The 55,324-nt window shown below is 62.1% G+C and carries 56 protein-coding genes (2 of these 56 running past the window's edge); 38 read left to right on the plus strand and 18 right to left on the minus strand.

Annotated elements, in window-relative coordinates; all coding sequences use genetic code 11:
- The 12 genes in view from tssF to A462_RS10200 are tightly spaced (at most 44 nt apart) and all read left to right on the plus strand, a layout consistent with a single transcriptional unit that may run on beyond the window.
- Positions 1–975 carry the 3' portion of a type VI secretion system baseplate subunit TssF gene (gene tssF / locus A462_RS10245; protein ID WP_008437009.1) on the plus strand. It extends 801 nt beyond the left edge of the window, so 975 of the gene's 1,776 nt are visible here — the last part of the coding sequence; its start codon lies off the left edge, out of view; it ends in the stop codon at positions 973–975.
- On the plus strand, positions 939–1,946 hold the full coding sequence (gene tssG, locus A462_RS10240; protein WP_008437010.1) for a type VI secretion system baseplate subunit TssG: 1,008 nt from the start codon (positions 939–941) through the stop codon (positions 1,944–1,946). The genes tssF and tssG overlap by 37 nt, the downstream gene beginning before the upstream one ends.
- 12 nt (positions 1,947–1,958) lie before the next feature.
- On the plus strand, positions 1,959–4,523 hold the full coding sequence (tssH, locus tag A462_RS10235) for a type VI secretion system ATPase TssH (RefSeq protein WP_008437012.1): 2,565 nt from the start codon (positions 1,959–1,961) through the stop codon (positions 4,521–4,523).
- Positions 4,523–6,055, plus strand: coding sequence for a sigma-54 interaction domain-containing protein (locus A462_RS10230; protein WP_008437017.1), 1,533 nt, complete (start codon positions 4,523–4,525; stop codon positions 6,053–6,055). The genes tssH and A462_RS10230 overlap by 1 nt, the downstream gene beginning before the upstream one ends.
- Positions 6,056–6,088: 33 nt before the next feature.
- A complete protein-coding gene (locus A462_RS0132575; protein WP_003208049.1) occupies positions 6,089–6,220 on the plus strand; it encodes a hypothetical protein in 132 nt (43 codons plus the stop codon).
- An 18-nt stretch (positions 6,221–6,238) separates the two neighbouring features.
- Positions 6,239–7,381 (plus strand): type VI secretion system-associated FHA domain protein TagH, encoded by a 1,143-nt coding sequence (gene tagH, locus A462_RS10225; RefSeq protein WP_008437021.1) that lies wholly within the window; start codon positions 6,239–6,241, stop codon positions 7,379–7,381.
- A 44-nt stretch (positions 7,382–7,425) separates the two neighbouring features.
- Positions 7,426–7,908: a type VI secretion system lipoprotein TssJ gene (gene tssJ / locus A462_RS10220; RefSeq protein WP_023658927.1), complete on the plus strand. Its 483-nt coding sequence runs from the start codon at positions 7,426–7,428 to the stop codon at positions 7,906–7,908.
- 1 nt (position 7,909) lies between these two features.
- Positions 7,910–9,238, plus strand: a complete 1,329-nt coding sequence (gene tssK, locus A462_RS10215) for a type VI secretion system baseplate subunit TssK (protein WP_008437023.1) — start codon at positions 7,910–7,912, stop codon at positions 9,236–9,238.
- 4 nt (positions 9,239–9,242) lie between these two features.
- Positions 9,243–10,103, plus strand: coding sequence for a type IVB secretion system protein IcmH/DotU (gene icmH / locus A462_RS10210; protein WP_008437025.1), 861 nt, complete (start codon positions 9,243–9,245; stop codon positions 10,101–10,103).
- 15 nt (positions 10,104–10,118) lie between these two features.
- Positions 10,119–13,505, plus strand: a complete 3,387-nt coding sequence (tssM, locus tag A462_RS10205) for a type VI secretion system membrane subunit TssM (protein ID WP_008437027.1) — start codon at positions 10,119–10,121, stop codon at positions 13,503–13,505.
- Positions 13,502–14,239 carry a PP2C family protein-serine/threonine phosphatase gene (locus tag A462_RS0132580; RefSeq protein ID WP_083853231.1) on the plus strand — a complete coding sequence of 246 codons (738 nt, stop codon included), beginning with the start codon at positions 13,502–13,504 and terminating at the stop codon, positions 14,237–14,239. Before tssM ends, A462_RS0132580 begins: the two co-directional genes overlap by 4 nt.
- Positions 14,227–15,105: a serine/threonine-protein kinase gene (locus A462_RS10200; protein WP_008437037.1), complete on the plus strand. Its 879-nt coding sequence runs from the start codon at positions 14,227–14,229 to the stop codon at positions 15,103–15,105. Before A462_RS0132580 ends, A462_RS10200 begins: the two co-directional genes overlap by 13 nt.
- On the opposite strand, the gene A462_RS10195 is transcribed toward A462_RS10200, so the two are convergent.
- Both A462_RS10195 and A462_RS10190 read right to left on the minus strand, forming a co-directional pair.
- The gene (locus A462_RS10195) at positions 15,102–15,431 is read right to left on the minus strand and encodes a DUF6388 family protein (protein WP_008437039.1); all 330 of its coding nucleotides are present in this window, start codon (positions 15,429–15,431) and stop codon (positions 15,102–15,104) included. The two genes, A462_RS10200 and A462_RS10195, sit on opposite strands and share 4 nt — an antisense overlap.
- A 27-nt stretch (positions 15,432–15,458) precedes the next feature.
- A complete protein-coding gene (locus A462_RS10190; protein WP_443200827.1) occupies positions 15,459–16,754 on the minus strand; it encodes a serine hydrolase domain-containing protein in 1,296 nt (431 codons plus the stop codon).
- A 254-nt stretch (positions 16,755–17,008) separates the two neighbouring features.
- Here A462_RS10190 and A462_RS10185 point away from each other — a divergent pair, with 254 nt between their 5' ends.
- A complete protein-coding gene (locus tag A462_RS10185; protein WP_003208065.1) occupies positions 17,009–19,102 on the plus strand; it encodes an EAL domain-containing protein in 2,094 nt (697 codons plus the stop codon).
- Here A462_RS10185 and A462_RS10180 read toward each other — a convergent pair.
- A complete protein-coding gene (locus A462_RS10180) occupies positions 19,080–19,946 on the minus strand; it encodes a LysR family transcriptional regulator (RefSeq protein WP_008437043.1) in 867 nt (288 codons plus the stop codon). The genes A462_RS10185 and A462_RS10180 overlap by 23 nt on opposite strands.
- A 92-nt stretch (positions 19,947–20,038) precedes the next feature.
- On the opposite strand from A462_RS10180, the gene A462_RS10175 reads away from it, so the two are divergent.
- Positions 20,039–20,593, plus strand: coding sequence for a DUF4865 family protein (locus A462_RS10175; RefSeq protein WP_032899581.1), 555 nt, complete (start codon positions 20,039–20,041; stop codon positions 20,591–20,593).
- Positions 20,594–20,633: 40 nt separating this feature from the next.
- Here the strand turns inward: A462_RS10175 and A462_RS10170 are convergent, their stop codons facing one another.
- Both A462_RS10170 and A462_RS10165 read right to left on the minus strand, forming a co-directional pair.
- Positions 20,634–21,362: a CbtA family protein gene (locus tag A462_RS10170; RefSeq protein WP_032899583.1), complete on the minus strand. Its 729-nt coding sequence runs from the start codon at positions 21,360–21,362 to the stop codon at positions 20,634–20,636.
- Between the two features lie 15 nt (positions 21,363–21,377).
- A complete protein-coding gene (locus A462_RS10165; RefSeq protein WP_003208073.1) occupies positions 21,378–21,590 on the minus strand; it encodes a CbtB domain-containing protein in 213 nt (70 codons plus the stop codon).
- Between the two features lie 198 nt (positions 21,591–21,788).
- On the opposite strand from A462_RS10165, the gene A462_RS10160 reads away from it, so the two are divergent.
- Genes A462_RS10160 through A462_RS10150 form a run of 3 tightly spaced genes read left to right on the plus strand, consistent with a single transcriptional unit; the run spans position 21,789 to position 23,898 of the window.
- Positions 21,789–22,352, plus strand: a complete 564-nt coding sequence (locus A462_RS10160) for a histidine phosphatase family protein (RefSeq protein ID WP_008437053.1) — start codon at positions 21,789–21,791, stop codon at positions 22,350–22,352.
- A gap of 58 nt (positions 22,353–22,410) precedes the next feature.
- Positions 22,411–23,166, plus strand: a complete 756-nt coding sequence (gene cobF, locus A462_RS10155; protein WP_008437054.1) for a precorrin-6A synthase (deacetylating) — start codon at positions 22,411–22,413, stop codon at positions 23,164–23,166.
- A gap of 12 nt (positions 23,167–23,178) precedes the next feature.
- Positions 23,179–23,898 (plus strand): alpha/beta hydrolase, encoded by a 720-nt coding sequence (locus A462_RS10150; RefSeq protein WP_003208077.1) that lies wholly within the window; start codon positions 23,179–23,181, stop codon positions 23,896–23,898.
- A 145-nt stretch (positions 23,899–24,043) separates the two neighbouring features.
- On the opposite strand, the gene A462_RS10145 is transcribed toward A462_RS10150, so the two are convergent.
- Both A462_RS10145 and A462_RS10140 read right to left on the minus strand, forming a co-directional pair.
- Positions 24,044–24,622 (minus strand): hypothetical protein, encoded by a 579-nt coding sequence (locus tag A462_RS10145; RefSeq protein ID WP_003208079.1) that lies wholly within the window; start codon positions 24,620–24,622, stop codon positions 24,044–24,046.
- Between the two features lie 72 nt (positions 24,623–24,694).
- Entirely contained in the window at positions 24,695–26,503 is a 1,809-nt protein-coding gene (locus A462_RS10140) for a monovalent cation:proton antiporter-2 (CPA2) family protein (RefSeq protein WP_008437055.1), read from the minus strand.
- A gap of 359 nt (positions 26,504–26,862) precedes the next feature.
- Between A462_RS10140 and A462_RS33575 the strand changes: the two genes are divergently transcribed.
- From A462_RS33575 to A462_RS10130, 3 genes are all read left to right on the plus strand, one after another.
- The gene (locus A462_RS33575) at positions 26,863–27,228 is read left to right on the plus strand and encodes a type II toxin-antitoxin system RelE/ParE family toxin (RefSeq protein ID WP_003208083.1); all 366 of its coding nucleotides are present in this window, start codon (positions 26,863–26,865) and stop codon (positions 27,226–27,228) included.
- Positions 27,221–27,526, plus strand: coding sequence for an XRE family transcriptional regulator (locus A462_RS10135; RefSeq protein WP_003208085.1), 306 nt, complete (start codon positions 27,221–27,223; stop codon positions 27,524–27,526). Before A462_RS33575 ends, A462_RS10135 begins: the two co-directional genes overlap by 8 nt.
- 118 nt (positions 27,527–27,644) lie before the next feature.
- A complete protein-coding gene (locus A462_RS10130; protein WP_236260825.1) occupies positions 27,645–28,541 on the plus strand; it encodes a LysR family transcriptional regulator in 897 nt (298 codons plus the stop codon).
- Here A462_RS10130 and A462_RS10125 read toward each other — a convergent pair.
- Positions 28,531–28,932: a RidA family protein gene (locus A462_RS10125; RefSeq protein ID WP_003208087.1), complete on the minus strand. Its 402-nt coding sequence runs from the start codon at positions 28,930–28,932 to the stop codon at positions 28,531–28,533. The genes A462_RS10130 and A462_RS10125 overlap by 11 nt on opposite strands.
- A gap of 181 nt (positions 28,933–29,113) precedes the next feature.
- Here A462_RS10125 and A462_RS10120 point away from each other — a divergent pair, with 181 nt between their 5' ends.
- Positions 29,114–30,667, plus strand: coding sequence for a DUF726 domain-containing protein (locus A462_RS10120; protein ID WP_008437056.1), 1,554 nt, complete (start codon positions 29,114–29,116; stop codon positions 30,665–30,667).
- 41 nt (positions 30,668–30,708) lie between these two features.
- A complete protein-coding gene (locus A462_RS10115) occupies positions 30,709–32,028 on the plus strand; it encodes an Nramp family divalent metal transporter (protein ID WP_008437057.1) in 1,320 nt (439 codons plus the stop codon).
- A 10-nt stretch (positions 32,029–32,038) separates the two neighbouring features.
- Here the strand turns inward: A462_RS10115 and A462_RS10110 are convergent, their stop codons facing one another.
- The 3 genes from A462_RS10110 to A462_RS10105 all read right to left on the minus strand — a co-directional run bounded on the left by A462_RS10110 (position 32,039) and on the right by A462_RS10105 (position 33,855).
- Entirely contained in the window at positions 32,039–32,416 is a 378-nt protein-coding gene (locus A462_RS10110) for a type II toxin-antitoxin system VapC family toxin (RefSeq protein ID WP_003208092.1), read from the minus strand.
- Complete coding sequence (locus A462_RS34920) at positions 32,413–32,784, minus strand: type II toxin-antitoxin system Phd/YefM family antitoxin (RefSeq protein WP_008437059.1); 372 nt, start codon at positions 32,782–32,784, stop codon at positions 32,413–32,415. The genes A462_RS10110 and A462_RS34920 overlap by 4 nt, the downstream gene beginning before the upstream one ends.
- A 138-nt stretch (positions 32,785–32,922) precedes the next feature.
- Positions 32,923–33,855 (minus strand): LysR family transcriptional regulator, encoded by a 933-nt coding sequence (locus tag A462_RS10105; protein WP_023658922.1) that lies wholly within the window; start codon positions 33,853–33,855, stop codon positions 32,923–32,925.
- A 118-nt stretch (positions 33,856–33,973) separates the two neighbouring features.
- On the opposite strand from A462_RS10105, the gene A462_RS10100 reads away from it, so the two are divergent.
- From A462_RS10100 to A462_RS33585, 3 genes are all read left to right on the plus strand, one after another.
- Positions 33,974–34,459, plus strand: a complete 486-nt coding sequence (locus tag A462_RS10100; RefSeq protein WP_008437061.1) for a DMT family transporter — start codon at positions 33,974–33,976, stop codon at positions 34,457–34,459.
- 4 nt (positions 34,460–34,463) lie between these two features.
- Positions 34,464–34,919 (plus strand): DMT family transporter, encoded by a 456-nt coding sequence (locus A462_RS10095; protein ID WP_008437062.1) that lies wholly within the window; start codon positions 34,464–34,466, stop codon positions 34,917–34,919.
- Between the two features lie 92 nt (positions 34,920–35,011).
- The gene (locus A462_RS33585; protein WP_008437063.1) at positions 35,012–35,182 is read left to right on the plus strand and encodes a metallothionein; all 171 of its coding nucleotides are present in this window, start codon (positions 35,012–35,014) and stop codon (positions 35,180–35,182) included.
- A gap of 117 nt (positions 35,183–35,299) precedes the next feature.
- Here A462_RS33585 and A462_RS10090 read toward each other — a convergent pair whose 3' ends face one another.
- On the minus strand, positions 35,300–35,542 hold the full coding sequence (locus A462_RS10090; protein WP_003208104.1) for a DUF6555 family protein: 243 nt from the start codon (positions 35,540–35,542) through the stop codon (positions 35,300–35,302).
- 116 nt (positions 35,543–35,658) lie between these two features.
- Here A462_RS10090 and A462_RS10085 point away from each other — a divergent pair, with 116 nt between their 5' ends.
- From A462_RS10085 to A462_RS10080, 3 genes are all read left to right on the plus strand, one after another.
- On the plus strand, positions 35,659–36,423 hold the full coding sequence (locus A462_RS10085; protein ID WP_008437064.1) for an AraC family transcriptional regulator: 765 nt from the start codon (positions 35,659–35,661) through the stop codon (positions 36,421–36,423).
- Between the two features lie 88 nt (positions 36,424–36,511).
- Positions 36,512–36,685, plus strand: a complete 174-nt coding sequence (locus A462_RS33590) for a DUF1427 family protein (protein WP_003208108.1) — start codon at positions 36,512–36,514, stop codon at positions 36,683–36,685.
- A gap of 30 nt (positions 36,686–36,715) precedes the next feature.
- On the plus strand, positions 36,716–37,675 hold the full coding sequence (locus A462_RS10080; protein WP_008437066.1) for a quinone oxidoreductase family protein: 960 nt from the start codon (positions 36,716–36,718) through the stop codon (positions 37,673–37,675).
- A 110-nt stretch (positions 37,676–37,785) separates the two neighbouring features.
- Here the strand turns inward: A462_RS10080 and A462_RS10075 are convergent, their stop codons facing one another.
- Positions 37,786–38,823, minus strand: coding sequence for a purine-nucleoside phosphorylase (locus A462_RS10075; RefSeq protein WP_008437067.1), 1,038 nt, complete (start codon positions 38,821–38,823; stop codon positions 37,786–37,788).
- Between the two features lie 20 nt (positions 38,824–38,843).
- Positions 38,844–39,800, minus strand: a complete 957-nt coding sequence (locus tag A462_RS10070) for a nucleoside-specific channel-forming protein Tsx (protein WP_032899590.1) — start codon at positions 39,798–39,800, stop codon at positions 38,844–38,846.
- A gap of 224 nt (positions 39,801–40,024) precedes the next feature.
- On the opposite strand from A462_RS10070, the gene A462_RS10065 reads away from it, so the two are divergent.
- Positions 40,025–40,834, plus strand: coding sequence for an aminoglycoside phosphotransferase family protein (locus A462_RS10065; RefSeq protein WP_008437070.1), 810 nt, complete (start codon positions 40,025–40,027; stop codon positions 40,832–40,834).
- Here the strand turns inward: A462_RS10065 and A462_RS10060 are convergent.
- The gene (locus tag A462_RS10060; RefSeq protein ID WP_008437071.1) at positions 40,804–41,751 is read right to left on the minus strand and encodes a helix-turn-helix domain-containing protein; all 948 of its coding nucleotides are present in this window, start codon (positions 41,749–41,751) and stop codon (positions 40,804–40,806) included. The genes A462_RS10065 and A462_RS10060 overlap by 31 nt on opposite strands.
- A gap of 214 nt (positions 41,752–41,965) precedes the next feature.
- Here A462_RS10060 and A462_RS10055 point away from each other — a divergent pair, with 214 nt between their 5' ends.
- On the plus strand, positions 41,966–43,276 hold the full coding sequence (locus tag A462_RS10055) for an ABC transporter substrate-binding protein (RefSeq protein ID WP_008437072.1): 1,311 nt from the start codon (positions 41,966–41,968) through the stop codon (positions 43,274–43,276).
- Positions 43,277–43,298: 22 nt separating this feature from the next.
- A complete protein-coding gene (locus tag A462_RS10050; RefSeq protein ID WP_008437073.1) occupies positions 43,299–44,072 on the plus strand; it encodes an L-iditol 2-dehydrogenase in 774 nt (257 codons plus the stop codon).
- Positions 44,073–44,235: 163 nt separating this feature from the next.
- Here the strand turns inward: A462_RS10050 and A462_RS10045 are convergent, their stop codons facing one another.
- Positions 44,236–44,943 (minus strand): NUDIX hydrolase, encoded by a 708-nt coding sequence (locus tag A462_RS10045; RefSeq protein WP_008437074.1) that lies wholly within the window; start codon positions 44,941–44,943, stop codon positions 44,236–44,238.
- Positions 44,944–45,090: 147 nt separating this feature from the next.
- Here A462_RS10045 and A462_RS10040 point away from each other — a divergent pair, with 147 nt between their 5' ends.
- The 3 genes from A462_RS10040 to nadE are packed head-to-tail and all read left to right on the plus strand — an operon-like array spanning position 45,091 to position 47,792.
- On the plus strand, positions 45,091–45,738 hold the full coding sequence (locus A462_RS10040; protein ID WP_003208124.1) for a nicotinamidase: 648 nt from the start codon (positions 45,091–45,093) through the stop codon (positions 45,736–45,738).
- Positions 45,739–45,748: 10 nt separating this feature from the next.
- Positions 45,749–46,975, plus strand: a complete 1,227-nt coding sequence (gene pncB / locus A462_RS10035) for a nicotinate phosphoribosyltransferase (RefSeq protein WP_003208126.1) — start codon at positions 45,749–45,751, stop codon at positions 46,973–46,975.
- A gap of 1 nt (position 46,976) precedes the next feature.
- Positions 46,977–47,792 carry an ammonia-dependent NAD(+) synthetase gene (nadE, locus tag A462_RS10030; protein WP_008437084.1) on the plus strand — a complete coding sequence of 272 codons (816 nt, stop codon included), beginning with the start codon at positions 46,977–46,979 and terminating at the stop codon, positions 47,790–47,792.
- On the opposite strand, the gene A462_RS10025 is transcribed toward nadE, so the two are convergent.
- Positions 47,772–49,202 carry a serine hydrolase domain-containing protein gene (locus A462_RS10025; protein ID WP_008437086.1) on the minus strand — a complete coding sequence of 477 codons (1,431 nt, stop codon included), beginning with the start codon at positions 49,200–49,202 and terminating at the stop codon, positions 47,772–47,774. The two genes, nadE and A462_RS10025, sit on opposite strands and share 21 nt — an antisense overlap.
- 25 nt (positions 49,203–49,227) lie before the next feature.
- The gene (locus A462_RS10020; protein ID WP_003208132.1) at positions 49,228–50,142 is read right to left on the minus strand and encodes a LysR substrate-binding domain-containing protein; all 915 of its coding nucleotides are present in this window, start codon (positions 50,140–50,142) and stop codon (positions 49,228–49,230) included.
- Positions 50,143–50,531: 389 nt separating this feature from the next.
- Between A462_RS10020 and A462_RS10015 the strand changes: the two genes are divergently transcribed.
- The 4 genes in view from A462_RS10015 to A462_RS10000 are tightly spaced (at most 2 nt apart) and all read left to right on the plus strand, a layout consistent with a single transcriptional unit that may run on beyond the window.
- Positions 50,532–52,091, plus strand: coding sequence for an ABC transporter substrate-binding protein (locus A462_RS10015; RefSeq protein WP_008437103.1), 1,560 nt, complete (start codon positions 50,532–50,534; stop codon positions 52,089–52,091).
- A gap of 2 nt (positions 52,092–52,093) precedes the next feature.
- Positions 52,094–53,035: an ABC transporter permease gene (locus A462_RS10010; protein ID WP_003208135.1), complete on the plus strand. Its 942-nt coding sequence runs from the start codon at positions 52,094–52,096 to the stop codon at positions 53,033–53,035.
- Positions 53,032–53,910 carry an ABC transporter permease gene (locus tag A462_RS10005; RefSeq protein WP_032899592.1) on the plus strand — a complete coding sequence of 293 codons (879 nt, stop codon included), beginning with the start codon at positions 53,032–53,034 and terminating at the stop codon, positions 53,908–53,910. The genes A462_RS10010 and A462_RS10005 overlap by 4 nt, the downstream gene beginning before the upstream one ends.
- Positions 53,907–55,324 carry the 5' portion of an ABC transporter ATP-binding protein gene (locus A462_RS10000; protein ID WP_008437107.1) on the plus strand. It continues 226 nt past the right edge of the window, so the window shows 1,418 of its 1,644 coding nt (coding positions 1–1,418); the start codon lies at positions 53,907–53,909; its stop codon lies beyond the right edge, outside the window. The genes A462_RS10005 and A462_RS10000 overlap by 4 nt, the downstream gene beginning before the upstream one ends.

The following is a 55,324-nucleotide window of genomic DNA, read 5'->3' on the forward strand; positions in this document are numbered from 1 at the left end:
AGCAGGTTGCCTATTGACGTACTCAAGCAGCTACATGGCGTGACGTTACGCTTCGACATGCGTGGTCGCGGTATTGAGCGAATGGCGCCTACCCTAGACAACGTGAAGCTGTACTGCACGCCCATCGTCAATCTGTTCAAGCACGACGGCGTACCGATTCGCCTGGACGGCAAGCAGGACGAATACCTGTTGTTGCCTGGCGAATACGCCAGGGGGAACTGCGGTGTATTTTCCGTCGACAAGGTCACGGGATGGCGGCCGGGAGGCCTCGGGTACCAGGAATATGTTCCGTTCGAATCGTTTGAGCACGATTTTGGCAGCGCCGCGCCCAGCTATGGCGTTCGCCAGCGGCCATCCCTGCAACATGCCGGCCTGGATACCTGGCTGAGTTTCGACCGGTGTCCAGTGCATGAACAGGAAACCCTGTCGATTGAACTGACCTGCACCAACCACAACCTGCCATGCCTGCTGCAGGTGGGCGATATCAATCAGGCGTGCGAACAGACGCCCGAGTTTCTCTCGTTTCGCAACATCACCGCGGCAACCCCCAGCTTTGCGCCACCCCTGGACAGCGACTTCCTGTGGCGACTGATCAGCAATATGTCGCTCAACTATCTGTCATTGACCGATATCAACGCCTTGAGGGTGATCCTCGAAACCTACGACCTGCCGCGTTATCACGACCGCCAGGTGGAAAAGGTCAGCAGGCGAAGGCTGGGCGCCCTCCGTTCGATCAGTCACCAGCCCGTAGACCGGCTGCACCGAGGCCTGCCATTTCGCGGCTTGCGGGTTGACCTCACCATCGATCCTGAAGGCTACCTGGGGGAGGGCGACGTGTTCGTCTTTGCTTCGGTGCTCAACGAGTTCTTCGCGCTTTACGCCAGCCTCAACTCGTACCACGAACTGCGAGTCATCAGCACACAAGGAGACGTGTACCTATGGCCACCCCGGATGGGCCAGCAGCCCCTGCTTTAACCGCACTGTCCCGAGTGATTCGCGAGTACTCGGTGTTTCAGGCGGTTGCGCAGATTATCGAGCGCCTGCGCGAGGCGCATCCCTCGCTGGACGATGAGGCGCTTTACGATCAATTGGAGTTCCAGGCCAACCCAGGCTTTGGCTTTCCCGGCAACGACATTGATCGTGTGGAGTTTTTTGTCGAGCACGGCCATTTGCGGGCACGGCTTCGCCTCAATGTGCTGGGCCTGTTTGGTACAGGGTCACCGCTGCCGGCGTTCTATGGCGAGCAAGCCTTTGCCGAGGTAGCGGGCGGTAATCCGACGCGGGAATTTCTTGATCTTTTTCACCATCGCCTGCACCGGCTGATAGTGCCGATCTGGCGAAAATATCGTTATCAGGCGAGTTTTCAAACGGGCGCCCGCGATCCTTTTTCCGAGCAGATGTTTGCATGGGTGGGCCTGGGTGGCAGCGCGATTCGCAGCGCGGCTCAACTGAACTGGAAACGCCTTTTGCCCTACCTGGGGCTGCTGAGCCTGCGCGTGCACTCCGCCGCGCTGATCGAGACCGTGCTGCGTTATTACTTCAAGCACAACCGGCTGGTCATCGAGCAGTGGGTCGAGCGCAGGGTAGTGATCGACCAGGAGCAGCGCAATGACCTTGGTCGCGCCTATAGCTCGTTGGGTTCGGACCTGGTGCTGGGGGAGTGCCTTATCGACCGCAGTGGCATGTTCAGGGTTCATGTATTGGCACTCGATTGGCAGCGTTTTCACGAGTTTTTGCCCACCGGGGCGGGTTACGAGCCGCTGTGTGCGCTGGTGCGTTTTGCCGCCCGGGACCCCTTGGAATACGACGTGCGACTGGTGTTGGCGGCGGGCGAGGTCCGGCCGTTGCACCTTGGCGAGCACAACGTCTGCCGCCTGGGCTGGACCAGTTGGCTTGGGCATGAGCGGGCAGACGGCGTGGTCATCCTGGCCAGTAAAAATCATTAGGGATTGATGGATATGATGAATGTGGATCTGCAACAACTTATCCAGGCATTGACGGCGTCCACACGGCGCGACCTGGAACGCAGCGCCGAGCGTTGTGTCACCCGGGGCGGCGGCGAGGTCCTGGTGGAAGACTTGCTGCTGACGCTCCTGGAGCATCCCGAGGGTGTTCTTATGCGAGCGCTGCAGGATGCGGGCGTGGATGCCGGGGAATTGCAGGCCGTGCTGCAACCTCGGGTCGACCAGAGCGCGTCCCGCAATCCGGTGTTTTCGCCCGCCCTGGTGCAATGGCTGCAGCAGGCGTTGCTGGTTGCCCATCTGGAGCTGGGCCGACGGGAAGTGGACCATGGCGCCTTGCTGCTCGCCTTGTTGCGCAACCCGATGCAGTACGCTGGCAGCCGTTACCAGGCGGTGATGAGCACGCTTGATGCACCGCGTGTGCTCGGATTTCTCTTGAGTGAAAACGCGCAGGCGGCTCCAGCTGAGGCGGGGAGTTCCTTGCTGGAGCGCTTTACCCATGACCTGACTCGCCAGGCCCGGGACGGGAAACTCGACCCCGTGCTCTGTCGCGATAACGAAGTCCGGCAAATGATCGATACGCTCGCGCGGCGGCGCAAGAACAACCCCATTCTGGTGGGCGAGGCGGGTGTCGGGAAAACCGCGATAGTCGAGGGCCTGGCCCTGCGGATCGTCAGCGCGCAAGTGCCAGAGGTGCTCAGGAAGGTGCGCCTGCTAACCCTGGACATGGGCCTGCTGCAAGCCGGTGCCAGTATCAAGGGTGAGTTCGAGCGCCGCCTCAAAGGCTTGATCGATGAGGTCAACGCCTCGCCGCAACCGGTCATCCTGTTCATCGATGAGGCTCATACCCTGGTCGGCGCAGGCGGCCAGGCCGGCAGCTCCGATGCCGCCAACCTGCTCAAGCCAGCGCTGGCACGAGGTGAGTTGCGTACCATCGCCGCGACGACCTGGTCGGAGTATAAGAAGTACTTCGAGAAAGACCCGGCGTTGGCGCGGCGTTTTCAGCCGGTGCAGGTGCACGAGCCGACGGTTGACGATGCCGTGACGATTTTGCGTGGATTGGTCCCGGTGTATGAGGCCAGCCACGGAGTCTACGTGCGCGATGACGCCGTGGTCGCCGCCGCGCAGCTGAGTGCCCGCTACCTGGCCGGCCGCCAGTTGCCGGACAAGGCTGTGGACGTGCTGGACACCGCTTGTGCCCGGGTGCGGATCAGCCTGGTCACGGCGCCGGACGAACTGCAGCAGTTGCGCGCCGAACTGGCCGAGGGCACGCGCCAGCAACGTGCCGTGCGCAGGGATGCTGACGCGGGGTTGGCCATCGATGAACAGGTGCTGCAGCACCTCACCCGGAGACTGGATGAAGTAGAAGTTGCACAGTTCCAGCTTGAACAACGCTGGACCCAACAGCGCGAACTGGCCGAGAAGGTACTCTCGCTGCGCCAGCAACTGGCCGACGCCGGTAACCTTGGCGAAAGCACTGAGGCTCTCGCTCCGCTCCTGGCCCAGAACCATCAGGCGTTGCAGGCCATACAGCACGAACAGCGATTGGTCAGCTTCGAAGTATGCCCACGGTTGGTGGCGCAGGTTATCAGTGCCTGGACGGGTATTCCCCTGGAACAGCTTGCCCGCGAACACAGCGCGAAGGTCCTGAACTTTGCGGATGATCTGCGTGGTCGCATCCTCGGCCAGGAAGGTGCCGTGCAGGTCCTGGACCGTTGCCTGCGGGCTGTCGCGGCCGGCGTGAACAAGCCTGATGCCCCCGTGGGGGTATTTCTGTTGGTGGGCCCCAGTGGTGTCGGCAAAACTGAAACAGCCCACGCCCTGGCCGACCTGTTGTATGGCGGCGAGCGCTTTGTCACCACGATCAACATGTCTGAATACCAGGAGAAACACTCACTGTCCCGGCTGATCGGCGCACCACCGGGTTATGTCGGTTACGGGGAGGGCGGGGTGCTGACTGAGGCGGTGCGGCAAAAGCCCTATTCAGTGGTGCTGCTCGATGAGGTGGAAAAGGCCGATCCGGATGTCCTGAACCTGTTTTACCAGGTGTTCGACAAAGGGGTAGCCAATGATGGAGAAGGACGTGAAATCGACTTTCGCAATACCCTGATCCTGATGACTTCCAACCTGGGCAGCGATCTTGTCACCGGGCTGTGCGCCGACAGTCAACGACCGGCTGTCGAAGTACTGCACGCCGCGATCCGGCCGGTACTGACAGCTCATTTCAAGCCGGCGCTGCTGGCCCGTATGCGAGTCGTGCCGTATTACCCGGTGGCAGGCGCGGTGCTGCACCAACTGATTGAACACAAACTTCAGCGCCTGGGCCAGCGTCTGCTTCAGCGCAAGCTCGCATTCAGTCACGCAGGGGATCTTGTCGCACACATGGCCGAGCACTGTAGCCACAGTGGGAGTGGCGCGCGGTTTGTCGACCAATGGATCGAGGAAAACCTGTTGCCGCAGGTGGTGGATCGCCTGCTGGATGCGATGGCCGTTGGCAAGTCCCTGCAGTTCGTCCATGCCAGGCTGGATGCCAATGGCACCGTAATCTGTGAGTTCAGCTGATGGCGGACAATCCGTTTACCCAGTTGCCAAGCCCGCTGGACTACGCCGCTGCCTTGTTGGGATGGTTTACCCGGTTGGGCGTCAATAGTGACGAATCGACATTGGCCGATGACTTTGCGGCAGGCGCCGCGCAACTGAGCGGCTGCGAGCTTGGCCAGTTGTACCTGCTCGACCAGGCCACCGGCCGCCTCGAACTGGCTGCCCAGTATTTGCCGGGCCTGTCGCCGCCAGGGGCGGTTGTGAGCTCGGGCGCGGATTTCCGGAACGAGCAACTGTTGCAGTACGTGCTGCAACAGAACCGCGTGTTCAACCTCACCGAGGTAGGCAGCAGTGTGTATGACACGGGGTTTCTGCCAGCAGTTGCGGCGTCCTGGCAATCACTCCTGTGCGTGCCGTTACCGGGGCCGAGCAAGCAGGTATCCGGGATGGTGTTGTGTGCCAGCCTGCGAGCGACGGAGCTGGCTGGCTATGGTGCGTCCCTGGGCCAATTGGGCAGTTTTGTCTTGAGCCAGTTGGCCCTGTTGCGGCGAATGCGCCGGACTCCCGGTGCGTTGAAGGTGGTTCGCAGCACCCGCAGCACCAGCGCCTACGGCTTGATCGGAAACAGCACGGCCATGGACGAGACGTGCCGCCTGATCGGCAAGGTGGTGCATAGCCCCTACACCGTGCTGCTCCGGGGCGAGACCGGCACCGGTAAAGAGGTGGTCGCCCGGGCCATTCATGCTGCCGGCCCGCGCAGCAGCAAGGCATTTGTGGTGCAAAACTGCGCAGCGTTTCCCGAAGGCTTGCTCGAAAGTGAGTTGTTCGGTTACCGCAAAGGCGCGTTCACCGGGGCCGAAAGAGACCACGCCGGCCTGTTTGACACCGCCCACGGCGGCACGCTGCTGCTCGACGAAATCGGTGATATGCCGCTGTCACTGCAGGCCAAGTTGTTGCGGGTCCTGCAGGAGGGCGAGATTCGGCCGTTGGGTGCCAACACGTCCCACAAGGTCGACGTGCGAATCGTCGCGGCGACCCACCGGGACCTCACCAGCATGGTGGCTGAAGGAAGCTTTCGCGAGGACCTTTATTACCGGCTGGCGCAGTTTCCTATCGAGTTGCCGGCGCTGCGCCAGCGGGACGGGGACGTGCTGCAACTGGCCCGGCATTTCGCCGACAAGGCCTGTGCACTGTTGGGGCGAGCCACGGTGGGCTGGTCGAGTGCGGCCCTGGATCAACTGTCCAGCCACCACTTTCCCGGCAACGTTCGTGAGCTCAAATGCATGGTGGAGCGGGCGGTGCTGCTGTGCGACGACGAGGTGATCCTGCCTGCGCATTTATCGCTGCCATCAACCCTGTCCGCGCCCGCTGTCGACGCAACGCTGCGCCAGCGCATGGAGCGAGTCGAGCGGGTAGTGCTGATCGACTGCCTGCGCAAGAACCGTGGCAATCGAACCCGCACCGCCCGTGAACTGGGCCTCGCCCGGCGCACGTTGTTGTACCGCCTTGCACGCCTGGACATTCCGTTTGGCGAAGTCCAGGGAGAGTGCTGAATGGCACACCCTTTCAATTCCGGGAGATACCTGATGCCTGTTAGTCAGTGGCAAGCCCTGGTGCTTGTGTTGTTTTTGCTGAGTGGCTGTAACACCAATCATGTCTTTGACGACGATGACTACCGTCCGCTGGGTGATCCACGGTCCACCGGTCGTGGCCTGTGAGCGCGGAGGAGTCCTGCCATGCAGCTAGTGTTTGAGGTGTGCCCTGCGGGGCCAGCAGAGTCCGCGCCGGCGCTGCGCAAAGTCTTTGACGGTGTGGGGGGCGTCATCGGCCGGGGGGCCGGTTGCGACTGGACCCTGCCTGACACCAGTCGCCAGGTTTCCGGTCGTCACGCGGTGATCAGTTATCGTGACGGCCGGTATTTCCTGACGGATATCAGCAGCAATGGAACCCGCCTGGCAGGCCGCAGTGAGCGTCTGCATGAGGGGCAGCAGCAACCGATAGATGACGGCGCGGTATTTCAGCTGGGGCCGCTGAGTATTCGCGCACGACTGGTCAGCCCACCGCTGGGACAGGGCCAGGACGGATTACACAGGCTGATTCCCGATGATGCATTCCTTGAGCTGGACCCACTGCGGGCACTGGCCAGCGAACTGCAGCGCGAGGACGGGTCGCAAGAGCTGGCGGCCCTGAACATGACCACCTACGAGACATTGCGCTGGACGGACCACGCGGCGGCGGACCGGGATCACCTGACGGTTCCCGAGCTTGTGAAGCCTGCGCGCCAGGTCGCCCCAAGTCCGCAATCGCCCGTTCCAGGTCACGGCTCAGGGCCATTCTGGTTGGGGTTTGCGCAGGCACTCGGTATTGATCTGGGCGACCTCGATGAGTCGGCAAGAGAAGTCCTGGCGATCAAGGCCGCGAGCTTGCTCCGGCAAATGACTGAAGGGTTGCAACAGAGCCTGGGCACCCGTAACGAGCTCAGGCAAGAGCTGAAACTGGCACTCACCCAGACGCCGCTCCAAAGCCCCAACCCACTTAGAGACAGCGCAGACGCCAGTGCGGCCTTGGGGTCGCTGCTGGGTGTCGGGCAGCTGGGGCAGGTTTCCGCCGAGATGCTTGTCATGCGGGCGTACCGCGACATGCAGGCTCACGAGGTGGCCTTGCTGGCGGCCTGCCGCGCGGCAGTACGCGGCGCTCTGGCAGCCTTTGCGCCCGGCCATTTGCTGCTGTGCTTCGAACGCCAGGCAAGGCCGCCGCTGATCCCCCGGTGTGGCGCCCGCTGGCGCGCGTATCAGCGCCATTACCAGGCACTGATCGAGGACGAGCACTTGAGCGAGCGCCTGCTGGGCAGCGACTTCGCCAAGGCGTACGAGGAATAGATTCGCCTGATCTCAACCCTTCACCGTTATCCAGGATGATCTTCATGTCCCGAGTCACCGTTGCATTGTTGTGCGCTGTAATGGGTTTGCTGGGTGGTTGCTCCCTGTCGCCCTTTTCGAAGTTGACCAAGCTGGACCTGACACTGACCGCCAGCGAACGGGTCAACCCTGATCTCCATGGTCGCCCCTCGCCGATCGTGGTGCACCTGATGGAGCTTCGACACCCCGTGGCTTTTGAAAATGCGGACTTTTTCAGCCTTTATGCTCATGCCGAGCACACGTTGCCCAAGGACCTGGTGAACCTCGAAGAGCTGGAGTTGCGCCCCGGCGATCACTCCACGCTCAAACTCAGTCTCGAGCCCGGCAGTCGTTATGTCGGCGTGCTGGCGGCGTACCGTGATTTGCCTCACTCGCAATGGCGCTATGTGCTGCCGGTGACCGCGCAGCGATTGACCGGCGCTGAACTGATCCTTGATCAGGCCGGCATTCGGTTGGTCAACCCGCAACCCGCGAAGGCGGGCGACTGACATGTACAGCCAAAAAGTCATCTGGCAGGAAGGCATGTTGTTGCGCCCTCAGCATTTTCAGCAAAACGATCGGTACCACGATCAGCAACTCACGCGCCGCACCCAGCTGTTGTGCCGTCACGCCTGGGGCTTCCTGGCCCTGGAAATCGATGTGCAATACCTCAATATGGGCAAGGTCGTTATCAGCCAGGCCAGCGGCATATTGCCGGATGGCAGCCTGTTCGAGCTGGGCGGCGCGATGGAGTCGCTGGTGCTGGAGGTTCCGGTAAATACCGGGAAGCAGTCGATCTACCTGGCCTTGCCGCTGGCCACAGGTAACTGTGTTGAAGCCCGTCGACCCGAGCAGATTGATGTGTTGGCGCGCTACAAGACTCTTGCGGTAGACGTCAGCGACTCCAACGCCGGGGAAGAAGCTCGTCGTCAGGTCAATTGCGGGCAGCTGGATTTTCGCCTGTTGCTGGGGGAGCAACACAGCGACCCGCATTACGTGAAGCTCAAGGTTGCCCAGGTGCTCAGTTGCACTGAGGAGGGCGTCAGCCTGGACCCCGATTTTATCCCGAGCTTCATTCACCTGCATGGCTCCGGCTACCTGCTGTCTTGCCTCAAGGAAGTGATCAGCCTGCTCGCTTACCGGGGGGATGCCATCGCCGAGCGGATTCGCTCCAACGGTACCGCCGCCGGCGCGGAGGTTGGCGACTTCCTGATGTTGCAATTGATCAATCGCACCGAACTGGTCTTGCGTCACTACCTGGGCCTGAGCCAGGTCAGCCCTGAAACGCTGTATCGAACATTGCTGTCGATCCTGGGTGAACTCGCGACGTTTGCCAGCGACAGCAAGCGTGCGCACTTCGAGGGGCATTACCGGCACAGCGACCAGGGCGCCAGCTTTCGTGGATTGATGGAGCCGATTCGCAGCCTGCTGTCGATGGTGCTTGAGCAGCATGCCATTGAGCTGGCGCTGCAGCCTCGCCAGTACGGGGTGCTGGTGTGCCCGGTGAGCGATCTCAACCTGCTGGGTTCGGCGACCTTCATTCTGGCCGCCAGCGCCCATTGTGACGCCGAGGAGCTTCGTCACCGGCTGCCGGCGCACCTCAAGGTCGGCCCTGTGGAGCGGATTCGCGAGTTGGTCAACCTGCAGTTGGCGGGCATCAAGGTCAAGCCGCTGCCGGTGGCTCCCCGGCAGATACCGTTTCATGCCGCCAACACCTATTTCATGCTTGAACTCGGTGCCCGGGACATTGAGCAGTTGAAGCAGTCGGGAGGATTTGCCTTCCACGTCAGCGGTGAATTTGCCGAACTGGAACTGAAATTCTGGGCCATCAGGAACTGAGACCATGGACAGGGAATACCCGCAGGACGAGAAAACCGTCCTGCTTGATCGACAGGGACGCGGACCGGCGCAGGGACCGATGACCGACTTCGCATCGCCGCCGCGTTTCGAACAACTGGAAGACCGGATGATCTACGCGGCCCACTTGCAGGGCGCGGAGCATTTCGACATTGGCCTGAACAGTTTGGTGGCGCCTGCCTGGGAGCTGTTGTCCGAGGTGGTCCGCCTCAAGCGCAGTACCGCCGAGGAAAGCCTGCGCGCCCTGAATGAACGACTCTCGGCTGCAGTCACGCTGTTCGAGACGCGGGCCCGGCATGACGGGGCCCAAGGCAGCGAGGTCATGGCGGCGCGGTATGTGCTGTGCAGCGTGATCGACGAGGCAGTGGTCACCACCTCATGGGGCAGCCAGAGCGATTGGTCGAAGATGAGCCTGCTGAGCAGTTTTCACAACGAAACCTTCGGCGGCGAGAAGTTTTTCCAGTTGCTTGAGCGCATGTCGAGGGACCCCTTCAAGCACCTGGCGATGCTGGAGTTGATGTACCTGTGCCTGTCCCTCGGGTTTGAGGGCAAGTACCGGGTCATGGAGCGTGGGTTGTTGCAGCTTGAACAGGTTCGGGACGCGCTGTATCGGCAGATCCGGCATGTGCGGGGTGATACGCCTGCGGCGTGCGCGCCGTCGCCCAGGCCGGAACAGCCGCGCCGGAAACGGCTGAGGGTCGTGTCGCTCACCTGGATTGCAGTGTTTGTCGCCGCCAGCCTGTTGAGCCTGTATGCAGGATTTGCCTGGGTGCTGGGCCAGCAGCGTGAAGCGGTGTTGCAACCGTATCAACTCGTGGCGCCGGATATGTTCCGGGCGCCGCTCTAACGCAGGGAGCAACGCATGAACGCATTCTTCAGGAGCGCGGGCGCCGTGCTGGGCAGGGTTTGGGTCTGGAGCCTGCTGCTGGTGCTCGCGGTCGCAATGACCGTGTGGTTCTTCGGGCCACTGCTGGCTGTCGACGACTATCGATTCTGGCAAGCGGCGGCATCGCGCTTGCTGACAATCAGCGGGCTATTTTTGTTGTGGGGCCTGGCGATGGTGTATGCCAATTGGCGCAGTATGGCCCGGCAATCAACCGTCGATGACGGCGAACCACGCCCGCGCAAAGGCCAGGTTGAAAACGAGCAGCGGCACCTGCGCGGTCGCTTCAAGGACGCTTTGTACACCCTGAAACACTCCCGGATTTATGGTGAACGCAGCCCGCGTTGGCGTAATGCATTGCCCTGGTATTTGCTGATCGGCAAGGAAGGCAGTGGCAAGTCCCGGATGTTGGCCGCCAGTGGCTTGCAGTTGCTCCAGGATCAGGGCGCGTCGGTAGCGACGCAGGGCGGTGCCACGCGGGACTGTGACTGGCATTTCGCCGAGGACGGCGTGTTGCTCGACATCGCCGGCCGCTACCTTACCCAGCCTGACAGCCAGGTGGATGGCGCGGGTTGGTCGACGCTGCTGGAGCTGCTCAAGGTGCGGCGCCGGACACGCCCGCTCAATGGTGTGGTGGTGGCGCTGTCGACAGACACATTGCTCCATGGCAGCGAGCGTCAGCTGGAGAATGAGGCGCGGGCAGTCCAGAGTCGGTTGCTGGAGATCCGCCAGACGTTGCATGTGGAGGTGCCGATCTACCTGGTGGTGACCCAGGCCGACCGCCTGCCGGGGTTTGCGGAGTTCTTCGAGCGGCCGTTGGGCGAAGGCAGTGATGCGGTGTTGGGCGAATCTATCGTCCCAGGCAAAGCGGGTATTGGCATTGCCCAGGTACGACAGGCGTTTGAAGCACTGCTGCAGCGCTTGAGCGGTGAGCTTGTGCAGCGCCTGCACCAGGAACGCAACAGTGATCTGCGCGGACGGATGCTCGACTTCCCCCATCAGGCGGCCCGGATTGGCGAGCGCCTGAGCCTCTATATCGACGTTGCTTTTTGCGGCCCGCGTTATCAGCACACCAACGGCTTTCGTGGTTTCTACTTGACCAGCGCCGACGGTGGCCCACAGGCACTTGAACCACGTGCGTACTTTATTCAGGGCTTGTTCAGCCGGGTGATTCTGGCGCAAGCCGACCTGGCGGACCTCGATAGCCAGGAGCGCCGTCGAATCCGCCGGCACCAGGGGGGACTGGCCCTGGGCGCGCTAGTGGTCGTCGTGGCGGCGGGCTTGCTGTGGACCCACAGTTACTCCTCCAATCATCAACGTCTGGAGCAACTGCAGGCGCTGGCACGACAGCTCGCACCCGTGCAGCCTGGGTCAGACGCTACCCAGGCACTCCTGCCGCTGCTGGACAGCCGCCTGGCGGCCACGCGGATTTTCCCCTTGCCGGGCGAAGCCAGGCTGGTTGAGCGGATGGGGTTGTATCAGGGCAGTATCAGCCGTCCGGTGCTGGAGCAGGCCTACGAGCGTGCCTTGGGCCGGCTGTTGCTGTCCCAGGTCAGCGAGATGCTGCAGGAACAAGTTCGCGGCAGCCTGGAAGATCGTGAACGGCTGCTGGATAACCTCCGGGCATACCTGATGCTCAACCTGCGGGAGCGTCGGGATGTCGGCTGGCTGCGTGAGCGGGTGGCGGGGCATTGGTCTGTACGGTTTGCCGGTGAGCCCTCCGTGCAAAACCGGTTGAATGAACATTTCGCGCGCTTGCTTGAGCAGCCGTTCGTGCAGCCGCTCGATGACGAGCTGGTGGCCCGCGCGCGCCACGTGTTGCGCGGCGAATCGCTGGTTGACGTGGTGTACCGGGTGCTGCGCGAACAAGCTCGCGGCCTTGAACCGTTGCGCCTTGCACACGGGCGGGTGTTTGACGGGGGCGAGCGTTCCATTCCGGGGTTTTATACCCGCACGTACCAGCGGCATTTTGAAGCGCAGGGCGCGCGGCTGGTGAACACCATCGTCCAGGACAACTGGGTGCTGGGAGAGGGCGCCGACCTGAGCGCCATGGATTTGCAACGGTTGATGGTGGAGCTTGAACAACGCTACTTCAGCGAGTATGCCGATGCCTGGAGCGAGGCGCTTGGGCAGGTTGGCCTGCGTGAAACTGAAAACTCCAGGCAAGGCGCCGAGCAGCTCGCCAGCTTGACGTCGGCCCAGTCGCCGTTGTTGCAGTTGTTGCAGCAGGTTCGTGACCACACGCGCCTGCCGTCGGCCAGTGAGCGCCTCGACGAGCTGGCTGCCAAGCTGCCTGGGCCTGCGGCAGAGCGGTTGCCGACCGCCGCCGGGTTGGTCAATGCCTTGCCCGACAGCGCACGGCGAGCCATGCAGCGCCGCTTCGAGCCCTTGCACCAGTTGCTGGACAACCATGAGAACCCGGGGGCCGAGTTGACCGGCGTGTTACAGGCGCTCAACGACTTGCACCTGCAGTTGGCGAGCTTGAATCGCGAAGGCGCGCCGGAGCCGGTCGCGTTCGAGATGGTCAAGCGGCGGATCCAGGGGCAACAGGATGCGCTGAGTAACCTGCGCAACGTGGCCGCTCGTTTGCCGCTGCCGCTGGCGGGCTGGTTCGAAAGCCTGGCCGACGAGCATTGGCGCCTCATGCTCGACCAGGCCTATCGGCATGTGAACCAGCGTTATCAGAGCGAGGTATATGGTTTCTACAGCAGGGCGATCAAGCTGCGTTTCCCGTTCAATGCCCACGCCAGCAGCGACGTTTCCCTCAACGACTTCCAGGAGTTTTTCAAGCCTGAGGGGATCATGGCGCGATTCTTTGACAGCTATCTGAAGCCTTTCGTCAGCGGTGATTCCGGGCGCTACAGGCTGCGTAGCCTGGATGGGCGCAGCTTGCCGATGTCTCGGGCGTTGCTCGACCAGCAGGCGAAGGTGCAGGTGATCAGGCGCGGTTTTTTTGCGGATGAGTCGGGGGACTTGCAGGTTCGTTTCACGCTCGCACCCTATAGCCTGGACCCGTCGGTGAGTCGCGCGGTCTTGCGTTTGGGTGGCCAGCAGATGGAGTACCGGCACGGGCCGATTGTCCCCATGGCGATGCAATGGCCAGCCGAGGCTGAGAATGGTCGCAGCAGCCTGGTACTGGAGCGTGGCCGCGAGCGGGCGCTGGGGCTCGAAAAAAATACCGGGGCCTGGTCCCTGTTTCGCTTGTTCGACTTGATGCAGAGCGAACCCTCCAGCGGGCAGGATGAGCTGATCCTCAAGGCTGACCTGGCAGGCTTGCGCGCCAACTACCTGCTGACCAGCCGACGCACACCCAATCCATTTCAGATGGCGCAGTGGCGAACTTTTCGCCTGCCGGAGCAGTTGTGAGCCAACCTCGCGACCGCTGGCACAGCGCCGGTCGCACAGACCGTGGAAAGGTCCGTTTACGCAACGAGGATGCCTTTCTCGATTGCCCCGGGACGGGCTGCTGGGCCGTGGCGGACGGGATGGGCGGGCATCAGGCGGGGGACATCGCCAGCCAGCTGGTGGTCGATGGCCTGGCGTCATTGCCCGGCCAGGGCAGCCTGGATGAACGCGTCGAGGCGACCTGTCGTTGCCTGCAATGGCTCAACCGGCGGCTGGGCGATGAATTGACGCTGGCCTCCCATGGCGCCGAGGCCATCATGGGAAGCACGGTCGTGGCGTTGTTGCTTCAGGGCGATCGCGCTGCGTGTGTCTGGGCCGGTGACAGTCGTTGCTATCTGTGGCGCGGGCAGACGCTGTACCAGCTGTCGCGAGACCATTCGCTGTGTGAGCAATTGATTGACCAGCAGGTGAGCCCGGAACAGGCCAGGGCCCATCCAGACGCACGGGCCTTGACCCGGGCCATCGGCTCGCGGGCACCACTGAGCCCGCAGGTCCTGGAACTCGGTACCTTGGCAGGGGATGTGTTTCTGTTGTGCAGCGACGGCCTGTACCAGGCGCTTAGCCACTCTGAGTTGGGCCAGGCCTTGAGCCAGGGAAACCCGCAACGTGTCCTGGACCAGCTGTTTGCAGGTGTCTTGCGCGGCACGGCCGGCGACAACCTGACCGCTGTGGTGGTGCAGTCATGCGCGACCTGACCCACTTTGCCTTTGCCAAGGCCCCGGTAAACCCACCGCGCGACGGAGCCCCCGAGTTGCTGGCCGGGCGATACCTGATCGAGCGCGTGTTGGGCGCAGGCGGCATGGGCGTGGTCTATCGTGCGCGGGACCTGCTGCACGAACAGTTTGGCGAGCCCTGTTCCAGTGTCGCGATCAAGGTGTTGGGCGAAGCCATTCGCAAATCTGCGGATGCCCACGTGTTGCTGTACAACGAGTTTGCCCTGACCCGCAGCCTGCGGCATGAGCAGGTGGTGCGTGTGTATTCATTTGAAGTGGATGCTCCCGGCCAGATCGCATTCTTTACCATGGAACTGCTCCAGGGCATGACCCTGGACCGGTTGCTGCTGGAGTGCCCCGGCGGTTTACCCTGGCAAGCGCTGCAAGGCATCGCCGTGCAATTGCTCGACGCGTTGCGCCATAGCCATCAGCAGGGTGTGCTGCACGGGGATGTGAAACCCGCCAATGTCATGGTGGGAGACGACGGGTTGCGCTTGTTCGATTTCGGTCTGGGCGAGGCTTGCGGACAGGCCCCGGCGGGTTCTCCAGGCTTGAGTCGCAGCCGCTTCAATGCCTGGACGCCCGCGTACGCCGCGCCGGAGTTGTTGGCTGGCGGAGCACTGTCGGCCAGCGCCGACCTGTATGCAGTGGCCTGTGTGTTGTACGAATTGGCACAAGGCCGGCGCCACGCCAGTGACCGGCCGGCCCGGCCCCGGCAACTGCCTCGCCATTGCTGGCCTGTATTGCGTACGGCGTTGACGGCTGACCCTGAACGCAGGGCCGTTACCCTTGATGAATTACGCGCGGTGCTCGCTGATCGCAGGAAGGGCCTGGGCCGCTGGTTCTAGACGGGCAAGTCGTGCAGCTGGCAATACTCCGACCAACTCAGGCCTGCCATTTGCGCCACCTCCTTGTGCACCTCAAGGCGTTGCGCCTCGAACTCCGCCGGGGAATGCGCCGTCAATTTCAGCGTCAGTTCCCAGGCGAACAAGCCCTGTTGCTCGGCTTCTGCCTCGAAGGCTTCATGCAGGCGCTCGGCGCGGTACTGCTCCATGGTTTCCCCTTTGGCCTGGGCCGCCAGGGGGTTCAATGTATTCAGTTCCGCGGCCAGGGCCGGGTGTTCACTCAAGAATCGGTCCAGGGCTAGCTGGTGGTTTTCGCCGGGTTGGGACAAAGGTTTACTCCACGGTAAGAGAGACGGTCAGTCTGGCTTGGACATTAAAAAAGCCGCCATGGCTGCATAGGCGGGCAAGGTCACCCCATCATTGGCGGCGTTGCCGGCCACCGGGTGGGAGGCATAGCGAACAATCACCATTTCAGCCTTGGGGTCGATGTAGATGCTCTGGCCATGCACCCCGCGGGCCATGAAGGCGTCGTCGGGATTGTGGGTTACCCACCACATGTTGCGATAGCTCCAGCCCTTCAATTGAGCGTAGCCGGCCTGGGCGAACGCCTGCTTGTCGCCGCCCTGGCGAATATCCGTCACCACGTTTTCGGGCACGATCTGCTGGCCATTGAAGCGCCCGCCGTTGCGCAGCATCTCGGCAAACCGGGCCAGGTCCCGCAGCCCGGTGTTCAGGCCGCCACCGGCGAAGGGTGTGCCGATGGAGTCGACGGTGAAGTAGGCGTCCTGTTCGGCGCCAAGCCGACTCCAGATGCGTTCGCTGAGCAGTTGCGCGACATTGCGCCCGGTCGCGCGGGCAATCACCCAGCCGAGTACGTCGGTATTGACGGTCTTGTAGCCGAAGGCACGCCCGTGTTCGCCGCGCTGCTTAACCGTTTGCAGGAACTCGTAGTAGCTGCGCGGCCCGGTGTAGTCCTTGGGTTTGGGCAGCGGGTTGCCGGCCTGGGCGTGGGCCCAGACTTCGGCGTTGGGGTCGGCATAATCTTCGCTGTAGTCCAGGGCGGTGGTCATGTCCAGCACCTGGCGCAAGGTGGCGCTGCCAAAGGCCGAACGGCCGAGTTCGGGCACGTAGTCGACGATCTTTTTCTGTGGGTCCAGGGTGCCATCGGCCACCAGCATCGCGCCCAGGGTACCGATCACCGATTTGGTGACCGACATGGCCGCGTGTTGCCCATCCTCCTTGAGCACCCCGAAATAACGCTCATAAACCACCGTGCCTCGATGCATCACCACGATGCCATCGGTGTAGGTGGCGTCCAGGGCCTGGCGCCAGGTCAGCGGCTGGGCTGCACCCACTGGCTGCACGGGGATTGCATCGAGTGCCGGGTCGAGTTTGCGTGGCAATGCCAGCGGTGCGCCGAGCCCGCGGGAGACGTTAACCGTGGGCATCAATTGGCGAAAGTTGGCGACACTCCAGCGCATGGCCGGGAAGCGGAAATAGCTGCCGTCTTCAAAGCGTACGGTGCGGTCGGCCGGTGGCGGTGCGCCGACCATCCATTGCAGCCTGGCCGGGTCGCTGGCCTGGGCATCGGCGAAGGTCGGGGTGGCGGCGCCGGCCAACGGGCTGGTCAGCCCAAGCAGCGCACAGGCCATGAGGGGAGTGAATCGCAGCATCAGTCGAGTCCGTTCGAGGGGTGCGTCGTTTTTTACGACAACCAGTGCGCCAAAGGATGGGCCAACCCGAGCCAATCGACAAGCAGCAAGCCCCTGCGGTGATTCTGAATAAATGCGCCAGGGGCGGCAAAAGCCTTTCGCTTGCGGTGTCAGGGCGTGTAGCGTTACCCCGTGATAAGGCGACAGCCAGGTGTTATTTTGCGACCCTGGCATCAGGGACCGAGGGACAGGTGATGGCGCAAACGCTGTTCAAGCTTTTCTTCACCCAGCGGCTGGCGGCCCTCGCCAGTACCGAGTCGTTGCGGGCCATACGCGAGGGGCTGTTGTGGATCCTGCCGTGCCTGCTGGTATCTGCCGGTTTCCTGATCCTGTCCGAATGCGCCCGAGTGCTGGGTTTCGACCCACAGGTGGTGGCCTTCCTGGCGGGGTTGCACAACCAGATCAGCTCGGTGATCCCGCTGCTGGTGGCAGCCTCCATCGGCTACATGCTCGCGATCCAGCACCGCCTGCCGCAACTCCCGGTAGCGTTCCTGTGCCTGGCCCATGTAGTGATCGCCACGTTTGTGCTGCGGGATTTTCCCCGAGCCTCGGCGACCTTCGTGTTGTTCATCGCCATCGCCTCACCGCTGATCAATGTGCCCGCCATCGCCTGGCTGCATCGGCGTCGCTGGACGCGGTTGATCAACGAAGACCTGGTGGGGCACAACCTCAAGGGCACCCTCAATATGGTGGTGCCGGGGGCAATCACGGCGCTCGGGCTGGTGCTCGTGCTGTCGTTGCTGTTGCAGATTCCGCAGGTGGCACAGCTTCAGGGGCCGCAGGTGCTCGATGCACTGGAGACGCCCTATGGCAGCGGCCTGTTTGTGACCCTGATGAATTCGCTGCTGTGGTTTTTCGGGATCCATGGGGTCTACGCCATGCAGCCGTTTTTTGATGTGCTGGACCAGGCGGTCGGGCTCAATAATGCGGCGGTGGCCGCGGGCGAGCCGGTCAAATATCTACTGAATGGCGGCTTGCTGGGCAGTTTCGCGTTTATCGGCGGTTCGGGTGGTGCCCTGTGCCTGCTGCTGGCGATCCTGCTGTTTTCCAAAAGCCGGTCCATGCGATTGGTGGCGATGGCGAGCCTGCCGTTGTCGTTGTTCAATGTCAGTGAAGTGCTGTTGTTTGGCTTGCCGATCATTCTTAACCCGCGGCTGTTCATTCCCTTTCTGGTGGTCCCGGCGTTCAACGTGATACTGGCGTTGATGGTGGTGCAGATTGGCTGGGTGTCGCCTGCGGTGGTGAGCGTGCCATTTACTGCGCCGGTGTTGCTCAACGCCTACCTGAGCACCCACGGCGATCTCGCGGCAGTGTTGCTGCAGGTGGTGTTGCTGGGGGTTGGCATGCTGATCTATGCGCCCTATGTGCGCGCGATCAACCGCCAGGCCACGGAGGGCGGTACGGTGTATTTGAAGTCGCTGGACATGACCTTTCGCGGCCTGGAAGAAAAAGGCCGCTTGCTGGAGCTGGACCCGGTGATGGCGTCCCACAAGGCCCAGGCGCGCCAGGTCAGCGAGTTGAGCCATATCCAGCAGATCAGCGACTACGAGTTCTACCTCGAATTCCAGCCGCAGATTTCCACCCGGACCGGGCTATGCACCGGTTGCGAAGCGTTGATGCGGGCCCGGGACGCCGAAGGTACGGTGCATTCACCCTGGGAGTTCCTGCAATGGCTGGCCCATGCCAGGTTGATGCCCGACGTGGATGTGTGGGTGGCATCCCAGGCTGTGCGCCAGTACCAGAAGTGGCAGAAGGTCGGGTTTACGTTGCCGATGACGATCAATATCTCCAGCGCCACGCTGACTACCCGGGCGTATGGTGATCGGCTGGTGGAGATACTGGCCCAGGCCCACGGGCAGGTTTCGGTGGAGATCACCGAGGATGCGCTGGTGGGCGATATCCAGGGCACGCGGCAGATGATCGAGAAGCTCCAGGCGATTGGTGCCAAGGTGTATATCGACGACTTCGGCACCGGATTTTCAGCGCTGAGTTACCTGCACCAGTTCCCCGTGGATTTCATCAAGATCGATCGCAGTTTCGTGGTCGCCCAGCATGATCCAAAGGGCGCCCAGGTGTTGACCGGGATGCTGCGGTTCTGTGAGGCGTTGAACCTCGGGGTGGTGGTGGAGGGCGTGGAAACCGCCGAGCAACTGGCGTTTTTGCAGTCGGGCTCGGAGCTGATCATCCAGGGCTGGTATTTCAGCAAGGCGCTGCCGGGCGATGAACTGGAGCGGTTCGTGCGCGGGCGGTATACCCAGATGCAATCTAACGCTCCAGAACCCCTCTGAAGGTTGCGCTCAACGCCCGCAATGTCTCGCGGGAGCGGCCGTCGCTGATGCGGCTGTGCAGCACGATTTCACTGACGGGCAACGCCGGTAATCCGTACTGTTCGCTGACGTCCACGGCGCCCGCCGGCGCCACTCGCCGGGCCAGCGCCGCCACACCCAGGCCGGCGCTGACTGCCGCACCCACCGCCATTACGCCGCCGCCGACAAACACTTCGGTCCAGTCAATCCGCGCCTCATCCAGCGCGCGCACCGCCAGGTGTCGCACGCCGCAGGGCGCGGCCATGGTTGCCATGCGCAGGGGCGTGCCGGGCGTGTGCTGCCAGGTAGGCGCGGCGAACCAGCCAAAGCGCTCCACCACCAATACCTCACCGTCCTGGCGATCGCCTTCGTTGCGCACGATCACCGCGTCCAATTCGTTGCGGTCGAACGCCGCCACCAGGTCGCGGGACGAAGCAATCCGCACCTCCAGGATCACCAGCGGGTCATAGGCGGCCAGGCGGCTGAGCCACAGTGGCAGGTCCGGCCCGGCCACGTGGTCGCTGATGCCGATCACCAACCGTCGCGGGGCGCCATTGCCCATGTCACCCAACGCCCGTTCGTGGGCATTGAGCAATGTGCGGGCGGCGACGATGAACTGCTCGCCCTGGGGCGACAGACGTACATGCCGCGGTGTACGCACCAGCAGGCGATAACCGAGGCGTTCTTCCAGGCGCTTGAGCTTGAGGCTGATGGCTGCCTGCGAGGTGTCCAGTGCCTGGGCCGCGCGGGTGAAACTGGCGAAATCGGCGACCAGGACGAAGGCGTGCACGGTGTCGATATCCAGCGGCTTGAGTGCGTCGGTCATTTCAATTCCTTATCACAACTATATCCGGTGATATCTTGCTGAAATCATTGGCGCTGCGCAAGCTGGACACTCATCTGAACTGGAGCGCCATGATGTTTGCCAAACAGTATTCACACCGCTTGCCAGCCGATTACGACATGGGTGTCATCCGTGAGCGGGCCGCTCGCCTGGGGCCGTTGTGGGATCATGCCGAGGGTTTGCTGTTCAAGGCGTTTATCGCCCAGGAGAGAGGGCAGGGGCCGGGGGTGGGTAACCTGTATTCGTCGATTTATCTGTGGTCGGATCCTTTGCAGGCTGCGGATTTCTTGCTCGGCGAGCGCTTCCAGAAGGTCCTCGACAGTTTTGGCCAGCCGCACATTGAGTCCTGGTTACCGCTGGATGTGCAGCGAGGTCCGGCGCAAGACGCCTTGAGCCTGTATCGGGAGGAGTGGGCGCTGGCGCCGGGGGCGGACCGCGGGCAAATCCTCGCCGCAGAAAAGGCCCGCAACCAGCAGCTCGCGGACAGCAGCGATAACTTCGCGGTGTTTCTGGCGCTGGATGTGCAGGCGTGGAAGCTGGTGCGAATTACCTTGTCGGCCAAGGCGCTGGATGTGAACCATCCGGGCAATGGCTACGAGGTGTTCTACCTGGCGCGGCCCGGGGTGTGAATGCCGGTAGCCGCCGATTCGTCGGCGGCTACCTGTACCGTCAGGAGTTGAGACGCGCCTGAGGCTGGCTCAGCTTGCGCTCGGCCACGGCGCCGAACACCAGGCCCAGGGTGGTCCACAGCACCAGTTGAATCCCCAGGGAGGCCACGCGGAATTTCCACAGCAACACTGCCGAGAACTGTTCCGGCACTTCGTTGATGGTCGGGAACAAGCTGCCGGCCACCGACACGATCACGATGTACAGCGCCACACCGAGAATCGCGCCTGCCCATAGGCCACGGCTGGCAATCAGCTTGCGCGCCGCGTTGATCGCAATCACCGCAGCCGCCACCGACACCAGCAGCATCAGGAAGAACAGCTTGGTGCGTTGCGCGATGGTGGCCGGGTCGCCCACCGATGGCGGGTTGGCCGGATACTTCAGCCCCGGCACCACGATGATCGTCACAAACGCCGCCAATGCCAGCAGCGCTGCCAAGCCACGGGGGCCGACCTTGCCGATGCGGCCCAGGGAGTAGGCGAACACCAAGGCGAAAATGCCACCCAGGGAGACGCTGTACACCACCACGCCGGTGAACAGGCCGAAGGTACTTTGTACTTCGCGGCTCACCAGTTCTTCTTCCGGCGCGTCGCCGTGCATCTGTGCCATCTGATCTTCGAAGGCGATGGCCTTGTCGATCTGCGGCTCACCAAAAGTCTTGGCGAAGCCGAAGGCCAGGATGCCCGCGAGCAGGCCCACCAGCATCCCGCGAACGAGTAAATGCCCTGTCATGTCGTCACGCTCCAATCAATGGCAGGGGAAACCCAGCAGGTGGCGACCGTCATGCACAAACTCATGCACGTACATGCCTTTGAACACGGCCGTCGCGCCTTGCTCGGCGCCGACGAAGTAAATCGCGAGCAATAGCAGCAGGCCGCCGAAGATCGCCCAGGGCAGGATTTCGCCCAGGGGAATGGACGGTATTGAAACGTCGGAGCCAGTTGCAGCGGTATAAGCCATGAGAACCTCCAGGGATGACGCGTCCCGAAATGGATAGCGAGTTGGCTGAAACAGGGTCTGGCTTACGGCTAAAAGGCCGAATACAGTGGCGCGACCGCGCCGGCATTGAACCGGCTTCCTGTTGCAGAATAGTTGAAACATGTTGAAACAACTTCGCAAGTCTACGCTGACTGCACCTTAAAACCAGAGCGATTTGTCATGCAGGCCACCCGTTTGACCCTTGTTGCCCACGCCAGCACCCGTGCCCAGAAACAGGCACGCTTTGCGCTGGATGAGTCGGTGGAGATGGACTGGCAGCAGGCGGCGCTTTCCCAGGGGCAACGCTTCAAGCGTGCACCCCGGGTGCTGTGCGGCCCGGAGGCGCGGACCCGGCAGACGGCGGCGCTGTTTGCCGACGATGCTTTGGTTGAAACAGCCCTGCGCGATTGTGATTTTGGCCGCTGGCAAGGGTTGGCGATCGAGGAGGTTCAGAAGGCCGAACCCGAAGCGCTTCAGGCCTGGTTGACCGACAGCACCTCGGCGCCCCACGGCGGCGAGTCGGTAGTGCAACTGTGTGAGCGGATAGGGCAGTGGTTGCAGTCCCTCGAGCAATCCCCGGGGCATGTCGTGGCGGTGACGCATCCATTTGTGATCCGCGCAGCGCTGCTGCATGTCATGCAATGCCCACCCGCCATGTTCAACCTGATCGACGTGGAACCGCTGTCATCCACCGAGTTGCGATTCAATGGGCGTTGGCGCCTGCGCCTGGAAACTCACGCCTGACGTCCCGAACATGGCAAAATCCGTTCCCCGCACCGAGACCCCCCATGAAGACTTTCCCATGAAACGCATCCTGATCATCGGCATTGGCGCCGGCAACCCTGACTACATCACGATGCAGGCGGTCAAGGCGCTCAACCACACCGACGTGTTTTTCCTGATGGACAAGGGCCAGAGCAAGGACAAGCTGATCGACCTGCGCCGGGAAATCTGCGAGACCTACATCACCGATCACGCCTACCGCTTTGTCGAGGCCGATTGCCCCGAGCGGGTGCGCGGTGATATCGACTACACCACCGCCGTGAAGGACCTGAACCGCGACAAGCAGCAGACCTTCGAACGGATGATCAATGAAGAAATGGCCGACGGCGAAGTGGGCGCATTCCTGGCCTGGGGCGACCCCGCACTGTACGACAGCACCATTCGTATCCTGCAGGCGATCCTCGCCAGCGGCAGCTGCGAATTCGAATTTGAAGTGATCCCCGGGATCACCAGCGTCCAGGCGTTGGCGGCGCAGCACAAAGTGCCGCTGAACCGCATCGGTCGCTCCATCGAAATCACCACCGGGCGCCGGTTGGCGGCGGGGCAGGCGAGTGATGCCGACACCCTGGTTGTCATGCTCGATGCCGAAGATTCCTACCGCACCGTGGCCGATCAGGACCTGGATATCTACTGGGGCGCCTACCTGGGCACACCGGATGAAATCCTGATCAGCGGCAAAGTGGCCGAGGTTGCCGAAGAGATTGAACGTGTGCGCAAGGCGGCGCGCCAGGCCAATGGCTGGATCATGGATACCTATTTGTTGCGCAAACCCTAGAGGTTGATGCTCATGCTCAAACTGATTGCCCTGACGGTAGCGCTGTTTACCGGCGCCGCACAGGCCGAAGACGTATTGCACACCGACCTGCCGCTGCCTTACCTGGAGCAGACCCAAAGTGATGCACGCAACGAGCCGCTGGTGATCTTCCTGCACGGTTATGGCAGTGACGAGGCCGACCTGTTCGGGCTCAAGGACCGCTTGCCGTCGACCTGGACCTACCTGTCTGCACGGGCACCGATGCCGGTGGAGGGCGGTGGTTATCGCTGGTTTCGCAAGAAGCCGGGCGATGGCGATTTTGATGGCGAGACCGCCGACCTGCAGAGCAGCGCCAAGCTGATCGAAGCCTTCGTCGCCCAGGCCACCACCAAGTACCACACCCAACCTGAGCGGGTGTTTCTGGTGGGGTTCAGCCAGGGTGCGATCATGTCGTATGAAGTCGGGTTAAGACATCCCGAAACCCTGCGCGGGATTGCGGCGTTGAGCGGCAGCCTGCTGCCGGTACTCAAGGCCGAACTCAAGCCGGATGCGCCACTGGGCAAGCTGGCGATTTTCATCGGTCACGGGACGCTGGACCAGGCGCTGCCGTACTACTCGGCAACGCGGGCCAACGAGGTATTGCAGGGGATTGGCCTCACGCCGGAATTCCACGGCTACCCGGGGATGATTCATACCGTCGGTGAGGCGGAGTTGCTGGACTTGAAGCAGTGGCTGGAAAAGAGCCTGCGTTGAATCCTGCGATGTGAACGCGATAAAAAATGTGGGAGCGGGCTTGCTCGCGAAGACGGTGTTGCAGTCAGCACATGTATTAACTGACCCACCGCATTCGCGAGCAAGCCCGCTCCCACATTGGATTTTCACTGCCAGATAAAACCGGTTATTTACCGCCGATAATCTGCTTCACCAACAGTGCATGACCGGCTTCATCATCCGCCCGGGAAATGGCCTGCACCACCAATTGGTGGCTGCCGGAGCCCGTCAGGAAGGTGGAACTCAGTGTCTTGCCACCGCCCATGGTCGCGGTGCTGTCGACCTGGCGCAGGGCCAGGCCTTTCACGGTGAGTTTCTTCTCGGCGCCTTTCTTGAAGTCCGGCAGGGCGGCGCTTTGTTCCTTGACGAAATCCGCCACGGCACCGTCGAGGAACTGCGGGTCGTTGTCCTTGATCAGGCCGGCGACACTCGGTTTTTCGACGACGAAGATCACGCTTTTGGTGGCCTGGTCACTGTACATCGTGCCGCTGGCGCCTGCGGTGCCGTGCTCGGCATCACCGGCCGGCAGTGGGTCGGCCAGGTAGGACTTGGGCAGGTTGAAGCTGAATTTGCCATCCAGGGTGGAGATGGTCTGGGTGGCGGTCTTCTGCGCCGCTGGCTTGCTGGCGGCGAGGACTTGGCTGGCGCCGAAGCCGGCGGCCAGCGCTAGGGCCAAGAGGGCTGCGGTCTTGCTGAGGGTGGCCATGAAGCTCTCCAGGGATGAACGAAATTGCGCCGTATTCTGTCAGAAAACTCGCAAGATCGTTCATCTCCATCGCTACACCTTGTCGGACTCTTCCTCGATCCGGTCCATCTCAAACAGCCGTGCCAGTTCCGTCCGGGCTTCCTGGGCAGACTGCATCACCTTGGCCGCGTCGTCATACACGGCGTGTTGGGCCGCCAGCAATTGCAGGTCATGGTTTTTGAAGCGGCTGATGCGCGCGTCGGCCTGGGCCTGGGTCAAGCCAAGGCCCACCAGGGTGCGGCGGCTCATTTCCAGGCTGGAGTAAAACGTCTCGCGCACCGGTGACGCGTCGAGGTCCACCAGGCGGTGCACATGCTGGCGGTTACGGGCGCGGGCGATGATCTTCATGTGCGGGTAGAGGCTGCGCACCAGCTCGGCGGTCTTGATGTTGATCTCGGGGTCGTCCATGGCGATCACGAAAAACTCGGCCTGGTCGACTTTCGCTGCGTGAAGGATTTCCGGGCGCTGCGGGTCGCCGTAGAACACCGGCATGCCGCCGAAACTGCGGGTCAGTTCGATGGTTTCCACCGAGGTGTCGAGGGCAATGAACGAGATGTTCTGTGCCCGCAGGATCCGCGCCACGATCTGCCCCATGCGGCCCATCCCGGCGATCACCACCCGTGGCGCATCGCTTTCGATGGCACGGTATTCCTCGGGCACTTCCACCGGCTTGGCCTTGGGCTTGAACAGCTTCGGGCAGAGCAACAGCAGCAATGGCGTCACGGCCATGGACAGGGTGATGGTCAACACCAGGATGTCGTAGAGGTGCGGCTCGAACAGGCCTTGGTCGCGGCCGATCTTGAACACCACGAATGCGAACTCACCACCGGCTGCCAGCACCACGCCCAGGCGCAGCGCGCTTTCAGGGTTCAGGCCGCCTGCCAGGCGACCCACGCAAAACAGCAGCGGCAACTTGATGGCGATCAGCAGCAGGGTCAGCCCCAGCACGATCACCGGCGCGCTGAACAGCAGGCTGATATTGGCGCCCATGCCCACGCTGATAAAAAACAGACCCAGCAGCAGGCCCTTGAACGGTTCGATCTGCGATTCCAGCTCATGCCGGTATTCGGAGTCTGCCAGCAGCAACCCGGCGAGGAAGGCGCCGAGGGCCATGGACACGCCCACCAGCTCCATCAGCCATGCGGTGCCGATCACCACCAGCAACGCGGTGGCGGTGGAGACCTCCCGCAGGCCGGTCTTGGCGACGATGCGAAACACCGGCCGCAACAGATAGCGCCCGCCGATGATCACCACGGCGATGCTGCCCAGTACTTCCAGGCCGTGTCGCAGGCCCTGGGAGGTGGTGGCGGGATGATCGCTGCCCGCGAGCAGCGGCACCATGGCGATCAACGGGATGGCGGCGATGTCCTGGAACAACAGAATCGCAAAGGCCAGGCGCCCGTGGGGCTGGTTGAGTTCCTTGCGCTCGGCGAGGCTTTGCAGGCCAAACGCGGTGGAGGAGAGCGCCAGGCCAAGGCCCAGCACAATCGCGCTGTTCCATGATTGGCCAAACACGAACAGCGCGACCACGCCGATCACGGTGCCCGTCAGCAACACCTGCGCCAGGCCTACACCGAACACTGCCTTGCGCATCACCCACAGACGCTTCGGTGACAACTCCAGGCCAATGATGAACAGCAGCAATACCACCCCAAGTTCGGAAAACTGGCTGACGCTTTGCGGGTTGCCCACCAGGCCCAGCACCGATGGGCCGATGATCACTCCGGCCAGCAAGTAACCCAGCACGGCACCCAGTTGCAGGCGCTTGGCCAGGGGCACGGTCAGGACGGCAGCGAGCAGGAATACAACGGCCGCTTGTAACAGGTTGCCTTCATGGGGCATTGGGGACTCCGGGATCGTTTTGCTGAATCAACAGGTTTTACTGTAGGAGCGAGCTTGCTTTGCAGGTCCCAAGGCCTTCGCCTCCGGGTTCATTGGATGTCGTCCGGTTCTTTCGCGGCACTCTCCAAACTATTAATACCATTTATTTCAATGAGTTTTATGCACGTGGCGGTCGGGATCATCCGTGGTGCCGGCGCTATGGTCGTGTCTTCAGCCGCGCGAAAGGGTGGTTTTTTATGGGCTGAGCATTGTGCGGGAATAATCTACAAACACTTTTCCGGGACAAACGGAAGCCTGTACAAGCCAGGAACTCCTACAGTTATGCCCTTGAGTTTATATTCCATGGATGGCATATTTGCATGAGTTGGGACGTTGAATACACGGACGAGTTTGGAATCTGGTGGGGCGGTCTGGATGCAAAGGAGCAATCCTCAGTATCGGCCAGTGTGGATTTACTGGGCCTTCTGGGGCCAGGCCTTGGCTTCCCCCACAGCAGTGACATCAAGGGCTCCAGGCATGGCTGCCTGCGAGAGTTGCGGGTGCAGCATGCCGGGCGGCCTTACCGCGTTCTGTATGCATTTGATCCGCGCCGGTGTGCCTTGTTGCTGATTGGCGGGGATAAAACCGGTCGAGGCCGGTGGTATGACGAATACGTCCCGCTGGCTGAGAAGTTGTATGACGAACATTTGGAAACACTGCTTAAAGAGGGCCGTCACCATGGCTAAAAAATTCAGTGAGCTGCAGGCTCGCATGACACCGCAAGCCCGGGCCGATGCAGAGCGCATCTTCCAGCAACACCTGAAAGAAATGCCCCTGCATGAACTGCGCAAGGCGCAACAGATGAGCCAGGATACGCTGGCCAAGGCGCTGAATATCAATCAGGCGGCAGTGTCCAAAATGGAGCGGCGCACCGACATGTATATCAGCACGCTGCGTAACTACATTCGCGCCATGGGAGGAGAACTGGAGATTGTCGCTACGTTTCCTGATGGCCAGGTAAAGATCGAGAACTTTGCCCACTGAGTCATCCGCTCCGTCAAAAGCCCGGCCATGCGCCGGGCTTTTTTGTTCGCTGAATGCCTGTCGTCATTGTGCAGCTTAATGGACAATACTCGCCATTCTCGCCCCATCGGACATCAACGTGAACCAACTTCTCGCCATGCGTGCCTTCGTCCGTGTCGTCGAAACCGGCTCCTTCAGCCGCGCGTCCGACCAGTTGGCACTGCCGCGTTCCACCGTCAGTAAACTCATCACGGACCTGGAGAAGCACCTTGGCGTCAAGTTGATGCATCGCACCACCCGTGCGCTGGCGGCGACGCCGGAGGGGTTGGAGTACTACAGCCACGCGCTGTGCCTGGTGGCGGAACTCGATGAACTGGACAATGCCCTGCGCGGGCAGAAGCTCAAGCCCGGCGGCCACCTGAAAGTGGATGCGCCGGCGTCCTTTGCCAATTGCCTGCTGATCCCGGCGCTGGTGGATTTTCATCGTGAGTACCCTGAGATCACCATCGCCCTGGGCATCAGCGACCGCGCCGTGAATATCGTGGGGGAGGGCGTGGATTGCGTGCTGCGCGCTGGCAAGCTCGATGACATGGCGATGATCGCCCGCAAGGTTGTCGACCTCGAGTACGTCACTTGTGCGGCCCCCGGCTACCTGGAGCGCATGGGTACGCCCGTGTCTCCCGAGGACCTCGAGAAGAACCACCTCAAGGCGGGGTATTTCTTTGCCGGGTCGGGTAAGCCGGAGCCGTTGATTTTCGAGAAGGGCGCGACTCGGTATGAGGTAGGCAACTGCGCGTTTTCCACCAACGAAGGCAACGGCCTCAAGGAAATGCTGCTCGCCGGCCTGGGCGTCGGGCAGCATTTCAAGACCATCGTTGACTACTACGTAGAGGCAGGCCATTTAGTCCCGGTACTCGAAGACTGGACCCGGCCCGCCACGCCGTTGCACATCATCTATCCACCCAATCGCCATCAGAACGCCCGGCTGAAGGTATTTATCGACTGGGTGATCGAGCGGTTCGGCGTCAGGCAATAATCGCTGTCACGCGGATTTCAATGCGCATTGCCGGCAGCCCCAGGGCTTCTACTCCCAGCTCAGTCCAGATGGGGGCGTGATTGGGCATGTAATGGCGGTACCACTTGACCATCTGCTCGTTCACCTCCGGCGGGAAACCTCCCACGTGGTAGGAATTGACGTGTACCACATGCTCCCAGCCGGCGCCGGCTGCCGCCAGGGTGCGTTCGAGGTTTTGAAAGGCCAGGGCGATCTCGTCGGTGAGGGATTCGGGAATCTGGAACTCGTCATCCCAGCCGCCCTGGCCCGAGGTTTCGACGCGGTTGCCGATTTTGACCGCCTGGGTGTAATGCAGGGTTTCGCGTGCAATGTCGCCGTAACCGGGTGTGATGAAAAACTCGGGCTTGCTCATGGTGTTCCTCGGTTTCAGTGGTTGACCCGACAAAGGTTAATGGACTGAATCTGCGAACAAAATCCGCGTTTTTTGTCATCACTGTGCAGCGATATGGATAGTCCGAGTATCAGTTTTTCACATTCCCGTAGCCCGCCCTTTGTTACTATCGCCCTCCGTCGTCGCCAGGAGTCACCGTCACATGCAACACCAGTGGGATGAAATGCACCGCACCCGCAAGCCCACGTTTGTGTTGTGTGGCGAGCCCCAGGGGGATGTGCTCAATCTCTACGTGCATGGTTATTCGGCGTTCTTCAACCAGCAACAACTGGGTAGTTTCTCCCGGCAACTGGCAACCATCGAAGGCTCCACCAACCTGATGCTGTTCTGGCCGGCAGGGCATTTCCTGGAAAACCTGTTTGCGCCGTTCAAGGATGTGATTACCTCGATGCTGGGTGGCGGTAGCCTGGGTGCCGCAACCATCGGGGTGGGCAAGGCGATTGCCTATTTCCTCGACCACTACAAAAGCGTCGAGGCGCGGGTGGATGAGGTCGCCAAAAGCCTGCTGCCCGAATTGGCCAACTACCTCCATGGCGAGTCGATCAAGGTGCGGCAGATCAACCTGATCGGCCACTCCCTGGGCGCGCGCATCCTGGTCAAGAGCCTGCTGGCCAGCCCTGAGGTGGCCCGTGAGTTGCCGCTGAACAACCTGCTGCTGATGGGCGGTGCGATTTGTACCTCCAGCCCCTGGGACCTGGTCTCGGCGCCGCTCAGCGGTCGGGTGATCAACTGCCACTCGAGCAAGGATTGGGCGCTGGCGCTCAAGCCGGACACCGAGCGCTGCATCGGACGTTATGCGATCCCGCTGACACCGGCGCTCAAGGCCAAGGTCGCCAACGTGCACCTGGCCACGTTCGACCACGCCGCGTATTGGCCGCAACTGAAGACGGTGGTGCAGTACACCGACCTGCTGCAGGAACGCCGGGGCATGATCCGCGCCGATCAACGCAGCAGCGAAGTGCGCTTTGCGGAAGAGGATGTCGAGCTGTTCCCGCTGCTGGTGCAGGCGCGGCCGGAGGAGTTGCAGTTTTTCGCCGAGCTGATGGCGCAAAAGCGCAGTGCCTCTATCGACGCCACCGTGCGCGAGCCCTTGAAGCTGGCCATCGAGTTGCAGCGCATGGGCGGCGACACCTTTATGAACCTGGCCCGTGGTCATGGCGTGAGCTATCGCGAAATCGCCCAGGACGTGGCGCAGCGGGTGGGTATCAAGTTTGATCAACCGATCGAGAAAGTGGCCCTGGCGGATCTGGAGTTACAGGTTGCCGAGCGGCTGATCGAGCAATACAAGGACAAGCTCAGCCAGGCTGATCGCCAAGTGTTCGAGGCAGAGTTGAAGGCTGCGGCACAAAAGGAGCAGGGTTTTTTCAATCGTTTCGATGTCGGGCGCTCAGCCACCACTGCCCTCAGCGGGACCGCGCTGGCCGGGTTGACCGGGTTTATCCTGCGCCGGGGCGCGGCCACGGCCATTCCGGTGGTGGGGCAGGCGCTCGCGGCGGCGATGCTGCTGGTGACCGGCGTGCGGGCGTTTTCCGGCCCCGCGTATTCCATCACCACCCTGGCGGTGCTGGTGATTGGGGTGATTCGCGAGCGCCTGGAGCGTGAAGCACTGAACCAGGAGATGGATCTGGTGGTCCAGGTGGTAGAGGCATTTGATCTGCCCCGGGAGACGGTGATGCGTACCGTTGCGTCTGACTGATAAGCTGCGTTCACGTCTTGTGTGAAAGCCTGGTACCCCGCGTGAAATTCAGCCTGCCCAAAATCGCTACCGCCCCGTTCTGCCCGCCGGAAGTCGCCGGCTCCATCGTCGTTGATCCCCGTGCCTCGTTTTTCAAACGTGCGCTGATGTTTGCCGGCCCTGGCTTGCTGATCTCCATCGGCTACATGGACCCGGGCAACTGGGCAACGGCCATCGAGGCCGGTTCGCGCTACGGCTACAACCTGTTGTTCGTGGTGCTGCTGGCGAGCCTGGCGGGGATGGCGGTGCAGTGCCTGTGCTCACGGCTGGGCATCGCCACCGGCAAGGACCTGGCGCAACTGAGCCGCGAGCGCTACAGCCGGCGCTCGTCGTTCGTGCAGTGGATCCTTGCGGAAATCTCGATCATCGCCACCGACCTCGCCGAAGTCCTCGGCTGCGCCCTGGCGTTTCACCTGTTGCTGGGCGTGTCACTGACCACCGGGATTGTCATCACGGCCTTCGATACCTTGCTGATCCTGGCCCTGCAAAATCGAGGTTTCCGCCGGCTGGAAGCGATCATGCTGGCACTGGTGGCGACCATCGGCGTGTGTTTCTTCATCGAGCTGATGCTGATCAAGCCTTACTGGCCCGACGTGTTTCGTGGTTTCACCCCGTCGTTGTCCGCCATCAGTGATGCCGCACCGTTGTACCTGGCCATTGGCATACTGGGGGCCACGGTGATGCCCCATAACCTCTACCTGCACAGCTCCATTGTGCAAACCCGGCTGTTCGGCAAGGACCTGGCCAGCCGCCAGGACGCGGTGAAACTGGCGCGTATCGATACCATCGGTTCCCTGTCCCTGGCACTGCTGGTCAACGCGGCAATCCTGATACTGGCCGCCGCCGCGTTCCACCAGACCGGCCACACTGATGTGGTGGAAATCCAGGACGCCTATCACTTGCTCGACCCGCTGGTGGGTGGCGCGTTCGCCAGCGTGCTGTTCGGTGTTGCGCTGTTGGCTTCGGGCCAGAGCTCCACGTTCACCGGCACCATTGCCGGGCAAGTGATCATGGAAGGCTACCTCAACCTGCGCATTCCCTGCTGGCAGCGACGCCTGATCACCCGTGGCCTGGCGCTGATCCCGGCGTTCCTCGGGGTGTGGCTGATGGGGGATGATGCCATCGGCAAGCTGCTGATCCTCAGCCAGGTGGTGTTGAGCCTGCAGTTGCCGTTTGCGTTGTTTCCGCTGATCCGCATGACGGGTGACAAGCGCCTTATGGGGCCGTTCGTCAACAGCTTGCCTACGCGGCTGCTGGCCTGGAGCTTGTTTGTGGTGATCAGCGGGGCGAATGCCTGGCTGATCGGGCAGTGGTTGTTTTGAGCGAAGTGAATTAAGTCAAAACGGCCAATGATGTGTATTTCGCCACCATCGGGTCGGCTGTCACTAACTTCATCGGCTCAATGATAGCCGTTGCAATGATGAGCCGATCAAACGGGTCCCTGTGATGGTGTTCAAGGTCCTTGACCGCGATGGCGTGCTCCGAGGTGATGGGCAGTTCCACGTAGCCGCTTTCCAGGCAGTATTCGCGAATTTCGTCCAGGTTTACGTTGAGCTTCCCGAGCCCGACCTTTATCGCCAGCTCCCAGAATGTGGCGGCACTGACGTAAATTTCAGCCGCGTTCTCGATCAGCTTTCTGGCCTTCGCTGGCAGTTTTGGATCATCGCTCAGGGCCCAAAGCAGGATGTGGGTATCCAGCAGTATTCTCATGGGTGGTTTCCCTCAAACGCATCCAGCATGTCGTCTGGCAATGGCGCATCGAAGTCATCCGGCACCACCAGTTTGCCCTTCATCGCGCCAATTCGCCGGCCTGTCGGTTTCCCGACAGGAACAAGGCGAGCCATCGCCCGCCCATGCTTGGCTATGGTGATGATTTGGCCGGCGGCGGCATCATCGACCAGTTTTGATAAATTATTTTTTGCTTCACCCAACGGTACGGTAATCATTTGGTCTTCTCGAGGTTTTGGCCAAATATAGCCAAAATTTCGTAAGCAGGCAAAGATCAACCGACTGCTGGCGGAGGGTGATTTTTGCGGGGACGATTGCAGGTTTCCGAACGAGTAATGACTGGCATCCATGACGTCTCTCCTGAAGGAATTCCTCGAAGTCTGCCCGAGTGCAAGCGGTTTTTGACCCGTGTTGTGGAAAATCAGATCGGACTTACTTGAAGGGGGATTTTTCCCGACAGTGCGGGCCGAATAGTTTCCCACAGTTGCTCAACGGTCCCAGTAAGGCACTGCCCCAAAACACTCGACGAAGTAATCAATCACGGTCCGCACCTTCAACGACAGCCGCCGGCTACCCGGCCACAGCGCAGCAATCTGTTGCGGCTCCAGGGTCGTCGCCACTTCATAGTCGCTGAGCACCGCCTGCAGCGTGCCGGCGCGCAGGCCTTCACCGATCAACCATGACGGGAACACCACCAGCCCCAGGCCTTGTTCGGCAGCGTGGGTCAGGGTGTCGGCGTGGTTGCCGGTGATCGGGCCCTTGACGCTGTAGGACGTCCAGTCGCCCTGGTCGCGGCGGAAGAACCAGCGCTGCTGGCCGGTGACGCCCTTGTAGGCCAGGCACTGGTGGTTCACCAGTTCGTCCGGATGCCGGGGCGTACCGAAACGCTCCAGATAGCCGGGGCTGGCAGCGAGACGAAAGCGCTGGGGGGCGAAGATTCGCGCCTGCATGCCGGAATCGTTCAGCACACCGATGCGAAACAGCAGGTCTGTGCCGTCTTGCAACGGGTCGACGTAGGTGTCGGTTTGCTGGATATCCAGTTGCAGCTTCGGGTAACGCCGACACAGCTCCCCAAGCCACGGCGAGAGGTGGCGTTGGCCAAACACCATCGGCGCATTGATGCGCACCAGGCCGCTGGGTTCGCTTTCCTGTTCCTGCAACGCCTGGCCGGCGGCTTCCAGTTGCTCCAGCATCAATCGCGCATGCCGGCCCAGCAGGCGACCGGCTTCGGTAGGGCTGACCGCACGGGTATGGCGGTACAGCAACTGTTGGCCCAGGGCCTGCTCCATCAACTGCACCTGCCGGGAAATGGAGGAGGGCGCCAGGCCTTCGCGGCGTGCGACTTCGGAGAAGCTGCCGTAGTCCAATACCGCGACAAACAGGCGAAGCGCCTTGAAGCTCAGTTCGTTCAAACCCTGCATCATCACTCCATGCTGTGCGTATTGCGCAAAGGTGTTGTCGGCATGCTCCCATTTATCGCACAGCAGTGCCACCGGATAATACGCGCCATTGTTCCTCTCTCTAACGCGCAGGTGATGTATGCAGGCTTCTTCAGTGGCGGGTGTGGCTCAGGCCAAGCCCAAGACGTTTCTTCGGTTGTTGCTATTGCCGCTGGTGATCTTCGCCGGCATGGGCTTGTCGGTGGAGGCCGGCTTGCTGGGCCCGCTGGGTGTGCAGGTCGGCCACTTGTGGGCGACCTTGAGCATCTTCGGCGTCGGCTCGGCGATCCTGTTCCTGCTGTTGCTGTTCAGCGGCCCGCAAAAGGGTCCGGCGTTGACCGACCTGCCGCGCTGGCAATTGATCGGTGGCTTCCTGGGGCCGATGTACGTGGTGGTGCTGACCCTGGCGACCCCGCATATCGGGATCGCGATGACCATGATTGCGATCTTGTCGGGCCAGGTGGGCAAGAGCGTGCTGATCGACCACTTCGGCTGGTTTGGCACTGCCCGCAAGCGGGTCAACGTGGAGCGCTGGATTGCACTGGCGTTGATTGTGGTGGCACTTGTTCTGATTGCGCGAGGTTAAGGCGATGAACCTGTTTCTGTTGTTGGTATTGGTAGTGGCCGCCGGTGCGGTATTGAGTGTGCAGGCCGCCATCAATGGCCGCCTCGGGCAGGCGGTGGGCGTATTGCGCAGCAGCCTGCTGACCTTTGTCGTGGGCGCGATCAGTACCGGGTTGCTGATTCTGTTCTTTGAGCCCGCCCACGCGGTCAGCCTGCTGGACGTGCCGAAGTGGCAACTGACCGGGGCGTTGTTCGGGGTGGTGTACATGATGGTGATGGTCGGCGCGGTCCCGATTGTCGGCACGGCAGTGGCGACGGTGGCGGTGATTGTCGGGCAGTTGGGCATGGGCATGCTGATCGATAACTTCGGCTGGCTCGGCAACCCGGCGATCGAACTGTCCGGCAGCCGCATCGTGGCGATGCTGTGCCTTGCGCTGGCCCTGGTGTTCATGTACCGCAGCAACGCTCGTCGGGCTGACTGACGGGCCTTTGAACCTTGAATCGTTGCCTATAGTCATTGCTTGAGGTGTCGGCGTTCGCCGCACCTGGACGACCACGAAAAAGGAGTCTGACCATGCAAGAGAAAACATGTGCCTGCCCCCACTGCAACTGCCAGTTGGGGAAAAACGCGGTGATGAAGGATGGCAAGGGCTATTGCTGCCAAGGCTGCGCCGAGCATCATGCCCATGGCGAGCCTTGTGCTTCGGCGACCGGGTGCGAGTGTGCCAAGTCGGCGCACGGCTAACGCAGGCTGCCTTCTGTAGGAGCGAGCTTGCTCGCGAAACACCCGAGAGCGACGCGGGGCACCAGGTGCCCCGCGTCATCGTTAACGACCTTCGCGAGCAAGCTCGCTCCTACAGTTTCACGCGCTGGGGCGCGCATCCGAGCGGCGCCATTGCACGTTTTCGATGCCGAATTTCTCGGCCTGGGGCTGGCTCGTCTTCTTCACCTGCTCACGGGCAAAGCGCCCGATGCGGCCTACGCCGGCGTCGCAGCTCGCCCAATGCCAGGCTTCGGCGTTGTCGAGTTTTTCCAGGCGGATGATGAATGACTTGGGCTGGCCATGCAGCGTGTAGTCGATCACGAAAAGTTTTGCGTTAGTCATGGATCCGTAAACCCTCCTTGTATCTTTAAGTGACCCTGCGCAGGCAGTAAAAATTCACTCGGATTGTCCGGGTCACGTCTTATCATGGCGCTCCATACTTGAACGATGTGTCTTCCATGGCCCTTGCCGCGCCTCCCGACCTCAGTGATCACGCCGTCCCCGTGCAACCCTTGGCGCGCACCTACCCGCGTGGGTTGTATGTCGAGCCCCATCAACACGATTGGGGCCAGTTGCTGTATGCCATGAGCGGCGTGATGTGGGTCGAGACACCCCAGGAAGCGCTTGTGGTGCCGCCCCAGCGCGCGGTGTGGCTGCCGCCGGGTGTCGAGCATGGGATTCGCGTGGTGTCGGACTTGCAGATGCGCAACATTTACCTGCGCCCGGCGCTGGCAGCGACCCTGGACAGCCAGGTGCAAGTGATCGAGGTCGGCGGGCTGCTGCGCGAACTGATCGTGGCGCTGGTGGAGCAGGGCGACAAGGGGGACCAGGCCTATTACGAAGCCGTGGTCGGCCTGGCCCTGCTGGAACTGCAACGGGCCCGGCGCTCGCCGATCCGTATCGCCTTGCCCGTGGGCGCCGACCGACGCCTGACCAGCGCCTGCCAGGCGGTGATGGCGTCACCGTCCCTGGACATTCCCTTTGAACAGCACGCCGAAGCCGCCGGCGCCAGCGTACGCACCCTGGCCCGGCTGTTCCAGAACAGCCTGGGCATGGGCTTTGCCGAGTGGCGCCGCCAGGTGCAGTTGGCCACCGCCGTGGCCGAGTTGATCCAGGGCCAGTCGGTCAGCGCGATCGCCCGTTCCCTGGGTTATTCGCCGAGCAGTTTCAGCGACATGTTTCGTCGTGAGCTGGGGATGGCGCCGTCGCAGTATCCCGTCTGAGGCTTGGCCGAAATCCTGAAGCACTTGGCCGATGCTTCGGTTTCAGGCCCCCTACACTGACCGCCTCAACCTTGCTGCGGAGTGTTCCATGAATTACCTGATTTCCTTGGCCATCGGCCTGTTGGTCGGCGTGATTTACGGTGCCCTGGACTTTCGCTCGCCTGCGCCTCCTGCCATCGCCCTGATCGGGCTGATGGGCATGCTGATGGGCGAGAAGCTCTGGCCCATGGGCCGGCAAATGGTCAGCGCCTGGTTCTCCTGAAACCCTTTTTAACCTCGATGGATATTGGTCATGAAAGCACTGCAATTTTCCGCCACCGGCGATCTCGCTGCCCTTGCTTACGTCGACGTCGCCACGCCGGTGCCGGCGGCCGGTGAAGTCCTGGTGCAGATCAAGGCTGCCGGGCTTAACCCCAGCGACGTGAAGAACGTGCTCGGGCGTTTCCCCTACACCACCTTGCCACGCGTTCCCGGGCGGGACTTTGCCGGGGTGGTGGTGGAAGGCCCGCAGGAACTGGTCGGCCAGGAGGTCTGGGGCACGGGTCGCGACCTGGGTTTTTTCGCCGACGGTTCCCACGCCCAGTACCTCACCGTGTCGGCCAAGGGCGTGGCGCACAAGCCCAGCCACCTGAGCTTTGCCCAGGCCGCCAGTCTCGGCGTGCCGTACACCACGGCGTGGGATGCGCTTGAGCGCAGCGGTGTAACCAAAGGCACGCGCTTGCTGGTGATTGGTGCCAATGGGGCTGTAGGCAGCGCGGCTTTGGCCCTGGCGAAGATTCGTGGGGCCCAGGTGCTCGGGGCAGTGCGTCGCCCGGAACAGGTCGAGGCCTTGCGCGAGCAGGGTTTCGAGGGGCTGTTACTGGGCCAGCCGGAAGCGCTGGGAGGGCAGGTTAATGCGCTGTTCGGTACGGGCGCCGATGTGATCTTTGACACCACCGGCTTCTGGTTGCCGGCAGCGGTGGCGGCGCTGGCGCCTTTTGGCCGTATCGCGATCATCGCCGCGCCGGTGGACGGGCACGTGCAACTGCCGGCCCTGGCGTTGTATCGCAAGGGTGGTTCGGTGGTGGGGATCAATTCGCTGCTCTACAACTGCGAGCAATGCGCGGTGATGCTGGAGCAGTTCGGGCGGTTCTTCGATGAGGACTTGTTGCCGCTGCCGACCGGTTTGCGAGAAGTGTCGCTGGCCGACGGTGTGAAGTGCTTTGAGCAAGTGAACCAGGGCAGTGCCGACAAGATTATCTTCCTGCCCTGACCCGCTTATTGTGGGAGCGGGCTTGCTCGCGAATACGGTGTGTCAGCCAATACATTCGGCACTGATCCACCGCTTTCGCGAGCAAGCCCGCTCCCACATTTGATCTTTATTCAGGCTTCGGGAACGCCTTTTTCCCACGCCGACCAGTTCTTCAGAATCGCTTGTACCAGCGGATTACCAGTGCGATACAGGTTCTCCAGCGCCGGCACAAATCCGCCCTGGTCCGCATACTTCAGCAGGTTGTCCACTTCGCTGTAGCCCGGGTACGGCCGATCAAAGTCGGAACCGGCCCGCACCACCGCCAGGCGATTGATATCCACCAACCCTTCACGGCTGGCCCGCAGCAACGCTTCATAGGTGGAGTTGTCTTCCTGCTGGGTGGTGCAGTACACGCCTTTATTGTCCGTCAGCAATTTGGTCCAGACCTCGGCGCGCTCACTCAGGCGCGTCCCGGAGAACCAGGTATTGCCCGCCAGGGTGTCGCACCGGGTGACCTGGGGCGGCTGATTGGCAGGCGCGTACGGATAGTGTTTGCGCCAGGCCGTGGACTCCTTGCTTTCACTGAGCTCGACTTTTTGCGACAGCGCAAACGCCTTGGCTTGCAGCTTGGGATTGAGCTCGAACACTTCGGTCTTGTAGTCCAGCGGCGGCTTCTCGTTCGGCCCCTTGGTATTGATGCCGATATAGCCGGTCGGCCAGTCCTTCGGCGCGTCCCGTGAATCCAGTTCCCATTGGGTTCCGAATTCCACCAGGTAATGGGCCCACGCGGCGGTGCCGATGGTGCCATGGTGCGGGTTGATCCCGGCGATCCCGGCGATCAGGAAGTAGCTCTGGCGCAGGTCGAACTTGGGCGACAACGCCAGCGCCAGGGTCGAGGCGGCAGCGTTGGTCTGGCCCATGCCGGTCACCAGCAGGCACACGTCCTGGGTGTTGCAGCGGATCACTGGATACTCGGCCGACAAGCCTGGCACGCGAACTTCCTGCTTGAGTTCCAGGCGGTCGATCCAGTTCTGCGCTTCGGGGGCGAACATGGTGATCAGCATCACCTTGGGCTTGATCGGGGCCGGGGCATCAGCCAGCACGACATGCGGCAACAGCGCCCCGGCGGCCAGGCCGATGGCGATTGAAAGGCGGGTAAAGGTCTTCATCTACTGCTCCTTGTTCACACTCAGAATTGATAGCCCACACCGGCGTAGTAACCCCAGCCGTTGGAGCGGGCGCGGAAATTACCGTCGCCAAAGTTCAGCTCGCTGCCGTCCTCCCAGTTGCCGCCGTTGTGGAAGTAACGGCCTACCAGGGTGAAACGCAGGTGAGTGAACGAATACAACAGCACGTTTGTTGCAACCAGGGAGTTGGCGGTGCGCGCGGGGTTGTCTTTGTGCAGATCCGAGCCGAAATCGTAGTTGGTGAAGCCGATATAGGTCAGCGACGCACCATTGTCGAAGCTGCCGATGGGCACGATGTATTTCATCTGCGCACGGTAGCCGTCCCATGAGTATTCGTTGCTGGCGCCGTAGTTTTCCCACTGGTAACGGCCATAGAAGTTGGCCGACAGGTTGACCCGCGAGTGGGTCTCGATGTCGGTGCCCAGGCCGCTGTACAAGGTGTTGGCACGGTTGTCCTTGTTGCTGCCGTGGTCGTAGATCCAGTCAAACGCCACATACCATTCCTTGAACGGGCCGATGGCCAGGCTGCGACCGGCCAGGTAGTCGATGGAGATGCGCGGTTCGTGCTCCATGAACACCGGCGAGCCGTGGTCCCACGCGCCTTTGTCGTTGCTGTTGCCGATCCCGAAGATCTTCGGGATGTCGACGTAGCCATACAGTTCGAACGGGCCCTTGCGGCCGAAGTATTCGTACTCCAGGTACACGTCATCGGCGGGTTTGGGGCCGAAGCTGATGTCTTTGCTGCCGATCACCGTCAGGTCCTGGTTGAACCAGTCCGACAGGTACACGCCTTTTTTCGACGGGCTGGCTTCCGGGGCCAGGGCTTCGCCCTGTGCTGAGTCATCGGTGGGTTTTTCCTGCGCCAAAATGGGTCCGCTGAGTACTCCCGTAACGGCAGCCAGTAGCAGGGAAACAGCAAAAGGGGTAGCCGACGCGGATCGTCTGGAAGTGGGTTGCATTGAAAATCCCTGTTCGTACGCGGTTGGGGCCCGATTCTTCGGGTTGAGGTGAACCTGGTTGCCAAGTTCGTTCCGCAAACGTTTGCATAGGTTGTACCAATTTGTGTCAATTGCATGAAGGAATTGAGAAAAGTGGGAAATAGTCGGCCTTTTGGTCAGAAACGTAACGGACCGGGTAAAGGCGTGTGTGGCATCCTGCAGGACCTCGCACTGGGAGTCGCCCGATGTTCGATCACTATTTGAAACGCTGGAACCTGACACCCGAGGGTGACGCCATCATCACCCCCGGCAGCGACCTGCTGCCGGTGCGCTGGGACGGGCAGCCGGCGATGCTCAAGATCGCCCGCGAGCCCGAGGAAAAGCTCGGCGGCGAATTGATGACTTGGTGGGCCGGCAAGGGCGCCGCCCGCGTGTTTTTCCATGACGGCGATGCCGTGGTGATGGAGCGCGCAACCGGCCCGGGTTCGCTGATGCACATGGCCCTCAACGGCCAGGACGATGAAGCCAGCCGCATTGCCTGCGCCACCGTGGCGTTGTTGCATGCGCCGCGCCCGTCGCCACCGGCGGGCTTGCACTCATTGGAGCTCTGGTTCCGCTCCCTGTGGCTCGCCGCTGAGGGTAAAGGCGGGCGGATACGCGAGTGTGCCGCCACGGCGCGCAGCCTGCTGGCGTCACCTCAGGAACCGGTGGTGCTGCACGGTGATGTGCACCACGACAACATCCTCGATTTCGGCCCCCGGGGCTGGCTGGCGATTGATCCCAAGCGGGTGGCCGGCGAGCGTGGCTATGACTACGCGAATTTGATCTGCAATCCGGATTTGCCCACTTGCACCGATCCGGCGCGATTTACACGCCAGGTCGAGATCATCGCCGGGGCTGCGGGCCTGGAGCGCCAGCGCCTGTTGCAATGGGTGGTGGCGCACGCCGGTTTGTCGGCGGCGTGGTTTCTGGAGGATGACCAGAGACACCGCGCCGATGGGGAGCTGGAAGTGGCACGCCTGGCTCAATGCGCCTTGGTAAACGGCAGCGCCTGATCGCCATTGCGGTTAAACAGGTACATCGCGGTTTCCCGGCGATATTCGCTGGGCGTCTGGTTCATCTCGATGCGAAAGTGCCGGTTGAAGTTGGAGAGGTTGGCGTAACCCACTTCAAAGCAGATATCGGCCACTGACATCTCGCTTTGCAGCAACAGGCGGCAGGCGCGCTGCACCCGGAACTTGCGCATCAGGTCGATAAAGCCGTGGCCGGTGACGCGCTTGAAGAACCGCGAGAAGCCTGGCTCGCTCATGTCCAGCCGTTGGGCGATCACCGACAGCCGCAGGTCGCCGGTCAATTCCGTCATCAGGTATTCGAAGGCCTTGTGGATACGCTCCGAGCTGCGGGCATCCAGGCTTGGCGTGTAGCAGGCACTGGCCAGGCAATGGGCTTCCCCGGAGGGGGCCTGCCCCAAGGTATGCAGTAACTGGATGAACAGAATCAGGCGCGCGATCCCCTGAGCAGGGCCGATGGATTCCAGCAGTTGCGCGGCCTTCAGGGCGGTTTCACCGGTGAATTCCAGGCCGCGCCGGGCCCGGTCAAACAGGCCTTGCAGGTCGCCCAGCTCGGGCAGCGTGGTGCGCAGGGCCAGCAGTGCGGCGCCGTCGAACTGCAACACCACATCGCGCCCCGTCAGGTACTCGCCGGGGGCCAGGTCGCCGATCCAGTCGTGGGGCAGGTCGGGGCCGATCAGTGCGACATGGCCGGCGCCAAACGCACCGATATAGTCGCCCGCCACCAGCTTGCCGCTGCCGTGGCGGATCAGGTGGATTTCGAATTCGGGGTGATGGTTCCAGCGGGCGAGCTCGAACGGATAGTCATGTTCGTACCAGCGAAAGCCATGCTCGGGCTCGGCCAGAATCACTTCCAGCTCGGCGGGGCGCTGCTCGAAAAGGGCGGATCGGCTTGCAGGCATGGGCTTGGCCCTTCTGGGCTTTTTGGAATGGCACCAAAATACGCCCTTTGTCCAAGTAGCCGCTACCCCGGGTTTTGCCCGCCACTGATACTTTTTTGATCTTGGCGATGCGGTTAAAAAAGTATCAGCCAGGCATCCGCCATTCGTTTGTCCGGCTCCGGGCAAGCTGCTGTAATCGGGCCGTCAACAACAAAAACAATAAGTGGAAACCGCCATGCTCAAGATTCCGAAAGCGCTGTTCCTGCTCTCCGGCCTCACGCTCGCGATGGCCGCACATGCTGCCGAAACCGTGACCATCGCCACGGTCAACAACAGCGACATGATCCGCATGCAGCGCCTGTCCAAGGTGTTCGAAGAGCAGCACCCCGAGGTGAAACTCAATTGGGTGGTGCTCGAAGAAAACGTCCTGCGCCAACGCCTCACCACCGACATCGCGACCCAGGGCGGCCAATTCGACGTACTGACCATCGGCACCTACGAAACCCCGTTGTGGGGCGCCAAGCACTGGCTGGAACCGATCACGCCGCTGCCCGCCGACTACGACGTGGAAGACATCTTCCCCGCGGTACGCCAGGGCCTGTCGGTGAACAACACCCTCTACGCGTTGCCGTTCTATGGCGAAAGCACCGTCACCTATTACCGCACCGACCTGTTCAAGCAGGCCGGCCTGGCGATGCCCGAGCATCCGACCTGGACCCAGCTGGGGGAGTTCGCCGCCAAGCTCAACCAGCCCGCCAAGGACCAATACGGCATGTGCCTGCGGGGCAAGGCCGGCTGGGGTGAAAACATCGCGTTGCTGAGCACCATGGCCAACGCCTTTGGTGCACGCTGGTTCGACGAACAATGGAAACCCGAGCTGACCAGTCCCGAGTGGACGGCGGCGGCGAACTTCTACGTCAACACCCTGAAAAACTATGGCCCGCCGGGCGTCTCCAGCAACGGTTTCAACGAAACCCTGGCGCTGTTCAACAGCGGCAAATGCGCGATCTGGGTCGACGCCAGCGTTGCCGGCTCGTTCACCACCGACAAAACCCAAAGCAAAGTCGCCGACAGCGTGGGTTTTGCCGCCGCACCCACCGAGGTCACCGACAAGGGTTCGTCGTGGCTGTACGCCTGGTCCCTGGCGATCCCGGCCACCTCCAAACACAAGGACGCCGCCAAGGCCTTCATCACCTGGGCCACCTCCAAGGAATACATCCAGCTGGTAGCGGATAAGGACGGCATCACCAACGTACCGCCGGGCACGCGCCAGTCCACCTACAACGCGGCGTACCTGGCCGCGGCGCCGTTCGCCAAGGTGACCTTGCAGATGATGCAACACGCCGACCCCGCGCACCCGTCGGCCAAACCCGTGCCGTACGTGGGCATCCAATACGTGACGATCCCCGAGTTCCAGGCCATCGGCACCTCGGTGGGCAAGCTGTTTTCGGCAGCGCTCACCGGCGGCATGACGGTCGACAAGGCACTGGCCGAGGCGCAGTCCACCACCGAGCGTGAAATGAAACGCGCCGGCTACCCGAAATAATCACCTCAGGGACACTGCATTGATGAATCGACTGGAAGGTAAAAGTGCGCTGGTCACCGGCAGCGCGCGGGGCATTGGCCGGGCGTTTGCCCAGGCCTACATCAACGAAGGCGCGACCGTCGCCATCGCCGACATCAACCTGGAGCGGGCGCGGGCCACCGCCACGGAGCTGGGCCCGAAAGCCTACGCGGTGGCGATGGATGTCACCGACCAGGCGTCCATCGATGCCGCGATTGCCGCCGTGGTGGCGCAGGCCGGCAAGCTCGACATCCTGATCAACAACGCCGCCTTGTTCGACCTGGCGCCCATCACCGACATCACCCGCGAGAGCTTCGACCGGCTGTTCTCGATCAACGTCGCCGGTACGTTGTTCACCTTGCAGGCGGCGGCCCGGCAGATGATCAAGCAGGGGCATGGCGGCAAGATCATCAACATGGCCAGCCAGGCCGGGCGCCGGGGTGAGCCTCTGGTGGCGGTGTACTGCGCGACCAAGGCGGCGGTGATCAGCCTCACGCAATCGGCGGGGCTGAATCTGATCAAACAGGGCATCAACGTGAACGCCATCGCGCCGGGAGTGGTGGACGGCGAGCATTGGGACGGGGTGGACGCGATGTTTGCCAAGCACGAAGGGCTGCCGCTGGGCGAGAAGAAAAAGCGCGTAGGAGCAGAAGTACCGTTTGGGCGGATGGGGACTGCCGAGGATTTGACCGGAATGGCGGTTTTCCTCGCGTCCAAAGAGGCCGACTACGTGGTTGCCCAGACCTACAACGTCGACGGCGGCAACTGGATGAATTGAGCGGGACGCAGCTCCTCGAACCATCGCAGATCAAAAACTGTGGGAGCGGGCTTGCTCGCGAAAGCGGTGTATCAGTCAATCTAGCCGGCGACTGACACTCCGCATTCGCGAGCAAGCCCGCTCCCAAAGTTGATCTTCATTGTCCTGGGAAGGGGGCTTGGTCTTATTCGGCAAAGCTGCGATCAAAGAAGTACACTGCCCCAGGCTTCAGATTCTCCACTGTCGCCTGCGGCCGTCCGCCCTCGCCATGCTTCTTGCGCCCCGTCTCCCGCAAAAAACCGGCCTCGGTCAACTTCAGCAACCGCTGGCGGATACTGGTCTTCAGCACCGGCCGCGCCAATACCAGCGAAAAGATCGTAGTCGCCTCCGGCGCACTGAACTCATTGCCCAAAAACATCAACGGCAAGCTGCTGTACAGCGACTTGGAAAACAGCCTTTCCTGTACCGCTGCCACAATCGCGTTGTGATCGAAGGGCAGCTTGACCCCGCCAGTCGCCACGGCATCAACAGAGCACCACTTTTGATGCCCCCCCAGCTCCACCTCATCAGCCACGATCGCCAGGTAATAGGTCGACGACGACCAGCAGCGCGGATCGCGAAACGCATCGCCCACCGTCCCCACTTGCTCATACCAGGCCAGCGGCAACCCAACCTTGTCACTGGCCCGCAACCGCTCCACGGCATCCTGCAGGCTCAGATCTTGCACGCCGCCATTCACCACTACACCGGGCAAGGCCCAGTGCCCGGCGAAGGGCTCGGCGTCGCGCTGGTTGAGCAATATCTTCAGTTCCCCGGATGCACGGCAATAGAACAGCACGCACAAGTCCACGGTGTGCAGGTAGGCGCTAAGGGTTGGGGCGTGGTCTGGCATGTCGGGTCCTGTTGGCAGCGGTGGGGCACAGTCTAACGGATCAAACGGGTGTGTCGTGTACTTGATCCAGGATAGATAACAAAATGTTTCTTGCCATGAAAGTACATGACGTGTACTTTTATATCCAGGCCACAGGAGAACACGACCATGACCGTCTCTAAGAACGCTATCGCCTCATTCGACGTTGACGCCCAGAAGAGCTTCACACCGCTGTGCCCCAACGAATTGCCGGTCGCTGGTGGTGACCAGATCGGCGCCGAGCTCAATTACATGGCCAGCCTCGCCGCGCGCCGTGTCGGCAGCAAGGACGCCCATACCCCGCACGCGCCCTGGGTGGTGCAACAGCACAGCGAGATGCTGCAACCCACCGGGCTGGTACATGCCGATGTCACCTGGGTCGCCCACTGTGTGCCCGGCACCGAAGGTTTCACCCTGTTGGACGAATTGCCCACGCCCTATGACTACGACTACTTCATCTGGAAGGGCGTCGAACCCGACCTGCATCCCTACGGCGCCTGCTACCACGACCTCCACGACAAACTCTCCACCGGCGTTATCGAATACCTCAATGCCCAGGGCATCCAGCGTGTGATTGTCGGCGGCCTGGCCCTGGACTACTGCGTCAAGACCACCGCCTTGCAACTGCTCAAGGCCGGTTTCGAGGTGATCCTGCACCTGCCGGCATGCCGTGGCATCAGCGAGGAGGGCGGTGTGCAGGCGGTCAGCCATTTGCAACAAGCAGGCGTTGTAATTACCCGCAATCGGGAAGAACTGGCCGCGATGGCCGCGCGTTAAGGAGTACCTCATGGAAAGTGCATACGACTACGAAAACGCTGTGATCCAGGGCCTGCTGGACACCGACTACTACACCTTCACCATGATGCAGGCCGTGTTGCACCAGCACCCGAATGTCGATGTGGAATACCAGTTCATCGTCCGCTCCAGAGAGAAACTGGGGCACCTGATTCCCGAGCTGCGGGTGGAGCTGGAAAAACTCGCCGGCCTCAGCATGCGCGAAGGCGAGCTGCGCTTTCTGTTCAACCAGCGCCGTGAGTACTTGACCCCGGATTTCGAGCGCTTCCTGGGGCTGTTCCGCTTCAACCTGCGCTATATCCACGTCAGTGAAATCGACGGCCAACTGAACGTCCGCGTGGTCGGCCCGATGCTGCACTGCATCATGTTCGAACAGCCGGTATTGGCCCTGGTCAGCGAGCTGCGCAACCGCGACAAATACCCCGACGTCAGCCTCGAAGACGTCACCCGCAAGCTCTACCAGAAATTCGACTGGCTGGAGAAAAACCTCACCCGCGACGAACTGGCCGACCTGCGTGTCTCGGACTTCTCCACCCGCCGGCGGTTGTCGTTCAAGGCCCAGCGTGAAGTGGTCGACATCATGCGCCGCGACTTTCCCGGCCAGTTCATCGGCACCAGCAATGCGCACCTGGCCTACGAATTCGACCTGCCGCTGATCGGCACCATGGCCCACCAGTGGCTGATGGTGCACCAGCAACTGGGGCGGCTGCGGGAAAGCCAGAATGCGGCGCTGGAAAACTGGGTGCGCGAATACCGTGGGCGCTTGGGTATCGCCCTGACCGACTGCATCAGCACCGACTTTTTCCTCAAGGATTTCGACCTGTACTTTGCCAAGCTGTACGACGGTTTGCGCCAGGACTCCGGTGACCCGATCGTCTGGGCCGACAAGGTGTTGGCCCGCTACAAGGAGCTGGGCATCGACCCGATGACCAAGGACCTGATGTTCTCCGATGGCCTGAATTTCGAGAAATGCCTGCCGATCCTGCGGCACGTGCGGGGCAAGGCCAAGTTCGGCTTTGGCATGGGCACCAGCCTGGCCTGTGATGTCGACGGAGTGGAGCCGCTGAGCATCGTGATGAAACTGGTGCGGGTGCACGGCGAGCCGGTGGTGAAATTCTCCGATGACCCGATCAAGAACGTCTGCGAAGACGCCTCGTTCCTGCAGTATGCGGCGCAGGTGTTCAACGTCGGCAACGTCAATCCGCAACTGGGGGTGTGACATGGACACTCAGGCACGTATCGCACAAGAACTGAAGATCAACCGGCTGCTCGGCAAGGGAGGCGAGGGCGCTGAGCTGCAACGGCGCATCGACTTCATCAAGGGCACCTTGCGCCAGTCCGGCTGCCATGCGCTGGTGCTGGGCATCAGCGGCGGTGTCGACTCATTGACCGCCGGGCGGCTGTGCCAACTGGCAGTGGAACAACTGCGCAACGAAGACTACGAGGCGCGGTTTATTGCCATGCGCCTGCCCTATAAAACCCAGGCGGACGAGCGCGACGCCCAGGCTTCCCTGGACTTTATCGCACCGGACCGGATCGAGACGCTGAACATCGCCGCCTGCGTCGACGGGCTGATGGGCAGCCTGTCTGCCGCGCAAGCCAGCGCCGAACGCATCGACTTTATCAAGGGCAACGTCAAGGCCCGGGCGCGGATGATGGCGCAGTACGCCGTGGCGAACCTGCACAACGGCCTGGTGGTGGGCACCGACCATGGCGCGGAGGCGCTGATGGGATTTTTTACCAAGTTCGGTGACGGCGCCTGCGACCTGGCGCCGCTCTCAGGGCTGACCAAGACCCAGGTGCGCCTGCTGGCCAGCGCCCTTGGCGGGCCACGGCAGTTGGTGGCCAAGGCACCGACCGCCGACCTGGAAGAACTGGCACCGGGCAAGCCGGATGAGTTGGCGTATGGCTGCAGCTATGACGAGATCGACCGCTACCTGATGGGCGAGGCAGTGAGTGAGCGGGTGAGGGCGATTGTCGAGAGCGCCTACCTCAAGACCGCCCACAAGCGAGCATTACCGGCTGTTCCCGACTAAGACTTCCTGTTCCTTCCCGGCACTGTTGACGTTGACCGTACGCGCCACGCTCACGCGGTCACCGTCAAACCCGCATACCACCCGATCGCGAAACGCGGTTTGCGGGTAGATCCAGGTCATCTCCAGCGTCCTGGTATCCAGCCAGCGCGCGCCGGCAACGATCTGCGCATCCTTGAACTCATAACCGTGGTGCAACGCCCGGCCCGGCATGTTGGTGGTGCCGGCGATCCAGTGATCAATCCCCACCTCTAGGGCATGAGTCGCCTTGCTGTCGGTCAGTTGGAAGCGCAGTACATTGCCTTCGACGGCGAACGCCAATTGCTGCACATCCAGCCCGTTGGGCTCTACCTGATACACGCCCGTGAAATCTCTCGGCCCTGCACACGCTGAAAGCAACTCAGGCCGCTGTGCCATGCTCGCCAGACGTTGCTCCAACCGTGAATCCGCTTCGGGTTTGACCGTGCAATCATCGCCAAACGCCGCCGGAAAATGCCGCTCGACAAACGGAATCAGCTCCGCCGAATTCTTCATCCCGCCGATCACCACCAGCGTTGCACCGTACTCGCGGAACACCATCGCCATCTGCACAAACACCCCGACAGCGCTGAAGGCGTGTGCCGGTTTCATCATCCAGTGATAACCGTAGCGGCTGTCCGGCCCGCCTTGTGGTCGGGTGGCCACTGCAACCCAGGCCGCCGGTAGAACCTGCTTGCCATGCCACACGCCGCCTTGTGCATGCAGCACACCCAGCTTGAGCATGGCCGAGGTCGGCGCCTTCAAGCCATTGCCGCCGGGATTCACGCCATCGGGGCCGATGTCCCAGCTTTCATTATGGATATCCAGCGGTACAAACAGCCGGGGCTTGAGGTACGCGTGCAAGGTTTGCCCGGTGACCTTGTTGATCAGCGCCGAGAGCATGTAGCTGGCCGCACTCGTATAGACGTAGGTGGTGCCCGGTGCATAGGCCAGCGGGATCTTGAAGAACTCGGCAATCCAGCTGGTCTCGATCCCCCGCCACACTGAACCCGAGGTATTGGCGGCGTGGCCGGTGCGCATGGTCAGCAGGTGTTCTACGGTCATGTCCGCCAGGCGCGGGTCGGCACCCACCGGCACACACTCCGGAAAGAACGCCACCAGCCGGTCATCCAGTTTCAGCAAGCCTTCATCCACGGCCAGGCCAATGGCGCAGGCGGTGAAGCTCTTGGCCACGGAGTGCAATACCCGTGGCTCGTTGGGATCCACCGGCCAGCTCCAGCCTTCGGCGACTACGTGGCCGTGGCGGTGCAGCATCAGGCCTTGCAGGTCGAGGCCGGCCGCTTTCACTTCATCGAGAAAGGCAATCAGGTGCTCGGGATCAACGCCGACGCTGCTGGCGCTGGCGCGGGACAAACCATCGTAGGACATGGGCATAAACAGGCTCGTAGGGGGAGGGAAATCAACGACTGCGGTGCACCAGCCGCGAATAGGAAATCAGCATGCTGGTCAGTTCCTGGCTGACGCTGGTGAGCGGCGATGAACGGCGGCTGATCAGGCATACATCACGGGTCGCCAGCGGTTCTTCGATGGCGATGGTGGTCAGGGCGCTGGAAAACAGCTTCATCCCCGGCAGCATGCGCGGCTCGATGGTCAGGTAATCGGTTTCCGAAACGATGTGCAGGGTTTCCAGCAACGAATCAGTGGTGATCGCAATCTTTGGCGGCGCCAGGCCCTGGGTACGGAACAGCTCGATCAAGCGGTTCTCCGCGCCGCCCACTACGCCGGCCGGGCGTACGCTGATCCACTGGCAGTCGGTGAGGGCTTGCACGGATTTTGCGTGGGCCTGCGGGTGGCCCTTGCGCGCAATGATGCCGGCGTTTGAGCTGTAGAGGCGGTCGATGGCCAGGTCGATATCGGCCACGTTGGGCGCCAGCGGGCACAAGACGAAATCCAGGCGGCCATCGCGGACTTTTTCCACCAGGCCCTTGGTGGTGCCGCTGGCCACGTGCACCTGCATGCGCGGGAAGCGCTGGGTGAAATTGCTCAATACCGGCAGCAGCAATTCGGCCAAGGGTTCGGAGGTGACGCCCAGGGCGATATGGCCTTCGGGCTCGCCTTTCCAGGGTTGCAGGTCGAGCAGGGCACGTTCGCAGTCGAGAGTGATGGAACGGGCACGGGCCAGGAACACCTCGCCGGCCGGGGTCAGGTTGATGCCTTGGTTGGAGCGTTGCAGCAGCACCACCCCGAGTTCCTTTTCGAGGGTCTGGATTGACTGGGTCAATGTGCTTTGGGCCACATCCAACTGGCGTGCGGCCGAGCGGAAGCTGCCTTTTTCAACCACGGAGCAGAACGCGCGAAGATGGGTGAGGGTCATGACGGTGGGCTCGCTCAGTGCTGCATTTAAACCATTGAATGCCAGCCAGCTTATCTGATGACTATAGGTGAGCACAGATCGGTCTGGATGATCGCGATCATTATTTCTGATCAGGAAAACCCCATCTTTTCCAGCTCAAGGCCCTGATTTCTCGGTACGGTAAGGCCAGGGCAACCCACGGACGGTTGATGATCGGATAAACCGAGCCCGATCACTCGGAGCGTTCTTCTCAAGTTGATCGGGTGGCGAATAAGATCGTTCCAGGAACATTCGCAAACCGTAATCAGCGACTAAAACAACAACAACTATTCAGGTGTTCGGCCGTGCCTCTTTTTGGGTCCTGCCAGCGTCCGAACCCAAGCGTAAGGATCATTCAAGGTGCATTTATCATGAACAAGACTTTATTCCTGGCTGGCGCCTTGTCCGCCGCGCTGGTGGGCACTGCCCACGCCGAGAATCTATTGAAAGTCGCGTTGAACGCCGACATTCGCAGCACCGAGCCAGGCGTCAACCGTGACACCAATTCCGACGCCGTCATCTTGCACATTACCGAAGGACTGGTGGCCTTCCGTGAAGATGCCACCGTCGGCCCGCTGCTGGCCAAAGACGTGCAGGTGTCCGACGACGGCCTGCGCTACACCTTCCACCTGCGCAACGGGGTCAAGTTCCAGAACGGTGCGCCACTGACCTCCGCCGAAGTGCTGTGGACCTGGAAACACTACCTCGACCCGAAAACCCAATGGCGCTGCGCCCCTGAATTCGACGGCCATGGCGGCGCGAAAATCGTCGACATGAGCGCCCCGGACCCACTCACCGTGGTGTTTACCCTGGACAAGCCCAACGGCCTGTTCCTCACCAGCACCGCGCTGCCGGAATGCGGTGGCAGCGGCATCCTGCACCCCGACTCGGTGGTCGACGGCCAGTGGAAAGCCCCCATCGGCACCGGCCCGTTCCGCCTGGGCGAGTGGAAGCCCGGCCAATACATCGACCTGCTGCGCAACGCCAACTACACCCCGCGGGACGAGAAAGAGCCGGATGGCTACACCGGCAATAAAAACACAACCCTCGACCGCGTGCGCCTGCTGGTGATCCCGGACCCGGCGGCGGCCAAGGCGGCCTTGCTGTCGAAGAACGTCGACCTGCTGATTGACGTCACGCCGCTGGACGCCACCGAACTGGCTGCCAACCCCGGCATCAAGGTCACCTCCAGCGGCACCATGTCAGTCAACGCGTTGCTGTTCCAGACCCGCGACCCCTTGCTCAAAGATGTGCGCCTGCGCCAGGCCATCGCCCATTCGCTGGACTCCGCACAAATCGTCGCCGCCCTGACCGGTGGCCGTTCCCAGGCCAACAATTCGATGGTCGCCAGTGGCAGCCACTACCACCAGGCAATCGAGAACCAGGGCTTCGATTTCGACCCGGCCAAGACCGCCCAACTGCTGCGGGAAGCTGGCTATAAAGGCCAGCCAATCAAACTGATCGTCAACAAGCGCTACGCCGCGATCTTCGACATGGGCGTGTTCGTGCAAGCCATGGCCAAGGCCAGCGGCATCAACCTGGAACTGGAAACCCTGGAGTGGGGCACCCAGCTGGAGCGCTACCAGACCGGCAACTACCAGATGATGGCGTTCCCGTATTCCGAACGCCTTGACCCGGCCCTGAGTTTCGACTCGATGACCGGCGACAAGGACAAGGAAGCGCGCAAGGTCTGGGACAACCCCCAGGCCCAGGAATGGCTGCGTGAAGCCCAGCGCGAAGGCGATATCAGCAAGCGCCAGGCGCTGTTCGACCAACTGCATCAGCAGATGCTCAAGGACGTGCCGATGATCCCGATGTACAACGGCAACGCCATCGCCGCCAGCCGTGATTACGTCAAAGGCCTGCGCACCTGGCCGGTGTCCAAGCCGCGCCTGTGGACCGTCAGCGTGCCTGCGACCGGGAGTAACTGAGGATGTTGCGTTTCATCTTTCAACGGCTGGCGATGTCGATCCCGACTTTGCTGCTGATCTCGCTGATGGTGTTCGCGATCATCCGCCTGGTGCCCGGTGATCCGGCGCTGCTGATGCTCGGCGACATGGCCGATGCCCACAGCCTGGAGGTCGCCCGTGCGTCCCTGGGCCTGGACCAGCCGCTGCCGCTGCAGTTTGTGATCTGGCTCAAGGCGGTGCTCAGCGGCGACCTCGGGCATTCCATCACCACCAATGAAGCGGTGTTGCCGCTGATCCTTGACCGCTTCCAGGTGAGTGCCGGGATCGTGCTGGTCTCGGTGTTGCTCGCGGCGTTGATTGCGGTACCGGCGGGCTTGCTCTCGGCGTGGAAACAGAACAGTTCCCTGGACTTTGGCGTGGTCTCCACCGCGACCCTGTTGCTGTCGATCCCGAGTTTCTGGCTGGGCCTGCTGTTGCTCTACGCGTTCGGCATCAAGCTCGGCTGGCTGCCGGTGGTGGGTTACGTGTCGTTCGGCCAATCGCCGTGGCAGGCCTTGAGTTTTATCGTGCTGCCGATTGTCACGCTGACGTTGGTGGAACTCGGCGCGATCACCCGCATGGCCCGGGCCAGTGCAATTGAAGTGCTGCGCCTGGAGTACATCACCCATGCCCGCGCCAAGGGTTTGTCGGAGCGGGCGGTGTTGTGGCGCCATGCGCTGCGCAACTCGTTTGCACCGACCCTGACCCTGATCGGCCTGATCCTCGGCAACCTGCTCAGCGGCATCGCGGTGCTCGAAACCGTGTTCACCCTGCCAGGTATCGGCCGGCTGATGGTCGACGCCATCTACGCCCGGGACTACCCCGTGCTGCAAGGCTGCCTGCTGCTGGTGACCTTTGTTTATGTGCTGGTCAACCTGTTGGTGGACCTGCTGTACCCGCTCTTCGACCCCAGGGTTAAGTTATGAATAAGCCTCTACCTGTCGCACCCGAGGTGCTGTTGCCGGCACCGGCGCGTGCCCCCAGGGCCTGGCGTGTGCCGCCGCTGAACGCGCTGATCGGTGCGCTGCTGCTGGCCTTGTTGTTGATCATGGCCTTGCTGGGCCTGGTCTGGACGCCCCATGACCCGTTGGCCTTGAACCTGCTGGCGCGCTTGCAGGCGCCCACCGCCGCGCACTGGCTGGGCACTGACGAGTACGGTCGCGACGTGCTGAGCCGCCTGATGATCGGCGCGCACACCAGCCTGTGGGTGAGTGTGTTGACGGTGACGCTGGCGATCACCGCCGGCACGGTACTGGGCCTGCTGGCCGGGTTCCTGCGGGGCTGGGTCGACCGGGGCTTGATGATGGTCAACGATGCGTTGCTGGCGTTTCCCGGGATCCTGCTGGCCCTGGGCTTGATGGCGATCATCGGCCCGAGCCTGTACGGCATCGTGTTTGCCTTGAGCCTGGCCTACACACCGTCGGTGGTGCGGGTGGTGCGCGGCACGGTGTTGTCGTTGCGCGAGAAAGAGTTTGTCGAAGCCTCGCGGGTGATCGGTAACTCCGAGCTGTACACCGTGCTGCGGCACATCGCGCCGAACTGCGTGGCGCCGGTGTGCGTGCTGGCCACCAGTATGTTCGGCTGGGCGATCCTGGCGGAAAGCTCCCTGAGTTTCCTCGGCCTGGGCGTCCCGCCGCCGGCCGCCACCTGGGGCAACATGCTCGCCGCCAGCCGGCCGTATATCGCCACGGCCAGCTGGCTGGGGCTGTTTCCCGGTGTCTGCATCGCCATGGCGTTGCTGGCGTTCAACCTGTGTGGCGATGCCTTGCGCGATCGTCTCGACCCGCGGATGAGTAAATGACCATGACTGACATCCTTCTGGCAGTCGACAAGCTGAAAATCCGCGTGGGGGCCAACGGCCCGCTGGCGGTCAACGACCTGAGCTTCACCATCGCCCCCGGCGAAATCGTGGCGCTGGTGGGCGAGTCCGGCAGCGGCAAAACCATGGCCGCCCGCGCCGCCATCGGCCTGTTGCCACCGCCGCTTGCACAATGCAGCGGCCAGGTGCGTTTCCAGGGCCATGACCTGGGCAGCCTTGCGCCTGAGCAACTGCGCCAGTTGCGTGGGGCGAAGATCGGCATGGTGTTCCAGGAACCCATGGTGTCCCTCAACCCGTCCATGAGCATCGGCGAGCAAATGGCCGAGGGCCTGCGCCTGCACACCAGGCTGAGCGATGCGCAGATCCGCGAGCGCAGCCTGGAGATGCTCGGGCATATCGGCATCAAGGACGCCGAGCGTTGCCTGGCGGCGTTTCCCCACGAGTTCTCCGGCGGCATGCGCCAGCGCATCATGCTCGCCTCGGTGATGCTGCTGCGCCCGGCCTTGCTGATTGCCGACGAGCCCACCACGGCCCTGGATTGCCTGGCGCAACTGGACGTGTTGAAACTGATGCTCGACCTTACGCGCGAGCAGGGCACGGCGATCCTGTTTATCAGCCACGACCTGTCGCTGGTGGCGCGCTACGCCGACAAAGTGGTGGTGATGCGCGAAGGCCGCGCGGTGGAGCAGGGCACCATCGAGCAGATCCTGCTGGCGCCCAAGGCCGAGTACACCCGGCAACTGCTCGAGGCCCTGCCGCGGCGCGGCACCCTGGCAGCCTTGCCCAAGGCGGACCGGCCGTTGCTGACGGTCAAGGACGTGTGTATCGAGCACCCGGGGCCGCGCAGCCTGTGGGGCCGCAGCCAGTTCAAGCGGGTGGTGCATGCGGCCAACCTGTCCATCGCCCCGGGGGAAACCCTGGCGCTGGTGGGCGGCAGCGGCTCGGGCAAGACCACCCTCGGCCGGGCGATTGTCGGCCTGAACAGCCCGTGTTCCGGTGCCATCGAGTTTGAGGGCGTGGACATTCTCAAGGCCGGCAACCGCGACCATCGCCTGCAATGCCAGATGATTTTCCAGGACCCGTATTCGTCCCTCGACCCGCGCATGAAGATTGGCGACATCCTCGCCGAACCCCTGCGCCATGTGCCCGGCATGACGCCCGCGCAGCGTCGTGAGCGGGTGGCGAAAACCCTGGTGGACATCGGCCTGGCGGAACAGTTTGTCGACCGCTTCCCGCACCAGTTGTCCGGTGGCCAGCGTCAACGCGTGGCCATTGGCCGGGCGCTGGTGCGGCACCCGCGACTGGTGATTGCCGATGAGCCGATCTCGGCGTTGGACATGACCATCCAGAAGCAGATCCTCGAGCTGTTCGAACGCCTGCAGGCGCAGTACGGCTT

This window comes from Pseudomonas sp. Ag1, assembly GCF_000278565.1.
Classification (GTDB): domain Bacteria; phylum Pseudomonadota; class Gammaproteobacteria; order Pseudomonadales; family Pseudomonadaceae; genus Aquipseudomonas.

Excerpts from the sequence above, each read along its gene's own strand:
- tssG (WP_008437010.1), top strand. The coding sequence starts at position 939 with ATGGCCACCCCGGATGGGCCAGCAGCCCCTGCTTTAACCGCACTGTCC.
- tssH (WP_008437012.1), top strand. The coding sequence starts at position 1,959 with ATGATGAATGTGGATCTGCAACAACTTATCCAGGCATTGACGGCGTCC.
- A462_RS10230 (WP_008437017.1), top strand. The coding sequence starts at position 4,523 with ATGGCGGACAATCCGTTTACCCAGTTGCCAAGCCCGCTGGACTACGCC.
- A462_RS0132575 (WP_003208049.1), top strand. The coding sequence starts at position 6,089 with ATGCCTGTTAGTCAGTGGCAAGCCCTGGTGCTTGTGTTGTTTTTGCTG.
- tagH (WP_008437021.1), top strand. The coding sequence starts at position 6,239 with ATGCAGCTAGTGTTTGAGGTGTGCCCTGCGGGGCCAGCAGAGTCCGCG.
- tssJ (WP_023658927.1), top strand. The coding sequence starts at position 7,426 with ATGTCCCGAGTCACCGTTGCATTGTTGTGCGCTGTAATGGGTTTGCTG.
- tssK (WP_008437023.1), top strand. The coding sequence starts at position 7,910 with ATGTACAGCCAAAAAGTCATCTGGCAGGAAGGCATGTTGTTGCGCCCT.
- icmH (WP_008437025.1), top strand. The coding sequence starts at position 9,243 with ATGGACAGGGAATACCCGCAGGACGAGAAAACCGTCCTGCTTGATCGA.
- tssM (WP_008437027.1), top strand. The coding sequence starts at position 10,119 with ATGAACGCATTCTTCAGGAGCGCGGGCGCCGTGCTGGGCAGGGTTTGG.
- A462_RS10200 (WP_008437037.1), top strand. The coding sequence starts at position 14,227 with ATGCGCGACCTGACCCACTTTGCCTTTGCCAAGGCCCCGGTAAACCCA.
- A462_RS10190 (WP_443200827.1), bottom strand. The coding sequence starts at position 16,754 with ATGGCCTGTGCGCTGCTTGGGCTGACCAGCCCGTTGGCCGGCGCCGCC.
- A462_RS10185 (WP_003208065.1), top strand. The coding sequence starts at position 17,009 with ATGGCGCAAACGCTGTTCAAGCTTTTCTTCACCCAGCGGCTGGCGGCC.
- A462_RS10180 (WP_008437043.1), bottom strand. The coding sequence starts at position 19,946 with ATGACCGACGCACTCAAGCCGCTGGATATCGACACCGTGCACGCCTTC.
- A462_RS10175 (WP_032899581.1), top strand. The coding sequence starts at position 20,039 with ATGTTTGCCAAACAGTATTCACACCGCTTGCCAGCCGATTACGACATG.
- A462_RS10170 (WP_032899583.1), bottom strand. The coding sequence starts at position 21,362 with ATGACAGGGCATTTACTCGTTCGCGGGATGCTGGTGGGCCTGCTCGCG.
- A462_RS10165 (WP_003208073.1), bottom strand. The coding sequence starts at position 21,590 with ATGGCTTATACCGCTGCAACTGGCTCCGACGTTTCAATACCGTCCATT.
- A462_RS10160 (WP_008437053.1), top strand. The coding sequence starts at position 21,789 with ATGCAGGCCACCCGTTTGACCCTTGTTGCCCACGCCAGCACCCGTGCC.
- cobF (WP_008437054.1), top strand. The coding sequence starts at position 22,411 with ATGAAACGCATCCTGATCATCGGCATTGGCGCCGGCAACCCTGACTAC.
- A462_RS10150 (WP_003208077.1), top strand. The coding sequence starts at position 23,179 with ATGCTCAAACTGATTGCCCTGACGGTAGCGCTGTTTACCGGCGCCGCA.
- A462_RS10145 (WP_003208079.1), bottom strand. The coding sequence starts at position 24,622 with ATGGCCACCCTCAGCAAGACCGCAGCCCTCTTGGCCCTAGCGCTGGCC.
- A462_RS10140 (WP_008437055.1), bottom strand. The coding sequence starts at position 26,503 with ATGCCCCATGAAGGCAACCTGTTACAAGCGGCCGTTGTATTCCTGCTC.
- A462_RS33575 (WP_003208083.1), top strand. The coding sequence starts at position 26,863 with ATGAGTTGGGACGTTGAATACACGGACGAGTTTGGAATCTGGTGGGGC.
- A462_RS10135 (WP_003208085.1), top strand. The coding sequence starts at position 27,221 with ATGGCTAAAAAATTCAGTGAGCTGCAGGCTCGCATGACACCGCAAGCC.
- A462_RS10125 (WP_003208087.1), bottom strand. The coding sequence starts at position 28,932 with ATGAGCAAGCCCGAGTTTTTCATCACACCCGGTTACGGCGACATTGCA.
- A462_RS10120 (WP_008437056.1), top strand. The coding sequence starts at position 29,114 with ATGCAACACCAGTGGGATGAAATGCACCGCACCCGCAAGCCCACGTTT.
- A462_RS10110 (WP_003208092.1), bottom strand. The coding sequence starts at position 32,416 with ATGAGAATACTGCTGGATACCCACATCCTGCTTTGGGCCCTGAGCGAT.
- A462_RS34920 (WP_008437059.1), bottom strand. The coding sequence starts at position 32,784 with ATGGATGCCAGTCATTACTCGTTCGGAAACCTGCAATCGTCCCCGCAA.
- A462_RS10105 (WP_023658922.1), bottom strand. The coding sequence starts at position 33,855 with ATGCAGGGTTTGAACGAACTGAGCTTCAAGGCGCTTCGCCTGTTTGTC.
- A462_RS10100 (WP_008437061.1), top strand. The coding sequence starts at position 33,974 with ATGCAGGCTTCTTCAGTGGCGGGTGTGGCTCAGGCCAAGCCCAAGACG.
- A462_RS10095 (WP_008437062.1), top strand. The coding sequence starts at position 34,464 with ATGAACCTGTTTCTGTTGTTGGTATTGGTAGTGGCCGCCGGTGCGGTA.
- A462_RS33585 (WP_008437063.1), top strand. The coding sequence starts at position 35,012 with ATGCAAGAGAAAACATGTGCCTGCCCCCACTGCAACTGCCAGTTGGGG.
- A462_RS10090 (WP_003208104.1), bottom strand. The coding sequence starts at position 35,542 with ATGACTAACGCAAAACTTTTCGTGATCGACTACACGCTGCATGGCCAG.
- A462_RS10085 (WP_008437064.1), top strand. The coding sequence starts at position 35,659 with ATGGCCCTTGCCGCGCCTCCCGACCTCAGTGATCACGCCGTCCCCGTG.
- A462_RS33590 (WP_003208108.1), top strand. The coding sequence starts at position 36,512 with ATGAATTACCTGATTTCCTTGGCCATCGGCCTGTTGGTCGGCGTGATT.
- A462_RS10080 (WP_008437066.1), top strand. The coding sequence starts at position 36,716 with ATGAAAGCACTGCAATTTTCCGCCACCGGCGATCTCGCTGCCCTTGCT.
- A462_RS10075 (WP_008437067.1), bottom strand. The coding sequence starts at position 38,823 with ATGAAGACCTTTACCCGCCTTTCAATCGCCATCGGCCTGGCCGCCGGG.
- A462_RS10070 (WP_032899590.1), bottom strand. The coding sequence starts at position 39,800 with ATGCAACCCACTTCCAGACGATCCGCGTCGGCTACCCCTTTTGCTGTT.
- A462_RS10065 (WP_008437070.1), top strand. The coding sequence starts at position 40,025 with ATGTTCGATCACTATTTGAAACGCTGGAACCTGACACCCGAGGGTGAC.
- A462_RS10060 (WP_008437071.1), bottom strand. The coding sequence starts at position 41,751 with ATGCCTGCAAGCCGATCCGCCCTTTTCGAGCAGCGCCCCGCCGAGCTG.
- A462_RS10055 (WP_008437072.1), top strand. The coding sequence starts at position 41,966 with ATGCTCAAGATTCCGAAAGCGCTGTTCCTGCTCTCCGGCCTCACGCTC.
- A462_RS10050 (WP_008437073.1), top strand. The coding sequence starts at position 43,299 with ATGAATCGACTGGAAGGTAAAAGTGCGCTGGTCACCGGCAGCGCGCGG.
- A462_RS10045 (WP_008437074.1), bottom strand. The coding sequence starts at position 44,943 with ATGCCAGACCACGCCCCAACCCTTAGCGCCTACCTGCACACCGTGGAC.
- A462_RS10040 (WP_003208124.1), top strand. The coding sequence starts at position 45,091 with ATGACCGTCTCTAAGAACGCTATCGCCTCATTCGACGTTGACGCCCAG.
- pncB (WP_003208126.1), top strand. The coding sequence starts at position 45,749 with ATGGAAAGTGCATACGACTACGAAAACGCTGTGATCCAGGGCCTGCTG.
- nadE (WP_008437084.1), top strand. The coding sequence starts at position 46,977 with ATGGACACTCAGGCACGTATCGCACAAGAACTGAAGATCAACCGGCTG.
- A462_RS10025 (WP_008437086.1), bottom strand. The coding sequence starts at position 49,202 with ATGCCCATGTCCTACGATGGTTTGTCCCGCGCCAGCGCCAGCAGCGTC.
- A462_RS10020 (WP_003208132.1), bottom strand. The coding sequence starts at position 50,142 with ATGACCCTCACCCATCTTCGCGCGTTCTGCTCCGTGGTTGAAAAAGGC.
- A462_RS10015 (WP_008437103.1), top strand. The coding sequence starts at position 50,532 with ATGAACAAGACTTTATTCCTGGCTGGCGCCTTGTCCGCCGCGCTGGTG.
- A462_RS10010 (WP_003208135.1), top strand. The coding sequence starts at position 52,094 with ATGTTGCGTTTCATCTTTCAACGGCTGGCGATGTCGATCCCGACTTTG.
- A462_RS10005 (WP_032899592.1), top strand. The coding sequence starts at position 53,032 with ATGAATAAGCCTCTACCTGTCGCACCCGAGGTGCTGTTGCCGGCACCG.